Source organism: Sulfurospirillum arsenophilum NBRC 109478, from assembly GCF_000813345.1.
Taxonomy (GTDB): domain Bacteria; phylum Campylobacterota; class Campylobacteria; order Campylobacterales; family Sulfurospirillaceae; genus Sulfurospirillum; species Sulfurospirillum arsenophilum.
On the sequence record NZ_BBQF01000002.1, the window covers coordinates 229341 to 286724 of the forward strand.

The window sequence follows — 57384 nt, forward strand, 5'->3', positions numbered from 1 at the left end:
CATCATGACACAAGTAAAATACATGTCTAATACGATTGATGATTTCAGACAATTTATTAAACCTTCTTCGATGCAAACAGCATTTGATGTACGTGAAGCGATCGATACACTTTTAACGGTCGTTAACCATAATGTCAAATACAACTATATTACTATCAATATTGTCCAAAAACAGCAAGAACAACTCTTAGCTTTTGGTTACCCTAATGAATTTAAACAGTGCGTTTTAAACATCATTAATAATGCAAAAGATAGTATTGTGAAAAGAAGAGAGACAAAAACAACCGATGGCATCATTGATGTTGAACTTGACAGTGATGAAAACAACATCTACCTCGCCATCAGTGATGATGGTTGTGGCATTGAAAAGAGTAAACTAGAGTCTATTTTTGACCCATTTATGAGTACTAAAGCCAATGGTGATGGTTTTGGGCTTTATATGGCTCGCTTAATCATTGAAGATAAAATGGGTGGCAAAATTATTGCTAAACAGAAAAAAAGTGGTGCACAAATTTGCATTACCATTAAGAAAGCTAAAGGAGCTGTATGAAAATATTGATACTAGAAGATAATGAACGCTTAGCCAATCTTATTGTCGAAGCTTTAGAGCAGAAAAAATACCATGTAGATCTTTTTAACGATGGCAAACGTGCTCTTGAAGCCATTGATAATGGCTATGACTGTTTTATCTTAGACATCAATGTTCCTGGAATTGGTGGGCTGAGCCTTCTTAAAGAGATTCGCAGTATGGATAACGCAACGCCTGCTATTATCATTAGTGCCAATGTTGAACTGGACACCATTCAAGAAGCATACAGCAAAGGATGCGATGAGTACCTCAAAAAACCTTTTTACATGTACGAATTAGAAACAAAGATTGAAAAACTTTGTAAACCAAAAATCTGCCTTGTGACCTTACAAGGTGGCTTTACCTACTCCATTGAACATGAACAGCTCCTTGATGCAACAGGCGAAGAGGTTAAACTTGCCAAAAAAGAGATTCTCTTACTCAATCTTTTTACGAAAAATCTCAATAAAAACATTTCGTTTGAACGTATTGAACAGTATGTATGGGGTGGAGAACTCACAACAACCGAAAATATCAGAGCTTTAGTCAAACGTCTTCGTAAAAAACTTCCCGATGATACCATCGAAAATCAAGGTGGCATAGGGTATCGCCTCAATTATGAACATTAAAACTTTATTTGCCACGCGTGAACAGCTTCTGTATCTTTTAGCTGCTGCTGTTCCTATCGCTTTTACGGCATGGAATGCACTTTTAAATAATTTTGTCGTGGAAGTGGCTGGGTTTAATGGTGAAAAAATTGGTTTACTGCAAAGTATTCGAGAAGTTCCAGGGCTTTTAGCATTTAGCATTGTTTTTGTTTTGATCATTTTTCGCCAACAAACGGCTGCTTATGTTTCATTATTTCTTTTAGGTTTTGGAACACTCTTAACAGGCTTTTTTCCGTCAACCCTAGGGCTTTACATCACAACGCTTATTATGTCTGTGGGATTTCACTATCTTGAAACGTTGCACAGTTCACTCTCTTTGCAATGGATTAGTAAAGAGCAAGCACCATCCTTTTTAGGAAAACTCTCAGCGCTTCGCTCATTTATGGCACTGTTTATTTTAGCCACGCTCTACATTATGATGAAAATCTTTGATGTAGGTTATATCGCTGTTTATGTTCTTAGCGGCGGGATAACCATGCTTTTAGCACTCGTGGCGTGGGTAGGGTTTGAACATTTTAAAGACGATGTTGTGCAAGAAACCAAACTTTTTTTACGAAAAAAATATTGGCTTTTTTACCTTTTAACCTTTCTTGCAGGTGCACGTCGTCAGATTGTTGTTGTTTTCGCTGGCTTTTTACTGGTTGAAAAGTTCCATTTCAGCGTAGAAAACATGCTTTTACTCTTAATCGTCAATACAATTATAAACATGGTCTGTGCTCCCTATGCTGGAAAACTCATTGAGCGTTTTGGTGAAAATCTTTCACTGAAACTAGAATATATCTGTATAGTTCTCATTTTTATCCTCTATGGTTTGGTACAATCACAAATGATGGCAGTTGTTCTGTATATCTTAGATAACCTCTTTTATACCATAGCCATTGCACTCAAAACGTATTTTCAAAAAATAGCTGATCCAAAAGATATAGCAGTAACCTCAGGTGTTGCTTCAACCATCAACCATATCGCGGCTGTTTTTCTACCTGTTACGTTGGGTATTGTGTGGATTTATTCGGCAAGTGCTGTCTTTTTCATAGGAGCAGCGATTGCATTTATTGCATTTTTATTGACATTTTTTATATCTAAAAAGGAGCCTGCATGAGTTTACATGTAAAGGAAGATTTTTTACAATTTGATGATTATCAGCCAGATGCAGTGGTTTATAATGAATCAACCTATTTTGATCTTGAGGGAAGCGAAAAATTTGATAAAACGTCTGCAAAACAGATGCTTATAATGATGAACCGTGTTTCAGCCGATCTTCGCTTGGATGCTTATTCGATGAAAAAGCTTGAAGTAGTCCTTCGAGAAGAGCTTCCTTTCTTTGCCGTAAACCGAAGACTTGTGTTAAATTGGGTCAATGATAATTTTTTATTTTAATCTCATCCTTTGTCGTCTATAATAGAGTATATGAAAAAGAGGACACATGAAAAAAATTTATTTTATTAGACATGCAAAATCAAGCTGGAAAGATGAGACATTAGACGATTTTGAACGACCTCTGAATGGCAGAGGAAAACGTGACGTTGCTTTTATGGGAAAACGCTTGAAGATGTTCGGTGTTATGCCAGATATTATCTACACCAGTCCTGCAAAAAGGGCTGAAAAAACAACCAAAGAGATTGCTAAAGAAATTGATTACGATAAGAAGAAAATTAAAAGCATTGATACCCTTTATGAAGGCTCGTATGAGAGTTATCTTGAACTCATTCATTCAACCGATGACAAACACGCAGCTATCTTTATCATCGCACACAACCCTACTATTACCGAAGTTGGAGAACGTCTTAGTGGAGCCATTTTAAGCAACATTCCTACGTGTGCCATTGTCTGTATCAGTTTTGATGTGGAGAGCTTCAAAGAGATCACCGAAGAGAGCGGACATATCCTCTTTTTTGACTACCCCAAAAAACATCTTAAAGACTAAACTTTTTTACCGAAATATAAAATCACCCCAGCCATCAATGTCGCACAACTTCCCAATAAAAACGCAACAATGGTTGAGCCATACGGAATGCCATCAAAAGGCAATCCTTGTGTGTTCATACCAAAATAACCAACAATAAGATTTAATGGAAGAAAAATTCCCGAAAAAATTGTCAAAAGGTAGATAGTTTTGTTCATACGCTCATTATTTCGGCTTGTGTAAAAGTTGTAAAGGTTGGTGAGTTTATCGATTGCCAGTAATGATGAACGATTGGTACGGCTTAAATGCTCATGAACATCTTTAAAATGAATGGCTAAAAAATCCTCTTCTTTTAAGTAGGTCTGAATAAAATTCTCCAAAACTTCAACACCAAGCGTTAAAAGACGATTGATGCGGCTCAGATCTTTTTTAGTGTTAAGCCAATAGCGCATAAACGAACCCATATGCGCATTTTCATACAACTGCTCTTCCATCCAATCAATACTTTCATGCAAGGAAGCCAACATCTTCATCGTAATGTTGGTCTTTTCATTGAGCAATTCATAAACTTTTTCCATGCTTCCAAAATCTACAAATTCTTGTGCATTTTTATCGTACCAATAACACGATGTGTCATCAAAAACAAACGCATACGAGTCTATTTTAAGCCCTTCATCTCGTGAAGTGGGCAGGGCTAAGATCAAAATATCATAGGTTGCTTCTTCAACAAACATTGAAGGGTGTAGTGCATTTTTAATATCCAAAAGGTGAAAACGATCGAGTTGTTCATATAAGTGTTTCATTGTACATCATCCATAGTATCTGCTGCAATTTTAAGACGCTCTTTATCAAAATGAGTATAAATGCGAGAGGTGTTAAGGTCTGAGTGACCAAGGGCTTCTTGCACCAAAATGAGGTCTCTGTTTTTTTGATAAAGCAGTGTTGCAAAAGTATGGCGCAACATGTGCGCACCGTTTTTCTCTTTTCTTATTCCTGCGTGCATGAGTATTTTATCCATGATGTAACTCACATACGCTTGCGTCAGAGGCTTTCCTGTACGACTTTGAAACAAAAGGGCATTCTCAGAACTTCGGTATTCCATCCATTCGCTCAAATCATGTTCGATCTGTTCCGTTTTAATCATCGCCGTTCTAGGTTTATTGCCTTTTCCACGGATTTGAAAGATGTAATAATCACCGTCTTTCACCATATCCTTAAGCCTTAAGCCCAAAGCCTCACTGACACGCATTCCAGTGAAGAGAATCATCTTGATAAGAAGCCTGTTTTTAGCCTGAACGTAGGGTTTAAACTCCGTCTCTTCGATGGCTTTAAAAAAGCGAGAAAGTTCTTCTTTGTACATGTGCGCAGGGAGTTTTTCACCCTTTCTACCACCAAGTCCGCCCCAATTTTTAAGCTCAATGCGAAACTGATGGGAATTACCTTTGAGATCTTCGTTTTGTTTGTCGATGAATTTAAAGAGTGAAACGACTGCCATACGGTAGTTTTTCTTCGTGGCATCGGAGAGCGAGCCCGTTTGAGAGGCTAAAAATTCACTGATGAGCTCCTCATCAATCTCTTTAAGGCTGACAAGTCCCATCGGAGCGATGTAATAGTAAAATTTCTCCAACGGGTTGATAAAAAGGTTAATGCCAATCAGCCCAATATTCCGTGCCTCTTTGGCAAGATTTTTAAGATCATCCATACTTTGAGTGCCCTGATTAAGGGCTCCAATAATGGCGGAGAGTTTGGCATTTTCTTCAACATGGCGGTTGGAAAGGGAAGTAAGCTTGGACTTAATAAATTTATCAAGCCAGAAGAGGAGACTCTGCTCAAACTTCTCCTTTGCATCCACCGAGTAACGCATCTTATTTGGCTCTTTTCGCGTAAAATTCCGCTTTAAAAGAGGCAAAACGTCCCTCAAGAATTGCTTGACGCATCTGCTTCATTAAGTTTAAGTAGTAATGGAGATTGTGAATCGATGCAAGTCTAAAGTACGTAAGCTCTTTGGCACGGAAAAGATGGTGCAAATACCCACGCGAATAATGTTTACATGTAAAGCATTCACACTCTGGATCAAGTGGGGCTTCATCTCTTTGAAACTTCGCATTTTTGATGCTCACTTTGCCAAATGAGGTGAAAAGTGAACCATTGCGAGCGTTACGGGTTGGCATAACACAGTCGAACATATCTACGCCACGTTCCACGTTTTCAACCAAATCCTCAGGTGTTCCAACACCCATCAAATAACGTGGCTTATCTTTTGGCATTAAAGGGGTCACAAATTCGACTGTTTCGTACATATCAGCATTGGCTTCACCAACACTCAACCCGCCAATGGCAAAACCATCAAAGGGTAGGGCGCAAAGCTCATTGGCGCTGATGCGACGGAACTCTTTATCGGTTCCACCTTGAATGATCGCAAAAATATTTTGATGCAGTCCAATCCCCTCAGACTGTTTTTGCTTATGATACGTAATGGCGCGCTGTGCCCAATCAGTCGTGCGTTTAATGGAAAGTGCGATGCGCTCTTTGGTGGCGGGGAGAGCTACAAGATCATCCAAAATCATCATAATGTCTGAATTAAAGTTATACTGAATATCAAGAACCTTTTCAGGGGTAAAGTAATGAGAAGAACCATCAATATGACTTTTAAACATGATGCCATTCACATCGGCTTTAGAGATGTCACTTAAGCTAAATGCTTGAAATCCACCGCTATCGGTTAAAAAGCTGTTTGGAAATTTGGTAAAGCCATGAAGCCCTCCAAAATGTTTAATGACTTCATCATTCGGGCGTAAGTAAAGATGGTACGTATTGCCTAAGATAATCTTCGCTCCAAGCATTTCACTCATATCGACAGCATCTAAGCTTTTAACACTGCCTACAGTTCCTACAGGCATAAATACAGGTGTTTGGATGGTACTGTGTGCCGTTTTTATCGTACAAGCACGAGCATTTCCATCGGTTTTATCTATCTGAAATTCCATTTTAGTTACAATATCCTCTTATAATTTTAGGGAGTCGCGTATAATGAAAAAAATTTTAATCATCGCTGATGGCATTCTAGCAAAACAATTTTTAGAAAAGGTTATGGAAACCGAAGCAGGGGAAAATAGCTACACCATCGTCACCTACAAAGAAGAGACTTTACCTAAAAAACGCCCTGAAAATTTTAAATTTTTTGAATTTGATCCAACAAGCTACGAAAAACTTGCCATTATTCTCAACGAACAGTTTTTCCAAGTGATGATTATGATGTCCAATGAACTTGATGTCAAAGCGACCTACACCAACATCCGAAAGGTAGATGGCAAAGTGCGCATCGTCATTATGGACAGATGGGGATTAGAGATCGAAGATAAACGTCTTTTGATGCTTAACTCTCGCGAAATCCTCGCTTCTCGTTTTACCGACCATCTTCCAAACACACCCATTGTCGCACAAAACATAGGTCTTGGCATCGGTGAGATCATGGAAGTCTCCGTACCTGTGGGAAGTTCTTACGCGTACCGACATCTTGCTTCCATTGAGCAGAGTAGATGGAAAATTGCAGCCGTGTATCGCTCAAATACGCTCATTTTACCCAGACCTGCTCTGATGCTTTTACCCAATGATCTTTTACTGCTTGTGGGTGATCCTAAAGTATTGCAAAGCGTCTTTAAAAGCATCAAACGAGAACTAGGGCAGTTTCCTTCTCCTTTTGGAAGCAGTATCTACTGTCTTATCGACATGTTACGCATGAGTGACAACGAGATCGATGTGCTCATCAATGACGCACTTTTACTGCACTCAAAACTCAACAGCAACAAATTACATGTAAAGATTATAAACCCGACGTATTCAAAGTCGTTAGAGAAAGTTAAGAGTTACAGCAACCACCATATTAACGTCATGATCGACTATTTTGAAAACAATCCACGTAAAGTATTGCGCGAGGATACTGAAAAAATGGATATTGGTCTGATTGTTGTGATGAATACATTTTTTCAAAAAAACAAACGCACCCTTTATAAAACCAAATTACCGATCTTTAAAATGGGAAAACGTGGCTTTGGAAGCCTCAATCAAGGTGTTGTATTAAGCAACGACGCACATGAGATTGAACAAGAGTCTTCGGTTATTTTTGACGTTGCCACGCAGCTCTCACTCGACCTTAAACTCTACTCTTACAATCCTGACCATGAAAATGAAAAAAACAGTCTCATTGAACACTTTGACAATCTCTCCAAAATCTTTGGACGTGAAGTCGATGTCGTACAAAGCGATAAAAATCCACTGGTAAAACTTCGTCATAAAGATAATATTTTGCAATTTTTACCGTTTAGTCCTAAAATATTGGAAGCAAATTTTCTCTCTATTTTTTCGACGGACATGGAAAAATTACACTTTAAACTTGCCGACAATTACCAACTATTCATCCCAATCAATGCATAATTAAGTGCTTTTTGAGTATTATAGAAACAAAAAAATTTGGATAGCGCATGCAAGTCAATGTTGTCTTAAACAAAAACACTTCAAAAGATTACAGTGTCCATATTGACACTTTAGAAAAACTCGTATTTGACACAAAAGTTTTGATCGTCACCAACACCACAGTGGCAGCTCTTCACCTCGAAATGCTAAAAACACGCATAAGTGCAAAAGAACTTCATACGATCATTTTGCCAGATGGTGAAATGTATAAAAACTTCGAGAGTCTTAACCTCATTTTAAATGCATGTTTTGAGCACCGACTGGATCGACAATCACTCCTTATTGCCTTTGGTGGCGGTGTTATCGGCGATATGACAGGCTTTGCCGCTTCTATTTATCAAAGAGGGATTAATTTTATTCAGATTCCAACCACACTTTTGGCGCAAGTGGATGCCAGTGTCGGTGGTAAAACGGGGATTAATAACAGCTATGGAAAAAACCTCATTGGCTCGTTTTGGCAACCTCGCGCTGTGTATTGCGAGAGTGCATTTCTAAAAACCTTACCAAAGCGTGAATTTGCCGCAGGTGTCGCAGAAATCATCAAAATGGCAGTCACTTTTGACAAAAACTTTTTCGAGTGGTTAGAAACACATGATTTAAGCGATGAAGCAAACCTCAAAAGCGCAATTTATAAAAGCATTGCCATCAAAGCTGATGTCGTCTCGCAAGACGAAACAGAAAAGGGCATACGTGCGGTTCTAAACTACGGACACACGTTTGCACATGTCATTGAAAACCAGACTCAGTATAGTACCTATTTACACGGTGAAGCCGTTGCCATCGGTATCGTCATGGCAAACACACTCGCTCAAAAACTTGGGCTTTTAAGTGCAGAAGATGCTGAACGCATTCAAACACTTTTAAAACGTTATGAACTCCCAACACACTACAAAATTGACTCACTTGAGCGCTTTTACGATGCTTTTTTCTTGGATAAAAAAAGTGCCAATGACAAAATAACTTTTATTTTAGCCGAGGGCATTGGAGGCAACGATATGCGTAGTGGCATTCCCAAAGAAGTCGTTTTAGAAGCATTAGGTGATGCCAATGTTTAAAAAAATTCTTTGGCTCATTTTCGTTACATGTAATCTCTTTGCAGCAGATGCTAGCAGCAGTGTTAAACTTGAAGACAGCATCAAAATTGAGGCGCTTCGTCAAAGAACGACGGCTATTGATGAAGCCATACAAGATAACTTATGGTTTAAACGCTATGGCAACTATTTAAGCTATCAAAAACTCATTGAAGAACTTTCAACCGTTGATGCTGAAGTCAAAAAAATTAAAAATGCAAAAGATAAAGTCACGATTGAAAAGCGCGAAAGACTCGTAAGTAAGCAAGAATCTCTCGAAAAACAGATCGAACTTTTACAAGAGTTTAAAAACTCTCCTTTTAGCAGAATGGTCGAATCGGTTGAGCTTGAAAGTTACCCTCGTATTACAAACCCTTTTGCGATTATCTCAGCGCTTTCATACATCAAAAAAATCAAACAAGATAGTATGGATTACCGTGCACGTATTGACCGTTTAGACTTTTTAGTCGGTAAACTCAAAGAAAAGCTCTCGCTTATTGAAGAAATTTATCAGATTGAGCCTATTATCACCAACGAAGATATGGTATATGAAGCACAAAAAGAGCTTAACGCTTTTATAGCTGCCCAAGAGATCGCTAGTACAAGTTACTCTTTACATGTAAAGAAAGTGGAAGAGGCGACCATTCGCGTAACACAAGACATTACGTTGCAGATGAAACGTGCTTTTAATATCGGTATTTTTATCGTTGTTGTTATTGTCTTTACCCTTTTGCTCAAATTTGTTGCGAAGCGCTACATCAAGGACAATGATCGTTTTTACACTGCCAACAAAATCATCAACTTTGTCAACGTTACTTTAATTATTCTCATCTTGCTTTTCTCCTACATCGAGAATGTTTCGTACCTTGTCACTGTACTTGGATTTGCATCTGCGGGTATTGCCATTGCGATGAAAGACTGGTTTATGAGCATTTTGGGATGGATGGTCATCATCTTTGGTGGTAGTTTCCACGTGGGTGATCGTATCAAAGTGCAAAAAGATGGACTGCTTTATGTTGGTGACATTATCGATATTTCACTCCTACGCATGACCCTTTTTGAAGATGTCACTATCAGTACCTACCGCGATAACCGAAGAGCGGGTAGGGTCATATTTGTTCCTAACAATTACGTCTTTACAAGTCTCATCTCCAACTATACGCATGGTACGATTCGCACCGTATGGGATGGTATCGACATTTTTATTACGTTCGATTCCAACCATAAAAAAGCGGTCTATTTAGCACGCGAAATTACCAAAAAATACGCCAAAGGCTACACTGATATTGCACGTAAACAACTCAATTTACTTCGCAACCAGTACAGCCTGAAAAACACCAACGTCGAGCCACGCGTCTTTTCATTTGTCGAACCACAAGGTTTTTGTATCAGCAGTTGGTATATGACCAATTCTTACGCTACGCTCACCCTTAGAAGTACGATCAGTAGTGAAATTATCGATGCGTTTAATCAAGAAGATGACATTACCATCGCTTACCATACCCAAAATATCAATCTTGGCTCTCAAAAGAAGAGAATGCCAAATTTAGAAACACCAAAGAGTTTTGATGAAAAAAGTCTTTTTTAAAACATTCGGCTGTCGCACCAACATCTACGATACCCAAGTGATGATGGAAAACCTCACCGATTTTGAAGTGACCGAAGATGAAAAAGAAGCGCAGATCATCGTTGTTAACTCCTGCACCGTCACCAATGGAGCCGATACGGGTGTGCGAAGCTACATCAACCACGCAACCAAAGAGGGCAAAAAAGTCATCGTCGCGGGTTGTGGAGCGATCAGCAAAGGTGAAAGCCTTTTTAATCAAAAAAAGGTTTTTGGCGTTATGGGACACTCCGAAAAAGGGCAGATCAACACGCTGTTAAAGCAAGAGACACCTTTCTATCAAATCGGCGATCTGACTTCTTTAGATGAAACCATCGTACACGAGTACACAGGCAAAACCAAAGCGTTTATCAAAATCCAAGAAGGGTGTAATTTTAGGTGTTCTTACTGCATCATCCCTTACGTCAGAGGCAATGCGCGAAGTCAAGATGAAGCTAAAATCATAGAGCAAGTTCAAAAATTGGCACTCAATGGCTACGGCGAATTTGTGCTTACGGGTACGAACATCGGAAGTTACGGCAAAGATAAAGGAAGCTCACTTGGAAAACTCGTTCAACGCTTAGGCTCTATTAGAGGCGTGCGTCGTATTCGTCTAGGAAGCATCGAACCTGTACAGATCGATGATAGTTTCAGAGAAATTCTAGCTGAGCCGTGGCTTGAGCGACATTTACATGTAGCCTTGCAACACACCTCGGAGCGCATGTTAGAGCTGATGCGAAGACGCAATAACGTTAAGCGCGATTTAGAGCTTTTTCAAGAACTCAGTGAAAAAGGCTTTGCGTTAGGAACCGATTATATTACCGGTCATCCAGGCGAAAGTGAAGCGATTTGGCAAGAAGCATACACAACGCTAGAGCAGTTTCCACTGACCCATTTACACGCTTTTACCTACTCAAAACGCGATGGTACACCCTCAAGTACGATGAAACCTGAGGTCAAAGGCGATGTTGCCAAAGAACGCCTCAAAAGCATAGAATCGCTTGTAGAGTCGAAAAACATTACTTTCAGACAAAAAAATAATGCAATACCTTTAAATGTCTTGGTCGAAGAGCACAAAGAGGATCACTACATCGGATACGACCAGTTTTTCAATAAAGTCATCATCCAAAGCGAACGTGACCTGCTCAAAGAGTGGGTTACCATCGAAAAATACGAAGTCAAACAGGAGGCAAACTATGCGCATTTTTAAATCCCAAAAACTGATGCTTGCTACCATGGCGCTTAGCATCTTTGCGGTATTACTTGCTTTTGGGTACTTACGCATATCTCCAAAGATCATTGATCTGCCGACCTATCACGCGCTTTTAGACAGTGGTAGCATCAAAAAAGCTAAGGTCGAAGAAAATGAAGTGTTTCTTTATGGGATTAACGACCAGTTTGTCATCATTAAAGATGGCATAGACATCGGAGCACTTCTTAAAAAAGTACCCATTGAAGTACAACGCTCCAATCCTTTTTTTGAAGATTTAATTCTTTTAGGAATGTTGGGAAGTTTACTGTTTGCACTGCTTTTTTATGCACGTAAAAAACGCGCGGAAGATGCTAAAAAAGAGCAAGAAACCAATCAAAAAGCTTACGCTTCGTACGATCCTTTTATGAGCAGTATCATCAGGCCCGTTAAGGCGCAAGTGAGTTTTCGTGATGTTGCGGGCATCAAAGATGTCAAGGAAGAGCTTGAAGAGATCGTTGATTTTCTTAAAAATCCTGCGCGATACAAACGCTACGGCATAACCCTTCCTAAAGGTGTGCTTTTAGTAGGCCCTCCAGGGGTTGGTAAAACGATGATCGCCAAGGCCGTAGCAGGTGAGGCGAGTGTGCCTTTCTTCTACCAAAGTGGCGCTACATTTGTGCAAATCTATGTAGGCATGGGCGCAAAGAGGGTTAAAGAGCTTTTTTCACAAGCCAAAGCACATGCACCGTCCATCATCTTCATCGACGAGATCGATGCAGTAGGGCGCGCACGTGGTGGCATGCGCAACGATGAGCGTGAATCGACGCTCAACCAACTCCTGACTGAGATGGACGGATTTGAGGACAGCAGTGGCGTTATCGTCATCGCCGCGACCAATAAAATCGACATCATCGATGAAGCGTTGCTTCGTTCTGGCAGATTTGATAGACGTATCTTCATTCCACTTCCCGATAAAAACGATCGTTTGGAAATTATTAAAACCTATATGCGCAACAAACCAACCGAAGTCGATCTCAATGAGCTTGCAAACATGAGCGTTGGCTTTAGTGGCGCAGCACTCGCAACCTTTGTCAATGAAGCTGCCATCAATGCCTTGCGTCGTGGCTCTACCATACTGGAACTCAGTGATTTTATAGCTGTGCGCCAAAAAGTGCTCATGGGTAAGAAAAAAGTCCTTAGTTTCTCCGATGAAGAGAAAAAAATCCAGTCCCTCTACCAAGCCGCAAAAGCGCTGTGTGCGTACTGGTTTGAGATAGACTTTGACAAAATCACCATTGTCAATGATCGTCTGAAAGACATCGACCGTGAGATCGAGTCTAAAACGCAGATGCTCTCAAAGATCAAGGTTTATCTTGCAGGTATGGTCGCAACCAAACTCGCTTACAATGAAAAATTTACCAACGCTACCGAAGATTTAGAGCGCGCTACCACCATAGCAAAAGAGATGGTCGAAGTCTATGGCATGGGTGAAAAGCTCATACCGTATGAAAATGATGTTTTAATCATCCTAGAAAACGCCCAAAAAGAGCTTGAACACTTCCTAGAGGGGATGAATACCGTTTTAGAGAAAATATCGCAAGAACTCTACAGTGTTGAGAGCATCTCCAAAGTGCGTCTTAAAGCCATCATCGATGAAGTTCTTTAGTGGTTTTTGCCTTGCAAACGAGCAAGAACTCTTCACGCCATATCTAAACCAAAGCGATTTTACTGTCGCTGGGTTTAGCTACGGAGCCATTAAAGCTTTTGAATACGCCCTTACATGTAACGAGCGCATCGACACCCTGCAACTCTTCTCACCCGCCTTTTTTGGGGACAAAGATGCTAAATTCAAAAAACTTCAAACGCTCTCCTTTTCCAAAAACAGTGAAGCTTATACACAAAATTTTATGCAAAATATTACATATCCATCCACTTTTGACATGCAGCCTTATTTTCAACAAGGAAGCATTGAAGAGCTAAATGAGCTGTTAAACTACACGTGGAATGAAGCAAACTTGCAAGCTCTTAAAAAGCGCGGCATTAACATTGAGGTCTATGTAGGAGAGAATGACACCATCATTAATTCTTTACATGTAAAGGATTTGTTCGTGCCATTTGCAAGCGTTTACTACTTTAAAAGAGTAGGGCATATTTTAAAATGATGCAATCTTTAGATGAAGCCGCTGTTTTTAAACGCCTACATGAGCCATCTCCTCGTGCCTTTTCCTTTCTGTTCTACACCACCCACTGCGCTCAATGCAAAATCGCCCACGCAAGAGTAGAACGAGTGATGCAAAAAAGTAAGTTTGAAGTGGACTTTTTTACATGTAATCTCGATGAAGCACCCTCAGTAGCCGAACATTTTGGCATTCGCTCTGTACCAGTATGTATGACATACAACCAAAAAGGCGAGCAACAAAGGGTTGAATACGGCCTAAAATCCGAAACAGTTTACGAGAGTATGATTCTAAGTGTAAATACTCAAAAAGGCGACCCGAAGTCACGGTTGTTGGGGTTCTGATACTTTTACATGTAAAGAAAATTAAAAATCCAACCTTAATTCTTTTATATAATCATGATTTATTCAAGATATATAGAATATAATCCATACTTGTTTAATTCAATTCTAGAAAGCAAAAATGGAAAAAGCTTCATGGATCGCTGCTATTGTCAGTGCATTTGTCGCTATTATCACTCTATATTTTACAGTATTTCAACCAACTCAAACCCAAAATAATACAGCATTAACAAATATATCATCTCCTACACAAATAGCCATCCCTACTGAAACTAATGCACGCCAAGAACAAGATAAATTGATTCAAGATTCTTCAGATAAACCTACTTCAATCGCTGTTTCACTATCTGCGGCAAAAAAAATTTCCAATATAAATGACCGAGACATTGAACTTGATAGACTTGCACATATTGCGATAAAACGACATGAATTTCAAGCTGCATTAGATACAGCTAAAAGTATCTTGAACATAATGAGAAAAGATCAATTACTTGAACTTATAAATTGCTATGCAGCATATTATGGAAACTTTGAAATTGCAAATGAAGCAGCAAATAATGCCTCTTCTACTAAATCAAAAACGAATATGCTTTTAAAGATTTCTAGGACTTCATCACTAAGATCAGGTGAAGGCGATAATTCATCTGATTGTAAAGATTTTTAAAAGAATAGGGGTCAGGGCTAAACTTTTAACTTTTTATTTTATAAATATATTAATCAAACCAAACCCTAGAAATCAACTCATAAGATTTTATTCTATCCTCTGGGTTATGTATCATAGAGTTTATCATCACTTCATTGGCTCTTATTCGCTCAATAAGGCTTTCAAGTTTTTCTTTAACAAATGCGGGTGTTCCCCATATGGACTCTCGTGTTTTATGTCGTATACTGGTTTCTTCCCACTTTTCCCATAAACGACTCATATCATTTGTTGGTTTGCATAATGGACTATTATCACCACGTTGGAGATGAAGAAACTTTTGAAGTTCTGTTGTTGCTAGGTATTGGGCTTGCTCAGTTGTCTCGGAACAGATGACATTGATACAGATGATAATATACGGCTCTTGTAATTTAGAAGAGGGTTTAAAGTTTGCACGATAGAGTCTTATGGCATCTTCCATAGCATCTGGTGCAAAGTGTGAGGCAAACGCAAAAGCCAATCCCTTTTCTGCTGCTAATTGCGCGCTAAACGTGCTCGAACCAAGCAACCAGATGGGAATGTCGAGTCCATAGCCTGGGACGGCTTTGATCCCTTTTGTGCCCGCTTTATCTGATAAAAAGTATTGTAACTGTTCAAGCATCAGAGGAAAGTCTGAGCCGTCATTGTTTATGTCACGTCTAAGGGCAAGCATGGTTTGTCTGTCCGTTCCCGGAGCTCTTCCTAAACCCAAATCTATTCTATTTGGATATAAAGACTCTAACGTTCCAAATTGTTCAGCGATAACCAATGGCGCATGGTTTGGTAGCATAATTCCACCTGAGCCTATCCGAATCGTTTGAGTTTTTGCGCCAATGTAACTCAATACTACCGATGTTGCGGCACTGGCAATTCCACTGAAATTGTGATGTTCTGCTACCCAATAACGTCTATATCCAAACGCTTCAACCTCTTGGGCTAGTTTGGTACTATTTTCTATGGCTTGCGCTATGGTGAAGCCTTCTCCTACGGGGATTAAATCTAAGACCGATAAGGGTATTTTTGTATTATTCATGGTTTTCTCCAGTTAAAAGCATCGTGTATAAACATTTCTCCCACTATAGTAGAATAAAATTATAATAACATTACCTAAAAATCTAACGTTAGAAATTTCAGCTATTCAATCTTAAAGAGGTAGAAAAGATGGTGATTTCAGGCTATTGCTTATATACTGTTTATTAAAGATTATTGAATACCCCCAAGGGATCTACCGAATGAATAAACCACCAAACGATTCCAAAGAACTGTTTGCCCTCAATAAACCTAAAGGTTATCTAGTCACGCGCTCTGATGATCTTGGGCGAAAAACCGTTTATGATCTTTTGCCTGAATGGACTTTTACTGAGGGATGGATGCCCATCGGACGGCTTGATTTGGACTCTAAAGGACTTTTACTCTTTACGACCAACAGCCAGATAAACCACGCTTTGACCACGCCTCAAAATTGCATCAAGGTCTATGAGATTTGGGTGAGAGGGCATGTGAGCGAGGAGCATATCGCAGAGGCGTTAAAAGGTGTGGAAAGCCCGCAGGGTTTACTGAGAGCGCTTGAAGTCGCAAAGATCAGCACTGGTGGCGCGAAAACAAAACTTAGGGTCAAAATTGATGAGGGAAAGAATCGGCATATCCGCCGATTGTTTGGAGCACTCAAAGATCCTAAATTTGGCACACCTTTGAAAGTCTTAGAGTTGAGCCGAGTTAGCATAGGCAGTTTTAACCTCGACATTGAAAGTGGAAAGTGGCGTTATCTTTCACAAGAAGAAGCGAAAATGCTCATTAAAAATCTTGATTAATTTGAATTTTGTTACCATACATAATCATAGAAAAGTTAAAAATGAACTTTGAATACTGTTTATTAGATAATTAGGAACTACCATCCATGAATGAATTCGTTTTAGGCTTGATCACTTTTATTACTTCAGTCATTACGGGTGCGGTAGGATTGGGTGGTGGATTATTATTGATCGCTATTCTTCCATCCTTTTTACCGCTTAACGCGCTTATGCCCGTTCATGGATTGACTCAAATTTCAAGCAATGTATCAAGAGCCTATTTTGGGGCAAAAGATATTCAATACAGTGTTGTACCCAAATTTTTCGTTGGTTCACTCGTTGGCGTTGGTATATTTGCTCTTTTATTAAATCTTATTAGCATCAAATACATACCTTTGTTCATTGGAACGTACATCTTGCTGTCTTTATGGTCTGAAACCTTTAATGACAAAATAAAAAAATATGAAAGCTACTATGTCATTGGATTTTTTCAAACGGGACTCTCTGTGCTTGTAGGCACGACGGGGCCACTTGCCTTGACTAAATTACTCAAAGAGTTTGAAAATAACGATAAAGTCGTCGCTACAGCAGCCGTGTTTATGAGCATTACTCATATTTTAAAAGCGCTCGTCTTTCTCAATTTTGGATTTATTTTTGCGGATTATCTTCCGATCATCATCGTTATGATTCTATGCTCAATTTTGGGCTCATACGTGGGTACAAAGTTGAGAAATAAGATAGACGGTAAAAAGTTATTTTTAGCATTGAAAATACTACTTTCTATCATGGCCATACATTCAATTATATCGATTTTTGAATAGTGAAAATTCCCTAAACTTTTGACTTTCAAGCACTCAATTTCTTTACATGTAAAATAAAAACCCTTATATTTTCAGAGTGCTTTATATATAATGAACACCATACTATTTCTGTGAGGAGGGCGCTATGGGACGGTTAGAGAACGTAAGCAATGACAGACTAAAGCCACAACGCTTGGAAATTTCACAACTGGGTTCGCCCATCATTCGTACTGTCGCTAAGAAAGTCGTAGGCATTTGTTCATCTGAAATTCAAACACTGATCGATGATATGATCTTTACATGTAACGAATCCAAAGGTGTTGGCATTGCTGCGCCACAAATTGGGCACTCTTTATCCATTATGATTATGGCATCCTACCCAAACACGCGTTACCCTTACGCCCCTCAAATGGAACCAACAGCACTGATTAACCCAAGAGTCATTGATTATTCTGAAGAGCAAGTCAAAGACTGGGAAGGGTGTTTAAGTCTGCCTGGTATCAGGGCACTTGTGCCTCGGCACACGCATATTGAGGTGATCTATTTGGATAGAGAAGGTAAGGAGCAAACGGTTATCTTTAGGGATTTTCTTGCGCGACTTTTCCAGCATGAGTACGACCATCTGATCGGTAAAGTGTTTATCGACAGAGTGGAGTCAACACAAGACATCATTATGGAAAAAGAGTATCAGCGTTTGATGAATGCAAAACTTTCAGAGAACGAGTCCTCTTTTTAAGATTGAGCCAACCATGCCTTTGGGCTCATGCCATACCACTTCTTAAAAGCCCGCAAAAATGGGCTTGGCTCGGCGTAGCCTAAGTAAGAAGCAATCGTAGGCGTCCCCAGTCCTTTTTGCAGATAATGTACGGCTAATTTCTGGCGCACTTCGCCTAAAAGTTCTACAAAACTTGCACCTTCATCTTTAAGCTTTTTTTGAAGCGTTCGAGGATGCATTCCTACTTTATGTGCGACTCTCTCCAGCGAGACATCCAGTTCACCTGTAGCAATGAGTATGTAACCTAAAACTTGCTCTTTGAGGCTTCCATGCACGCTCATTCCCAAGCTCTGCTCTGCCTCTTTTTCAAACACACTCAGCAGATAGGGGTTGTCATAACTTGTTTTCATCACCAGTTGTGTTTTGTCGAAGAAGAGGGCATTTTCAACCTCATCAAAGAGAATATTTTCGCCAAATATTTTTTGATACGCGTTTACATGTAAAGGTTTTGTATGCCTAAATGTTGTGCATTTTGGGAAAATAGGGTGGGGGATGATTTTGTTGATAAGATTGAGAAGCGCACTGAGGTGAATCTCAGCACTGTACTTTTCAAGATGAGCCACTTCGCCATTTTTATGAATGAGTAGGGTGAGTTTATACCCCTCATTTTCAGCTACAAAGATGGGTTTGAGTGTTTTGCCGATGAGAGGATAGTAACAGCACAGCTTGATTATCGCCTCTTCAACATTCGATGAATGCAGCATCAAGTAGCCTAAAACGCCTAGATTGTTTGGGGTGACTGAATCAGCAAATTTAAAAAGAAGACCATGATCTTTTGAGAGATTGATGGCTTCTTCGATGAGTTCATTGACATAAGAAGCACGAATCATCGCATCTTTGAGCTGCAATACAGGCATTTGCATCCCACGTTCGTGCATAAAAGAGGTTGCATCAAACGCATAGTTTTTGGTTAAAAAAGAGAGAATAAATAAAAATGCTTCCGCAGGAGCTTGCTTTGAATCATCGAGTCGCAAAATGTCATACCTTGAGTCGTAAAATGTCACTAGAAATTTCTAAGCAGATTATATACTAACGACTATTAACCCTGCTTAATAAGGAATAAAATGAACACCTACAGTCTTGTACTTGCATTTCATGTTATCTCTATCGCTACATGGATGATTATGCTTGTGTATCTGCCCAAACTCTTTGTTTATCACATCAATGCGCCACAACATGCACATGCTACTATTGCTCTGCAAGAAACCAGCCTTTACAAAGTTGGCACGGTCGCTATGATCTTTTCGATCAAGTTTGGTCTTATCTTGCTTTACCTCAATCCTTACTTACTCAAAAGCGGAGGGTGGTTACATGTAAAGTTATTGCTTGTTGTACTTATGGTGGTTTATCACTTTACATGTAAACGATTTATAACGCAATTAGACAAAGATGTAACGATACAAAACCTTCTCTTTTTTAGAATCTTTAGGATGATTCCAGAGATCACCACTTCTATCATTATTTTACTGACTATTATCAAGCCATTTTAATATTTGGCTTGAAATTCTATTGACAATTAGTTTAAATAAATGTACTATTTTGAAAAATAAATGACTGACGGTCATTCATTAAAGAGGTAGTAATGGCAAGAATTATTGACAAAGAAGAAAAACGGCTCGACATTGCACGTGCATCAATTGAACTGTTTACGTATAAAGGTATCGCGCAAACAAGCATCGATGAAATCGCAAAAAGTGCAGGAGTTGCGAAAGGTACCATTTATCTTTACTTTAAAAATAAAGAAGAGATTATCTTTGCAATTTGGGATATGTTAGCACAGCGACATCAAGATGTATTTCAAAAGCGCATTACAGACAAGATGAGTGCAAAAGAAAAAATCATAGAGCTTTTTAATTTTACGGAATGCGAAGAAGACCATGATAAAGAGCAAATTCTTACATTGTATCAACATTTTCTAAGTACCATGCTCGTTGACAAAACAGGTCTTTATACAGCTTATTTTGAGAGTTTTTTTCAAAGAGATTATAAAACTATTTCTACCTGCCTTCAAGAGGGTATTGAAAAAGGTGAATTAGCGCCTCATGACGTAGATAAACTCACCAAAACCATCATTGTTTTTATGGATGGAACCCTGATTAAAGCCAAAATGAGTAATTTTCATTTTGAACAGGCACAAGCCTTTCTTATTCAACACATCACTTTTCTACTCGATCAATGCACAAGGAAAGAACCATGAAAAAATTAAGCCTTTTATGCCTCTTTCCACTGTTTGCGTTTGCAGGAAACTTACCCCAACTTTTAAATCTTGCAGAACAGAACAAACAAGTGGAAGCTTCGCGCTATAGCCTAGAAGCTGCAAAAGAGAAAGAATATGCAACGAAAAGTGGCTATATGCCGAGCCTAAGCGTGGGAGGAAACCAAACCTTCAATAAAGAAGAGACTATGTTTGCTCCTGAAAAAAGCCGTACAGGCTCTGCGACACTTTCATTTACCATTTATGATGGTGGAAAGAGAGAGGCACTGTTTGACCAACAACAAGCCCTTGTCAAAGCAGCCACATTCTCACTAGCATCTGCCCAAAACAATGTTTCACTCAATGTCATCTACTACTACTATAATTACATCAGTACACTGGCAAGCAAAGAGTCTACAGTGCAAAAAATGGAGCAGTTAGAGGCGGAGCGTTACCGACTTGAAAAATACCTCTCCGTAGGAAGTGCAACGGCAGATGAGTTGCAAAAGATCATCTCGACCATTGAGCAAACCAAAGTCGATCTTTTAACCCTAGACAACACGCTAAACAACATCTCCAATACCTTAGAGTACCTTACAGGAAAAGAGGTGAGTGTGGAAGCAGGCTCATCCGTAACACTGCAAGAAGCTAAAATGGATGAAACCACACGTTTTGACATCTTAGCACTGGAAGAGAGTGTTCAAAGCTCACGTGCAGAAGCAGAAGCAGCCAAAGCTCCACATTTACCGACGATTAAACTTGAAGACAGCTACTCACGGTTCAAAAATGACTACGCCAATCAAGCATGGAAATCAGACAATGACCATCAAAATACAGTACAACTGACGCTGCAATGGAAAATCTTTGATTTTGGTTCCACTTCGGCAGCTGTACAAGCCGCTCAAAAAAGCTACCTTTCTAAAAGCAGTGATCTAGCCTATGAAAAGCAAAAAGCAAAAGCGAGTTTCAAAAGCGCTCAAAATAGTTATAAAACAGCTCTTGGAAAAATTGAAGCCGCAAAAGCCAGACTAACAGCATCAGAGATGACGTATGAACTGGTTAAAAAGAAATTTCAACAAGGCATCGTCAACAACGTGACGTATCTTGACGCACTTACCGATAAGTTCAATGCAAGGTCCCAGCTTCAAACTGCACTCAATGAAGTTGAATACCAAAAAGCCGTTCTACTCTACGAAATGGGTAAAGAAATAAAAGGAGCTATCCAATGAGAAAAATTTTAATAAGCACACTATTGATGTTTCAAGCCCTTATCGCTGGGGAAGTTTATGCAACCTTTGATGTTGTCAGTGAAAAAAGCTCTGAGCTTGGTCTTTCCATTTCAGGCGTTGTAGGATCTTTACAAGTAGATGTTGGAGATAAGGTCAAAAAAGGTGATTTACTGCTCGCTTTAAGTAATGCACAAGAAAAAAATGAGTACGAAATCGCTCGCAAAAATGCTGAGCATTCGGTAAAAACGTATGATAGATACGCCAAAATCTCTGATGTCATTGATAAAGAGAAGATGGAAAACTACCTCTACGACAAAGACATTCAACTTTTAAATGCACAAAATAAAGAGATTGTCTTTAAAAAAACAGAACTTCGCGCACCTTATGATTTGGTCGTAACTAAGAAAAATACGGAACTAGGCAATATCGTACTAGGCTCTCAAACAAAACTTTTAACCGTTGCCAGCACACGCGATGTGAAGCTCGTGCTCAAACTGGATGAAAAGTACTGGAACAGTGTTAAAGTAGGGCAAAAATTTACCTATAAAGTCGATGGTAGCGATAAAAAGTATGAGGGCGTGATTAGTAAAATCTATCCAACCATTCTTCCAAGTACTCGCGAAATGCAAGCCGAAGTTAAAGCAGTCGACCTTATGCCAGGTCTTTTTGGCAATGGCATGATAAGTGCGGAATAACCTATGTATAAATTAGCCATAAATCGTCCCATAACCACCCTTATGGGTGTTTTAACTTTTATTGTTTTTGGTTTGATGTCTTACAACACCATGCCTATCAATCTTTTCCCCAATGTCGACTTTCCTATTGTTACCGTACAAACAACCTACAATGGCGCAGATCCAGCCACAGTGGAAACAAAAGTAACCGACAAAATCGAAGAGGCAGTCTCTGGCGTTGATGGTATCGATAAACTGATGTCAACCAGCTACGAAGGCTTTAGTGTTGTGACCATTCAGTTTAAACTGACTAAAAACATCGACATTGCAACCAATGACGTACGTGATAAAATTGGTGCGCTTAACCTTCCTACTGAAGTTGAAAAACCTGTAGTCAAAAAACTGGGTGCAACGGGAGGTGTCATCAACCTTTTTGTTGCCAGTGATGGTAAAAATGACATCGCATTGATGCGCCTTGCCGATGAAAAACTCAAACCAAAACTCCAACGTGTTAAAGGTGTTGGTGAGGTGAATATCATTGGTTTTCAAGAGCGTGAAATTCGCATCTTTATAGACCCTTTTTTACTGAACAAATACAACCTAAGCGCCTCAGATCTTAGTGGCATCATCTCAAAGCAGAACATCAAGCAGGGTGCGGGTAAGATGATCAACCAAAACCAAGAGATCATCATTAAAGCTGAGGGCGATGCTGCCAATATTCAAGAGATTGAAGAACTTTTGGTAAAACCAGGTGTACGTCTTAAAGATGTTGCAACGGTTGTTGATGGACTCAGTGATGCTAAGAGTTTTTCTTCTTACAATGGTCAAAGAGGTGTCACGCTTGAAGTTAAAAAGATTGCAGGTGAGAATGTTCTGAACATCATTAAAGGTGTTAAAAAGATCATGCCTGATCTTCAGCTTCTAGCGGGTAAAAACAACGAGATCAAAATCTTGCAAGACCAATCTGAAAAAATTATGGTTAACATCAACAATGTTCGTTTTGACCTTATTTTTGGTGCATTTTTAGCTATTATCATTGTTTTTGCCTTCTTACGTAACTTTACAGCTACCATTGTTTCAGCCCTTGCTATTCCAACGTCTGTTATTGGTACCTTTGCCATTATGAATGCACTAGGCTACGACCTTAACCGTTTAACACTTATTGGTCTTACGCTTGCTATTGGTATTTTTATTGATGATGCGATTGTTGTTATTGAAAATATTATGAAAAAAATGGAAGAGGGTATGAAACCTTTTCAAGCCTCTTTTGAAGGTATCAAAGAAGTTGCCTTTTCTATTCTGGCAATCTCTTCGGTTCTTTTAGCGGTCTTTATTCCTGTTGCTTTTATGGACGGAATCGTAGGTATGTTCTTTAACTCTTTTGCGATGACCGTAGCTTCGGGTATTGTTATCTCTTACCTTGTTGCTGTTATGTTTGTCCCTTCCATTGGTGCGCGTCTTTTAAGTGCGAAAGAGAGTAAATTCTACTATGCTACTGAGCCCATTTTAAAAGCGATTGATAAAGGTTATGTATCGCTTCTAAAACCACTTCTTCGTTTTAAAACAATTACAGTACTTGCAACCTTTGGACTTTTGTTTGCTTCCATGACACTTAAAGTGGGTATGGACTTTCTTCCAATGCAAGACAATAGCGAGTTTCAAGTTACCATTAAAGCTCCAGTGGGGATCAACTTGGAGACAATGAAGCAAAAGGTTATCCCTGTTGATGAGATGCTAAAGGGAGATCCATCCATCGCATATTCTATCATCTCAGTGGGATATGATGCGGCTAAAAGTCTTCATAAAGCACGTATTTATGTCAAATTAAAACCTGTTAAAGAGCGAACCGTTTCTCAACTCACACTCATTCAACAATACCGAGAGAAAATGAAAGGTATTGAAGGGCTTGTTATTGCTGTTGAAAAAGTGGATGACTTTGATACGGGTGGCACGACAGCACCGCTTCAAATTGTTCTTACCGGCGATAAATTTGAAACTTTAGATGAAACCTCGACCAAGCTTATGGATTATTTGAAATCAACGCAGGGTATCGTTGATGTTGATAGAGACTATGAGAGCGGTAAACCAGAGATGAAGCTGAGTATTCTTCGTGAAAACGCCCAAAGAGTAGGGGTAAGCGTTAAAGAGATTGCTGCTGTTCTTGGATCTGCTTATTCAAGCGATAGTGCCATCTCTTATTATGAAGACAATGGTAAGCAGTTTGACATTACCATTCGCTTTAGAGATGATTATCGAATGTCACTTGAGGATATGAAAAAACTCCAAGTCAAAAATGCCAATGGCGAATTTGTGGCACTTGAGGGGCTCATTGCCTTTGAAGACTCACTAGGAACTGCGTCCATCAACCGTTTTGATCGTGAGCGTAAAATCCTTGTAACCGCTAATATAGTGGGGACATCTCTTGATAAAGTGGTTATTCTTGTTGAAGATAAGATGAAAGAGATTCTTCCTGAGGGGTATCATTACCGTTTTACAGGTGATGTTGAAAATATGAACGATACAGGTAAAGCGTTTGGTGCAGCCGTAATCTTAGCGGTTATCTTAATTTACTTGATTCTAGCAGCACTTTATGAGTCACTCATTCAGCCGTTCATCATTATGATCTCTATGCCACTCTCCTTAACAGGTATTATGGTTGCATTATATCTGAGTGGAAACACATTCAGTCTTTTCGTTATGATTGGCATTATCTTGCTTCTGGGAATGGTTGGTAAAAATGCTATTCTTGTTGTTGACTTTGCTAACCGTGCGGTTAAAGAGGGTAAAAGTATCGACGATGCACTTCTTGAAGCGGGTGAAAAACGTCTACGCCCGATTTTAATGACCACCTTTGCGATGATAGGCGCTATGATGCCTTTAGCCTTTGGTAGCGGAGCAGGGCATGAAGCTAACGCGCCTATGGCACTTGCTATCATTGGTGGACTTCTAAGCTCTACTGTTTTAACCCTGCTCGTTGTTCCTGCCATCTATAAGTTTATGTACCCAATGGATAGCTGGTTACGTTCATGGTACGAAAAAGGTACTGTTCGTTAAGCTTTACATGTAAAGAGGCTGTTTTTCATTTACAGCCTCTTTTTACCTCTCTTTTCTTTCACTTACATTGACAATAGGCACACTTTTTGCTTTCTATATACTTGGATTTTCAGTTTTATTGTGCTGGATTTTCTATGTTCAATTAAAAGGTTCTCTGATTATAGAGTTTATAAAAGAGCAATGCTCTTTAACGACGTGAAAATCATCTCGTATGTTTTCTCACGAAAATTCCGTTTTTTCGGATATGTAAATGCTTTAAGGACAAGTAATGAAAAAGATGGTATGTCTCATTTCAGTAGCAGCAGTGCTTGGAATGAATGCTTACGCAAAAGATTATGTTGAAGATGTACATGGTAGCATCTCCCGTGCAACGATTGATGGAGAACACAAGGCTGCGTATAACATTGGTTATGGTATTACAAAAACATTGGATAACAAAGTACTCTTTGGTGTCGCTTTTAACGGTGAATATTCTAATCTATCTGATGGTTCAATGTATGGCGCTGGTACAGACTTTAAGCTTGGTTACAATGTATGGGAAAAAATGAATGCTTATGGCATTGTTGGAGCAAAGCTTCAATCCGTTGATGGTAATTCAGGTTATGGTTTGGGTTATGGATTAGGTGTTGATTATCCTATTACGCGAGCTATTTCAGCAGCTGTTGAGTATAAAAATTACAATATGAATGCAAGTAATATGCCTGATTATGACTACAAAACTTTGGGACTTAACCTCAAATACGCGTTTTAAAACACTTGCAGGGATAGTAAAATCCCTGCAAACTCTTTTTATTTATTGCGTTTTCTATCTTTCTTCGCTTGTTTTGCTTTAGCTTTGGCTTGTGCTTTGCGAGCATCGCTCATTTTTGCTTTGTCAGAGTTCACAGCACCAACATTGGTTTGTTTACCAAGATAAGGCACTGTATGCTTTTGTTGTGTTGCAAGACTTGCTAATTTGTAGCCATTTTCCATTTTAACGCTATTGTTTAATAATCCGCCCATAATGTATCCTTCGTGTATTTTAAAATGTGATTGGAGAAAAATCGTTGGGAGTTTTGTAACGATATATCGTTTATTATACTTTATCCTTGCTTTAAACCATGTAAAATGGTTTACATGTAAAGAATTTGGCTCTTATTTCAGACTAGTTGATTAAAATAGCACCTAATGTTTTTTACATGTAAAGGAAAAGTATGCCAGAGCAAAACCTCATAACGATGCAACAGTACGCCATAAAAAATAAAATGAGCACCTTTGCTGTTGTAAAATTGGTCAATGCTAAAAAACTTAAAACCATTAAAAAAAATATTGATGGAGAAGAGCGGGAGTATATTATTGATGATACACTTCCACATAAACCTGCTGGACACAGTGAAATACCCCTCGAACCAGAGCAGGGCATTAAAATTGACTATGAAGTCGAATTTCATAAACTTTTAGCAAAATACGTCGAGGTTCAGGAAAAATATACCAAACTCATTGAAGAAAAATACAATACGAAGTAAATAGAAGAGGGCATTGTGAAAATGCCCTAAATACACAGTTTGCTTAGTGATTTAAGATATCAAGTGTTTTTTCATAGATGCTCAGTTTACCAAGCTCTGTGTTAAGTTCATTTGTCAGTTTTGATTGAGATCTGAGTTCGCTCGAAATGACATGGCTTTTTCCAGCTAAATTTTCCATATCGGAAGAGAGCGTGTTACTTTTCGATGAAACTTCTAAAAGTCCACTGCTCACGCCACTCATAGTTTTACTGATACTCTCAACCGCTTGGATGATGGTACTAACAGAAACATTGGTTTCTGAAAGACTTTTTTGCGTACGCTCTGCAAGTTTTCGCACTTCATCAGCAACAACGGCAAAACCACGACCATGTTCACCCGCACGTGCCGCTTCAATTGCAGCGTTGAGTGCTAAAAGATTGGTCTGATCCGCAATATCAGAGATCACACTTAAAACAACACGAATATCACGAACATTGTTGGTCAAGTTCTCAACCTCAATTGAAAGATTGGCATTGTCAGCGCTGCCTTTTTCCATACTTGAAGAAAAAATAACAAACTCTTTTTCAACGTCACACAACTGTGTTTCGATCGCATCAATGGCGCTTACAGCATGTTGAAGTGTTATTCCCATACTTTCAATCACAGGCATACTTTCTTTCATTTGAGCAAGCATCGCTTTGTTAATATTATCAACCATATTTTGACGATTGATCTTTCTCAATAGAAAATAACTCTTAAATCCAGCGTATTTTTGTACAAAATTATCGATATAATCATCTTCAAAACTTTCACCATCAACGTGATAAAAAAAGATCGCAGTCAAGGTTTGATTGATATTCACACCTAAAAGCTCACCAAAGGTTGAAAACCCTACAACAGGAATCTCTTTGAAAGTAAAGAGTTGATTGATCTCTTTCGCATTACAAAGGCGTCTTAAGACACAGTCATTAAAGATAGCACCAATCGCTTTGGGTTTATTGCGACTAAAGTCGGCAAAGTCATGGTTTGTTGTCTGCACAAAGTCTGTTTTTTCCAGCAAGAGAAGCTCTTCACCTGCCTCAATATCGCAGTAAAAATGAATGGTATCGTTTACAACATCTACGGATGCAACGGAACGAATGTATATCTCACCATCAATTTCAATACCAAAAGTATAATTAGCCAATTGTGCGCTCAATTCGCTTGCTGAACATCTAAAATGAGTTGTTAAAGCCGCTACTATACCCACACCAATATTGGTCTTACGATCTAAAAAAGCACTCACCGTGCGCGCAATGGGATTCGCTGCTAAAACAGTAAAAGATGCGGATGTTTTTCTAAAATTTTGACTTTTAAAAACACCAAAACGGTACTGTGGTGCTAATTTAATAAACGTAACCACCGCATGATGGCGCAAAGTACGTGTTCCATCAAATATATAAGTATTTTGAAAATCTAATTTACCACCAGCACTTCCACCGATGAGTAAACAGGGAAATTTAGCCACATGATAGATGGCATCCATAAAAAAGCTCTCACTTGCACTAAGACCATCAATGAGCGTGTAACCTAGCGTGTCATCGGAGCGCATTTTAAAGGGAACATGCACTTTTTTAACCTCTTCTGCGATCATTGCAGAACGTTCCGCTGCTGTTTTTTTACTGGTAGCCATATCTTCGCTTTTTAGCGGAATAGATGCCACATAGACATCGCTGACCATTTCGGGAGCAAAAAGCATCAAAACAATGTTATCGCCTTCACCAGCATTTGCAGAGGAATAAAGTGAGGGAAGGGGGTTTGAGCGATCAAAACTGCATAATTCGCCGGCAGTGGTAGAAAGTATCAATGTTGTATCATTTGGAAGCGCTTGTTTGAGTTTTGAAGCAACAGAAGGAAAATCAAGGGAGGGCGAGACAAAACCTAAGACAACTTTAGGCTTAAAAGATATATTTTCAAGCGATGTTGTAATCGTTTTCTCTTGCAAGGTTAAGGTTACAATGGTTTGATTGGCAAGGCTGCTAGATGTCCCTATAGATTGTTTTTGTGAAGTTGATCGAAAGAAGTTCATCATGGCATGTTTTCCTTGAATAAAATTTGATATATTTAACCCAATTTGCTAGTTTAAAACCAACAAATAGCTTATTTAACCAGCTAAACTGGAACCTTGATTTTTCTCATCTAAAAAATCTTACATCAAATTCGTAGCATGAAAATAGCGTACAATAGAGCTATAGACAAATAAATATTTATACCTTATTGATGCTAACTCACAAAAAATAAATATGTACTTAAATCACCTATTTTAAAAGCTTTGATCCAAATGAGCCACAAAATGAGTTACTTCTCTACATTTTTATATTCTAGAAAGATTCTGAGAGCTTCGATATACTACAGTTAAATACAGTAAGAGAATTTTAGTAACGCATTTAACTAATTGTTGAAAACTTAAATTTTCATAGTTAATAAAGAAAGTGGTAGTATACAGAAGCCTACCTTGCATGTGGTAGAACTTCTGTATATGAATAGAATTAATTAGAGACCTAAATCTTGTCTTTTAAAGTACTCTTTACCCACTTTGCACAATGGGCAAGCGTTTGGTGCCTTTTTACCTCTATGAATGTGTCCACACACTTCACAAACCCAAATCTCTTCTTCTGCATCAGCAAAGAAACCATCTTCTTTCATTGCATCTTGAAGTGCTTTGTATTCGCGTTCATGTTCAACTTCAACTTTACCAATTGCATTGAAAAGACGTGCAAGCTCTTTATGTCCTTCTTCTTCGGCAATTTTTGCAAAACCTGGATACATAGTTTCATGCTCGTAATGTTCACCAGCCATCGCACTATCAAGGTTTTTGAGTGTAAGCTCAGTCTCAGAGCCATCTACAAGTTTGTGGTATGCTTTAAATTCAGCACGTGCGTGCCATTTTTCATTTTCAGCTGCTTCTCTAAAGTGACGAGAAACTGCATGCCAGCCCTCTTCTAGTGCAATGTCCGCAAAAAGGTCATATTTGTTACGCGCTTGAGACTCGCCAGCAAATGCTTTCATCAAATTGACTGCTGTTAAATCAGTTGTAATACATGCCATTTCTTGACCACAACAGGTAAGCTTACCGCCACCTACATTTTGAACTTCAACTTCGTTACCACATTTACTGCATTTGTATGTCTCATACTGTCTCATTATTACTCCTTAAAATTTGTACTGAAATTGTAATCTAAGTTCACTTAAACAATAATTAATTCTAATTAATAATTTTTATTATCTAAAGGATTCCCTTTTGACTGAAAAACTCTTCAATGGTTTTAGTGGAGAATGCTTTATCGTACATATAAAGCTCTTGCCATGTTTTGCCCTCCAAAAAGCTCTTAGTCTCTATCTGGTACTTCTGTTTAATACGTTGCACAAACTCTAAAGCAGCACTAAATAAAAGCGCGTATTGAGCAGAAGTAAATTTTTTGAGAAGATCAAACAAGCGGTAATAATTAACCATCTTTTTACTTGACTCTTCACCCATACGAAGCGACCAAATGCGTCCTGCAAACTCATGTTGGTACTCAACACCCGTGCGAATTTCTAAAGCAAATTCACGAAGTCCTTGTAAAAATGTCTCTTTGGGTAAAAAATTGTTTGTATTGTGGAAAAACAGATAGATACTGAAAAGAAAAAGATCTTCTATACAAGGAGCATAGTCCTTGATCTCTTGATATGTCTCTTTTTCGACGCCCAGTTGCATTCTAAGATAGGCTAAGTGCTTTACCCGCCAGTTATCTTTTTGCTCTGCCCTCTTCTGCCACTCTATTAATGTAGGTCTAGGTATATCGTAACGCTCAACTAAAGGCTTGTAAGATGTCTGCATAGCTTACTCCCAAGTCAGAATTCTCTATTCTATTACTTTTTGTAAAATATTTCAATACATAAAGTTGATTTTAGATTTATAGAGAGAAAATGTATACCATTTGTTAATTTTTAAAATAAATGGTATACATAAAAGGGAGATTAGATATGAAAATGCTTTAAAAATTCAGGATTGTTTTCGACTAAACCAAGGTCTATAAGGTGCTGAATCGTTTGTTGATCGCAATCAGTATCTTTCGGCCACTCTCTGGTGTAACCATCCAACGAATTTTTAGTTGTCGCATCAATGCCGATAAACTCATCTTCAATAAAAATATCTCGAAGTGCATCGATGTTATTGACCACACGCCAGATGAGCATATAGGCATTCGCCACATCATTCCCTTCACAATCCACAACAATGAGAAGTTTTATATGTTCTTTCAAAGGCTTAAGTGCTTCATACACCTCTTTGCCTGCCTTTTCCTTATCGATACTCACAACTGTAATCGGTGTTTTTGTATTCGTTTTATACTGTTTTAGTGCTTTTATTTCTGGCACCAATGTCGTTACTTTAAAAAAAAGATCTCTATCGCTCAAAATAGTTTTAGAAGGAGCATCAACGATGCTTCCAGTACAGTCAACGCCCAATTTTCCACCAAAAAGAGCATTGGGAGAAGCGTGATCAAGTGCGTCGCATACACCTTCGCTAATGAGCAAGCGTTTAGCACTGACTCGATTTAAGATATAGTCACTCAAAGGCTCATAATCGTCCAATTCTGGTGCATTTTCGTCCACAAAAATTGCATGCTTCACAAAACTCATCTGCCCAACACCCCAAAAAGCATGCATAAACTGCTTGGCGTGTCCTGGGTAAAGTACATTCATTTTTGCCAAAATAAAGTTATGGAAAACGCCATTTTCAGGCATATTGTAATCAATTAAATCTGGTGCTGTTGTTTTGAGTAGTGGTAAAAAGATGCGTTCGGTCGCCCATCCCATGTATTTATCTTCTAAAGGAGGTTTGCCCACGACAGTCGCTTGGTAGACAGGTTTTTCTTTACATGTAATGCAGGTCACATCCATAACAGGATACGGCTCTTTAAGCGTGTAGTAGCCTGTATGGTCGCCAAAAGGTCCTTCGATTTCCATCAAAGTTGGATCAACCCAGCCCTCGATGACGATGTCCACATCTTCAGGTACATAAATAGGATTGGTGAGAGATTTGACCAAACGAGCACTTTTATCTTTGATGAAACCATAGAGTAAAAGCTCAAACATACCAATCGGCATTGGCGCTTGTCCACACCAAATATAAAGCGGATCGCCACCAATTCCAATACTTACAGGCATCTTTTTACCTGCTTTTTGGTACTCATGGAAGAAATGAGCGCTGTCTTTGTGGATCTGCCAGTGCATACCTAAACGATTTTTATCGTACACTTGCAGACGGTACATGCCTAGATTTTGTTTGGTTCCATCCAAACTTTGTGTATACACTTGCCCCATGGTGATGAAAGGACCACCATCTTCACTCCATGTGGTTAGAATTGGGAAATCATAAAGATTTGGCTCGGTATAAACCTTTGTTTGACAAACACCCTTTCCTTTCAGTCGTTTTGGAAGGGCATTTTTAAGGTTAAAAAGAGTTCCTAGCATACCCATTTTGTCCATAAACGACGTTGGCGGTTTCATGTGCATTAAAGATTCTATCTGCTTGGCTACAACATTGGGATTTTTACCAAATATAAGCTCCGTGGCTTTAGAAGAACCAAATACATTCATAAGTACGGGCATATCAAATGATTTACCCAGTCTTTTACTGACGGGCTTCGTAAAAAGAAGTGCTTTAGAATCCTCTTTTTTAACTTCAATGTAAGCAAGATGCGGAATTTCAAGGTTTATGTCTAATGCTTCATCGATGACACGTAAAAGATCGTTTTGGCGTAAAAGCTCAATTATTCTCTGCATCCCTAGCCTTTAAAAAATTTCATTGAGAGCTATATGTTCAGCACGCTCTAGTAGAGCTTTTGCACCCTTGTCAATCACTCTTTGCGCTAATTCTTTGCCTACCGTTTCATACGCTGAACGGGTGGTTTTTATCTCTTCTGTGAGCATTTCTGAGCCATCAGGAAGACCAAGAATTGCTTTTACATGTAAAGAATCTCCATTGATCTGCGCATTCACACCAATAGGCACTTGACAACCACCTTGAAGCACGGTGATAAAATCGCGCTCTACGCGTGTTTCGATGATCGCATCTTCATCGTTAAGTATCGAAACCAAACGTTCAACCTCGGCATCGCACACGATCTCTATACCAAGAGCAGCTTGTCCCGAAGCGGGAATCATCACCTCTTTAGAAATAGGTGTAAAATAGGTCACTTCTGAAGCAAGCCCTAAGCGGTTAATGCCAGCACTGGCTAAGATGATGGCATCAAACTCGCCCTCTTTGAGCTTACGGATACGGGTATTGACATTGCCACGTAGGTTTTTAATCACAAAATCCGGACGAAGTTTCAATAGTTGCATTCTGCGTCTTAAACTCGTAGTTCCAACCACAGCACCCTGAGGAAGTGCTTCTAATGAAGCGTATTTTTCAGAAAGCATGGCATCACGTACATCTTCACGCTTTGTAATCACGCCCAGTTTTAAACCTTCTGGAAATTCCATAGGAACGTCTTTAAGACTATGCACCGCAATGTGCGCTTCACCTCTTAGCATCGCCTCTTCAAGCTCTTTCGTGAAAAGCCCTTTACCACCGATTTTTGCTAGAGCGACATCTAAAATTTTATCGCCTTTGGTCATCATGATTGAAAGCTCAACCTCAAGCCCAGGATGTGCTTTTTCAAGTTCCGCTTTAACGTATTCTGATTGCCAAAGGGCTAGTTTACTACCACGTGTTGCAATAATTAGTTTTTTCATTTAGACTCTTTTATAAATTTTCTATAAGTTCGTTTTGTATCGTCTTTTTTACCGTCAAGATAAATAGTAGGAGTGCCATTTACCATTAAATTATTGGCAAGTTCTTGATCATTATTCATTTGTTGAAGAATAGTTGCTTGATTGATTTGCTCAACGGTGAAGTTTTTATTTAAAGCTTTGTTGAAAATATCCAAAACAACCTTTTCATCACTCTCTTTAATGTCAAAAAACTCTTTATACACTTTTTTAACAATCTCTTTATCGCCCTGCTTTTCTGCAAACTGCATTGCTTTAACCAATGTTGGAGCGGCGGGATGGATATTGAGTGGGAAATGGTAATAAAAAAGTGCAAAAGTTTCAGGATTTTTCTCTACATCCATAATTACTTCAGGAACAAAATCCATACAGAATGGGCATAAAGGATCGCTAAAAACAACAATTTTATGAGGTGCATTGAAATTACCTGCTAAAAGATGCTCTTTAGTGTAAGCTGAACTATCGATATCCAGTGAGAAATTTCCTTTGATGCTTTTTCCACTATTTATATCGGAAAAATCTTTGCTCAAAATTTTGCCATTGGTAAAGACAATGTCATTGACGGAAATCTTTTTACCTTCTTGTTTGGTAAGCTTCAAATCAATACGTACAAAATAGACCATCCACCCTGCGATGTCTTTCATCTCCTCTTTTTTGAGAATAACGACTTTTTCAAAGGCATAGCTTTCATTTGGCGCTATCGCTTTTTGTAAAAATGTGGTAACTTTGGTATCAAGATCGACAGAACTATCAGCAGCAAAAAGTGAAACACTACTTAATGCGATGATCGTCGTCAATAACTTCAATATCAATGATTTCATCTTCGTTTCCTTGTTTAAAATGACGTGGAGGATATTGATTGTCCTCTTTTACATGTAAAAATTTTGCAACCAACAAAGTGACAATGGAGCTAAACTGTAAGAGAAGGCCTACGATATCTCCAAGAAAGCCTGGTAATATCAGTAAAATAGCCCCCACAATCGTCCAAAGATTGAGTCTTTGAAAGGATTGCAAGCTTATCTCTCCTTGCATAAGGGCACTTAGATTTTGCATCAGCGTTACACGCATATTAGCAAGTAAAATGAACCCTATAAGAGCAGATAAGACAAGCTCAACAAATGTTGCAACAGCACCTATCGCAGAAGCAGCATTCACACTTACCATTACCTCCAAGAAGAGATAGATCAAAAAATATTTCACGCGAGTAGTTCCTTAAGTTTTGCAAGAGCTTCCTCTTTTTTAACAACGGTTTTTTCTAATGTTTTACGCTCTACAATCTCAACAAAGCCCTCTTCGAGCTCTTTTCCAACAATAAGCGCGTATGGAAGACCAATGAGTTCATAATCTTTCATTTTGAAACCAAAACGTTCATTTCTATCATCTAAAAGAACACTCAAGCACTCTTTTTTCAAAGCGTTGTAAATATCTTCCGCATACGTACTTTGCGCTTCATCTTTTGCATTGGAAACAATAATGTCCAAAAGGTATGGAGCAGTCTGTTTATTCCAAATACATCCTTTATCATCATGGCTTGCTTCGATCATAACAGCAACCAAGCGACTTACGCCGACACCATAGCAGCCCATAAAGAAAGGTTGTGCTTTACCATTTTTATCTAAAAAGGTTGCACCCATCGCTTTAGCGTATTTTTGTCCAAGTTGGAAGATATGCCCTACTTCAATGCCTTTAGTCACACCAAGTTCTCCGCCACAACATGCACAACGATCACCTGCTTTAACACTTGCAAGGTCTTTATAACGATCTTCATTGAAGTTAAACATTGAAACACCCACCATATGGAAGTCTGTTTCATTCGCACCACAGATAAGATTTTTGGCTTCTTTGAGTTCAAAATCTATGTAAAATTTTACACATTCTAATCCAACTGGTCCAATGAAGCCCGCTTTGAGCCCTGCACGTTCGACTTCTTCCAAGCTAGCATCGACCAAATCAAGCGCACCACACGCATTTTGCGCTTTGGTCTCTTGAAGCTCATCGTTTCCTCTTACAAAGAAGACCACGACCTCTTCTTTATCGACATAAACTGCTTTTTTAACAACCGCTTTAATACTGTAAAAGGAATCAACTTTGAAAAAAGCACAGACATCTTCAATCGTTTTCATATCGGGTGTTTTAAATTTTGAGAGGTTTGCTTCAGGAGCTTCTGCGGTGGTTGTTTTAGGAGCACGTTTCGCTGCTTCAATGTTGGCGGCATAAGAGCATTTTTCACAGACGACAATGTCATCTTCACCGTTTTGTGCCAAAACCATAAACTCTTTACTGCCACTGCCACCAATAGCGCCACTATCAGCTTCCACCGCTCTAAAATCAAGCCCTAAACGTGTAAAGATTTTGGTGTAGGTTTTTTCCATCACTTCAAACTCTTTTTTCATACACGCTTCATCTTCATGGAAACTGTAGCCATCTTTCATGGTAAATTCACGCCCACGAAGAAGCCCAAAGCGAGGACGTGCTTCATCACGAAATTTTGTGGTAATTTGGTACAAATGCAAAGGTAATTGCTTATAGCTATTGATGCGATTGCGTACAACATCGACAACAACCTCTTCATGGGTTGGTCCTAAAACAAATTCGTTATCTTTTCGATCTTTAAAGCGACACAACTCTTTGCCAAAAACATCATACCTTCCACTTTGTTTCCAAAGCTCAGCAGGTGTGACCACATCCATTTGGATTTCTTGGGCACCTGTTTCATCCATCTCTTCTTTGACAACATTTTTGATTTTGTCAAAAACGATTTTTCCCATCGGCAAAAAGTTATACAGTCCACTTCCTACTTGAGAGATAAAACCGCCACGCACCAAGAATTGATGGCTTGGAAGCGTTGCATCTTTAGGCGCTTCTTTGGTTGTTGGTGCATACAGTTTTGAAAATCTCATTTTATTCCCCCCATTTGGTATTCACATTTGTATTGATTCATTCGTTTGGTTTGATCTTCGTTAATATTAAAAATATATTGAACCGCTTGCACAATGGTATCGGCTTCTGGTTTTTCAGCAACTTCTTTTAAGTTCTTGGTTGCAGAGTGTAAAAAGGAGTTAAAGGCATGGTGAAGTACTTTGGAAACCTGATCTTGCAACTCTTCAGGAATATACCCTTTTTTGACTGCTTTCTCTAACTCTTGTAAAGAACACTCTTTTGCATGATCGCGAATCTCTTTAATGATCGGATCAACACACATAGTTTGTAACCATTTAAAGAAGTCCATTGTAGAACGCCCTACAATAGAATAAGCGATTTTAGCTTGTTCTTCACGAAGAGACATGTTTTTGTTGACAATCTCTTCAAGGTCATCGACCGAATAAACATGTAAGTCTTTATGCGTTTTAACATCAATATCACGAGGTACAGCAATGTCAAACCAATAGCGTGAAAACTCTCGCTCTTCGACCATATCATCGGTAATAACGCTATGCGGTGCTCCTGTTGCCGTAAATACAAGACGGTAACGGTTGATAAATTCTGTAAGTTTCGAATAAGGAGCTGTGGTTGCGAGCTCTCCCAATTCGGTTGCTAGTGCTTGTGCATGCTCAAGATTACGGTTAATGATAATAACATTGACCCCATTGGAGATAAGATGCTTTGCTGCCAACTGGCTCATCTCACCCGCACCTACAACCAGCGCACTCAAGCCTCCAATGCTTCCTAGAAGATCTTTCGCTTTATTAACAGCTACACTTGAAACAGAAACGGGGCTTTTAGAAATGTCGGTACGGCTACGTACTTCTGCGGCACAGCGAAATGCATGGTGCATCGCACGCCCTAATTTTTGTCCACAGTAGTTGTTTTCAAAGGCAAATTTAAATGCTTCTTTAAGTTGTCCTGCAATTTGTGTCTCGCCAATAACCAAGCTATCTAGAGAAGAGCAAACCGTGAAAAGATGATGAATAGCACCATTGTCTTCATAAATATCTGCCCTGCCTTCTAGCTCCTCACGTGGGATGCTGGAAACATTGCTTAAAAGATCAAATGTATCACTTAGCGCAGATGGACACTCAGCCACACTTACGATCACTTCTACGCGATTACATGTAGAGAGTAAGATGACCTCATTCACCGCAGCACAGGAAATTAATGAACCCATAAAATGGCGGCTTTTTTCTTCTGAATTAAACGCTAATTTTTCGCGAATGCTAATATCGGTGTTTTTGTGTGTAAAACTAATGGTGAGGTAATGCATATTAAAAATTCCTCTCAATCATATCTTTAATAATGGAGCTAAGGCCCACATCTTCTTCTTTCTCAATAACCGATAAAGCTTCCAATCCTAGCTTTCTAGCATACAAAATGGAATCTTCCAACGCGTTCGTCTCATGCATTTTGGTTTTAATCCACTCTTTTTGGGCATCATCAAGCTCTTGTTGGAACAAAGAAAGGAGCTTCGTTTGATCTTCTTTACAGAGTTTGCGGTACATGTAAAGATACGGCAATGTAGTTTTACCCTCTTTAAAATCGTTCAAGGAAGGCTTTCCAAGGGTTTCACTGCTTTGAGTGATGTCTAAAATATCATCGATAATTTGAAAGGCAAGTCCTAGATTTTTACCATAAAGCGCATAAATAGCACTTTCTTTTCCTGCAAGTATCGCTGCCGCTTTTGCTGAAGCTTCGATGAGTGAGGCAGTTTTTTTATAAATCATATCAAAGTAACGCTCTTCGCTGTCATTAAAAGTATGAGAGAGTTCAACATCCAAAAGCTCACCCACAGAGAGAAGTGCTACCGCATGAGAAATACTATAGGCAACATCTTGAGGCATGTGTGTAAGTTCGCTAAAGCCTTTGGAATAAAGGATATCGCCTAACATAATGGCTGTTTTGTTACCAAAAAGCGCGTTAATGGAGTCTTCACCACGTCTTGTGAATGCATCATCAATCACATCATCATGAAGCAAACTTGCGGCATGAATCAACTCAACAATGGCGGCAAGCTTTAAAGAAGATTCACTGAGCCCTGCAATTTTTAAAATCAATTTTGCGCGTAAACGTTTTCCCTTAGGAACTCTGTGAAAGAGTTCAACACTGCGTGCATCGCCTAAAGAAGCGACCATCTCTACCATCAAATTTTCAACTTTTCCTAACACCTGCAATCCTACGGTTTCTTTTTTGGTTTAAACTCAACTTCTATACGTTGTTGATTATCTTCTATAAATATATCTAAAATTGCCTCTTTATTTCTTTGATCGAAGTCAGTAAAAACAATTTTTGCATAGGTTTGAGAAATCATTTTATTTTGACCATCGGGTAAAAGAGGAATTACCACACTTTCTAATGGGTATTTCTTTTCTAAAACATACTGCGTTGGGTAACCTCTATAGTTCACTAAAAGAGTCAACATGTTGTTGGTAAAGAGTGTCCAACGAAGCTTTAGTAAATACTCATTATTAGGATTTTCAGCTGTCGGCTTTTTGGTAACTTCTTTACGATTGATCAAAACGAAACCTAGCTCATCCTTTTTTAGAATAAACTTATGCTCATATTCATATTCTATTTCTGCAAAAAGTGTCTGAAAACTAAACAGCAGACAACATAAAAAGCACCCTAGTTTATTCATTCTGAGTTAAAATCGTACCAACACTGCTAATGAACAGGTCATTATTGTGTTCGACAATAGCATCCATTTCATCCATAAAAACGGTATGAATCATTGCATCAAGTGCTTCAGCTCCAACTTGTTTTTCAAGCAAAATTTCCATAGCACTGTAACGATCAACAATCTCTAGAAGCTTGGTTTTTACCAGCTCTTTGTTAGCATTAAAGAGAATATCGAAAAATTTACTCTTCGGACTTCCCATAAAAAAGTCATCTTCATCTTCGTATAACATCACTTCTCCTATGCTTTATATAGAAAAGATTATAGCACACTAAAGCTTGTCACATCTGAAAAAAGTATACTGGATTTAAGATTTTAAAATACATTTTATCACTAACAATGTGTTAGCGAGTCACTTTATATCACTCAAAAAAAACCATTTCAAAGTGCTTAAAAATAGTACTTTACATAAAATTATATGTATAATAATCTCTATAATTTTAGCTGTTAGCATCAACCCTATTTAATGTAATAATTGTATTATTTCGAAAAAATACGTTACATGTAAAAAGTCTTTTGATTCCATTGTCCCTCCCCTACTTAGTTAAAAAAACAATCCTTACTTTTTTAATCATTAGTTTTTTGATAAAGTTACTTGACATTGAAAAAAAAATAGTCTATACTTTCAGCAACAAAAACACAAAAAGGATTTGAAATGCATCAAGAGACACTTGCTCTACATTATGGTTATGACAAACAGCAGTTTGGAACAATGTCAGTTCCTGTTTATCAAACAACAGCATATGATTTTGGAAATGCTGAAACTGCAGCAAACCGTTTTGCACTCAAAGAGCTTGGACCCATCTATACACGCCTTAACAATCCAACAACCGATGTTCTTGAAGCTAGAATTGCTGCTGTTGAAAATGGTGAAGCTGCCATTGCAACCGCAAGTGGTCAAGCTGCGATCTTTTTTGCCATTGCAAACCTTGCAGAAGCAGGCGATAACATCATCGTTGCTAAGAAAATTTACGGTGGTGCAACAACACTTTTAACCCATACCATTAAACGTTTTGGCATTAAAGCAAAAGTATTTGAGAGTGATCATGCTGATGATTTAGAAGCATTGATTGATGATAAAACCAAAGCTATTTTCTTTGAAACGCTTTCAAATCCACAAATTGCCATTCCAAATATCGAAAAAATCGTCTCAATCGCTAAAAAATACAACATCCTTACCATTGCTGACAATACTGTCGCAACACCTATTTTATTTCAACCTCTTAACCATGGCATTGATGTGAGTGTCCACAGTGCAAGTAAATACATCTCAGGTCAAGGCAGTGCAATGGGTGGTTTAATTGTGGAAGCAAAAGGGCTCAATACAAAACTTATTGGCAACCCACGATACCCACAATTTAATGAGCCAGATGAAAGTTACCATGGTTTGGTCTATGCAACATTACCATTCCCAATCTTTTCACTAAGGATTCGCCTTTCACTCATTCGTGATATTGGAGCAACCATCGCGCCATTTAACTCTTGGTTACTGATTCAAGGACTTGAGACGCTTGCCCTTCGTGTGAAAGAGCATTCACGCAATGCCTATAAAGTTGCAACATTTCTAAAATCACATCCTAAAGTGAAAAAAGTATCATACCCTGGACTTGAGAGTGACCCTTTACATGGTAGAGCAAAACAGTACTTTACAGATGCTCAAACTTCAGGGCTTCTAAGCTTTGAAGTAGAAGGTGTTGAGTTTGCAAAACATATCCTCAATACAACTAAAATTTTCTCTGTTGTTGTTAACATTGGTGACTCTAAATCAATTATTACCCATCCAGCAAGTACAACACATCAACAACTCTCAGTTGAAGAACTAGAGCTTACTGGTGTTAAAGCTGGACTTATTCGTCTTAGTATTGGACTTGAAAACGCTGATGATCTGATCGAAGATCTTAAAATTGCGCTGGGTTAAGGGAGTATAAATGTCACTACTCTCAACCAAGGGAATGTATGGCTTAAGTGCCATGTACCAGCTTTTTTTATCAAAGAGCAATAAACCATTACAAATCAAAGAGATCTCAGCACGTGCTGAGATCCCACAAAATTATTTGGAACAGCTTTTGATTTTGCTTCGCCAAGCAGGGCTTGTTACCAGTGTAAGAGGCGCTTATGGCGGTTATCTATTAGCTAAAAATCCTGAGGATATTTTGATTAAAGATATTCTTATTGCTTTAGAAGGCAATCTTGTTGTTACTGATGCGGACGTGAAAGATCCTGTGCTTCGTATTTTCTATGAAGAGAGTAATGGTAAAATTCAAGAGATTTTCAATTTGCCATTATCTGAATTTGAAGTCTATTCACAACGTCTAAGTAACCAATTAAACTATAGCATCTAATCTAACTTAAGGAGATTCTTATGTATGCACAAAACGTAACAGAACTTATCGGCAACACTCCCCTTGTTAAAATAAACCGTATCGAAGGGGCATCAAACGCGTTAATCCTTGGTAAATGTGAATTCCTTAACCCTTCACATTCGGTCAAAGATCGTATTGGATTTAATATGATTAAAACAGCCCTAGATAAAGGCTTAATTGATAAAAATTCTATCATTATCGAACCAACCAGTGGTAACACAGGTATCGGCTTAGCTACTGTATGTGCAAGTCTTGGCATAAAACTTATTCTTACTATGCCTAGTTCCATGAGTTTGGAACGCCGTAAACTACTTGCTGCTTTGGGCGCAGAACTCGTACTTACGGAACCAGCACTCGGTATGAAAGGTGCAGTTGAAAAATCTCTTGAACTTTCAAAAGAGACACCCAACTCGTTTGTACCACAACAATTTGCCAATGAATCCAACCCAGCAATTCACTATGCAACCACAGCAGAAGAAATTTGGAAAGACACCAATGGTAAAGTTGACATCTTCGTTGCTGCCGTAGGAACAGGTGGTACGATTACGGGAACAGGGAAAAGACTTAAAGAACTTAACCCGAATATTCAAATTATTGCCGTTGAGCCAGAAACATCCCCAGTTCTTTCAGGCGGAAATCCAGGACCTCATAAAATTCAAGGTATTGGTGCAGGATTTATTCCACCCGTTCTTGATACAAAAATCTATAATGAAGTTGTCAAAGTAAGCTATGAAAATGCTGTCGAGACATCTCGTAATCTTGCAAAACAAGAAGGCTTACTGGTAGGTATCTCCGCAGGTGCTAACGTCTATGTTGCATCACAAATTGGACAAAAACCTGAGAATAAAGGTAAAACTATTGTTACTATTTTATGTGACACTGGCGAGCGTTATTTAAGTGCTGGTCTTTATGAGTATAAAGAGTCGTGAAAACGACTCTTTCTTTTTTTAATCACTTTTTCGTCTTTGCCTTTAACTGATTTTATGGTACTATTTTCCCTATCACAACAGGGGTATGTGTCATTATGAAAAGAATACCTAGTATTATGCTTAAAAAGCCCATTTTATTGGGTTCTATCACATTTGTTGTCAATCTTTTTATTAGCACAATACCTGTTTTAATCCTTCACGAGAAACATCTTGAGCAATATATGAACACGTTTGGTCTCTCAGAATTTTTTGATACCAAATTACTTGCCGAACAGCAGGGAATTGTCCATAGTGCTCTCTTCTACTCTTTTGTGTTTTCCTTTATTCTTGCCATCATCGTAACTCTTCTTGCCTCTTTTTTGAAAAAATCTTACCTTGAAGTCGAAAATCTTTCCCATGTTGATGGACTGACAGGACTTTATAACCGACTTATGTTTATGAGTGTCTTTCAAAAAGAGATTCCCAAAGTCAAACGCAACCAGCATCATCTCTTTTTAGTTATTTTAGATATCGATGACTTTAAACCTATTAATGATACATATGGACATCTTGTGGGCGATGACGCTATTAAAATAACGGCTCATACGTTGCAAAGTTTACTTCGAACATCAGATACCATTGCCCGTTTTGGTGGTGATGAATTTATTATTTGTATTGTTGATCATGATAAAGATACCGTTTCCACCATCGTAAACCGTATTTTAAATGAATTTAACTCTAAAATGATTCCAGTAATAAGGAACCATGAAAAACAAGAGATACCTATTAACCTAAGTATTGGCTACACGGCTTACAAAAACGATGATGACTTTAAAACCATGCTACAACGTGCCGACCAAGCGCTTTACATCTCCAAAGAAGCAGGTAAAAATACCGCTACGTACCTAGCTTAAACCAAGTCTTACCCCTCTTTTTGTATAATCCCCTAAAAAATTTATAAGGTATATAAACCTATGAGCGAAAAAAGCACCGTTTACAACCCAAAAGAGATCGAAGAGAGTTATTATAAGATTTGGGAAGATAGAGGCTATTTTGAGATTGATGGAAATATTGCCATTCAAGAGAGCGGCAAAAACTTCTGTATTATGATGCCTCCTCCAAATGTCACAGGAAGTCTGCACATCGGTCATGCCCTCACTTTTACCCTTCAAGATATTATCACTCGTTTTAAACGAATGGACGGTTTTAAAACACTTTGGCAACCAGGAACCGATCATGCGGGGATTGCTACGCAAAATGTGGTTGAAAAACAACTTTTAGCGCAAGGCATTAAAAAAGAAGAGCTAGGACGTGAGAAGTTCTTAGAGAAAGTCTGGGAATGGAAAGCGTACAGTGGTGGACAGATCGTTCATCAGATGCGTAAACTTGGCGTCAGCCCTGCATGGAGCAGAGAACGCTTTACAATGGATGATGGACTTAAAAACTCCGTCAAAAAAGCGTTTGTCAAATACTACAATGAAGGCTTAATCGTTCGTGGTAACTACATGGTTAACTGGTGTACCCATGATGGCGCGCTCAGTGACATCGAAGTTGAATTTGAAGCCAATAAAGGCAAGCTCTACCATCTCAAATATTTTCTGAAAGACTCTAGTGAGTTTCTCATCGTAGCAACCACACGTCCAGAGACCTACTTTGGCGATACTGCGGTTATGGTTCACCCTGACGATGAACGTTATAAACACCTTCTAGGCAAAAAAGTCGTTCTTCCACTCATTGGTCGTGAGATTGAGATTATCGCCGATGAGCACGTCGATATGAGCTTTGGAACAGGTTGTGTTAAAGTCACTCCTGCGCATGACATCAACGACTACGAAGTTGGCAAACGTCACAATTTAGAATTTATCACTATCTTTGACCCAAGCGGTATGCTCAATGAGCAGTGTGGCGAATTTCAAGGTCGTGAACGTCTTGAAGTCAGAAATGACGTTGTTTCAAAACTTGAATCACTTGGCTTTGTTGACAAAATAGAAGATTATGAAAACCAAGTAGGTCACTGCTATCGTTGTAAAAATGTCGTTGAACCTTACATCTCAAAACAATGGTTTGTTAAAAAAGAGATCGCAGATGGTGCCATCGCAAAAGTCAATGAACACTTAGCAGAATTTTACCCAAGCCACTGGCTCAATTCGTACAATGCATGGATGAAAGAGCTTCGTGATTGGTGTATTTCTCGCCAACTTTGGTGGGGACATCAAATCCCAGTCTTTTACTGCGATGCGTGTGGACATGAGTGGGCAAGTGAAGCGGAAAGCGAGCATGAATGTCCTACATGTAAAGCTACCACTATTCATCAAGACCCAGACGTTCTTGATACGTGGTTTAGCTCAGGCTTATGGCCTTTTTCAACGCTGGGTTGGGAAAATGGCGATGTGTTTAAAGGTGAAAAATGGAATGAGAGTGACTTAAAAGACTTCTATCCAAATACTCTCCTCATTACAGGCTTTGACATCCTATTCTTCTGGGTTGCGCGTATGATGTTCTCAGGCGAGCACACTCTTGGTGAGCTTCCTTTTAAAGACATCTACTTGCATGCTCTCGTTAAAGATGAACACGGTCAAAAGATGAGTAAAAGTAAAGGTAACGTTATCGATCCACTCGATACCATCAGCGAATACAGTGCCGATACTTTACGCTTTACACTCGCCATTTTAGCCGTTCAAGGTCGTGACATTAAGCTAAGTGGTGAAAAACTAGAACAAATTCGTAACTTTACCAATAAACTTTACAATGCTTCACGCTTTTTGCTGATGAATGCTAACTCATTTGAAGATTTAGAAAATATCGAAATTAAAACCCCATTGGGTGCTTATATGAAAAGCCGTTTGGCCGTTGCGATGGAAGAGGTCCGTGGGCACTTTAGCGATTACCGCTTTAATGATGCAGCAACCACACTTTACCGCTTCTTGTGGGGCGAGTTTTGTGACTGGGGTATAGAGCTTAGTAAAGCCGACAAAAGTAGCATGGCAGAGCTTGGAGCTATCTTTAAAGAGGCAATGAAACTGATCCATCCGTTTATGCCGTTTATCTCAGAATTTTTGTATCAAGAACTCTCCGACACAACATTAGAATCATGTGAGTCTATCATGGTCAAGCGTTATCCTCATGCCTTAGTGCGTGATGAAAAAATTGAAAAAACGTTTGAATTGGTCATCGAAGCAATTGTTGGCATTCGTCGTGCAAAAGCCAACATTGACCTTGGAAATAAAAAAATCGAACATGCTTACATCAAAGTACCTGATGCTGCAAATCTTAAAGATGCTATTAAATACATTTGTTTATTGGCAAAAGTTGAGAATATCGACTTTACAGAGACTAAAATTCCAAATTCAGCTACTGACGTAGGTGATAATATTGAAGTATTCATTTCACTTGAGGGTGTTGATTTAAGCCCTATTATTGAGCGTTTGAACAATCAAAAGATCAAACTTGATAAAGAGATTATGAAGCTTTCAGGGATGCTTTCCAATGAACGCTTTGTGGCAAATGCACCAAAAGAAGTCATAGCAGAAAATCAAAAAGGTTTAGATGACGCTAAATCAAAAATGGCAAAAATTGACGCAGAGCTTAGCTCATTTGGCGTTTAATCTTTACATGTAAATGTGTTGGAACTTGAAAACTCCAACACATTTTCTTCTTTTCTTACGCTTTGGGACGAAAAGGTTTAATGACCTCTTCATTACATGTAAGAAAAGGTCCTTCTAAAAGATCAATACAATACGGCACCGCAGGAAACACTGCGTCCAAACACTCACGAATAGACTTTGGTTTTCCCGGAAGGTTGATAATAAGACTCTTACCTCTAATGCCTGCCGTCTGACGCGATAAAATCGCTGTTGGCACGTACTTTAGGCTTACTTGACGCATTAACTCTCCAAAACCGGGCATCATCTTCTCACACACGGCTTCTGTTGCCTCAGGTGTTACGTCGCGAAGAGCTGGTCCTGTTCCTCCTGTGGTAACAATAAGAGAGCATCCATCATGATCTGCCATGTGTTCAAGGGCTGCTTCGATCAATGGTTGCTCATCAGGAATCACTTTATAGACACTCTCCCATTTACAGCTGAGATACTCGTTTAATGTTTCAATAATCGCTTTCCCTGAGAGATCTTCATAAATTCCCGCACTTGCACGATCGGATATAGTTAAAATACCAATTTTAATCTGACTCATTGTCATTGCTCCATGTTAAATTCTAGTAATGCTTTAATCGTTTTTGTATAGGGTGCATCAACCCCTATTTGATGAAGGGCTCTTATCACAACACCGCAAATCTCTTCTATTTCTAAGGCTCTTCCCTGCTCTAAATCAACCAACATTGAGGGTTTAATCGAGTCAAACTGTTTGATTAATTCAAACATGGCATCCACATCTTCTTGTGAAATCTTTACATGTAAACTTCGTGCGGCATGCGCTGTCTCTTGCATAAGACCTTGCACCACTTCACTAAGAGAACTTTTGTCAAATAAAGCACCTGTTTTGACGCGAAGTAATGCACAAAGAGCATTCACACCGTTATTGATAACAAGTTTTTTCCAAAGCTCTTGTTTAATGTCATGTGTCGTTTGAGTAGGAATGCCCGCATGTTTAAATGCAAGGGCTAGCTCTTCTAAAAAACGCTCATTGTCCATAGAAACATGCATCATGCCAAGAATGGTCTCAGCCGTACCTATAGCTTCTATATGCGCTGGTTTTACCACATGAGCGCCAATTTTACGCGTCAATCCACCTATAATATACTCTTCGGCAAAATAGTCACCTAAAATAGCTTCGTTTTCTACACCGTTTTGCAATGAGAGAATATAGGGAGGATTCATCTGATTTCGAAGCCATAGAGCAAGTTGAATGGCAATTTCGCGTGTTGCAGTTGATTTAGTGGTAAGAATGATAAGATCAAACGAGGCAGCATCCATGTCTGCTAAGCTTTGAAGATCAAAAGCTTTTATTTTTTCTGCAAACTCGAAGCTTGGATGCTTTACATGTAAACCCTCAGTTTGAAGTGCTTCAAGATGAGCACCTCTTGCTACAAAAGCTACCGTGTGACCCGATTGGAGTAAACGTGCTCCAAAGTAGCCACCAACACCACCTGCTCCAAGAATAAGAATATTCATGCTAATTATTTTGAAAGACGAACGCGAACACTCGCTTCATGTGCGCCAAGCCCCTCTGTGTGCGCGAGTAATGCACACGCTTCGCCAATTTCATCAATACCTTGCTTACTCATACTGATAATCGAAGAGCGCTTCAAGAAGTTCTCAACACCCAGAGGTGAGTAAAACTTAGCCGTACCACCCGTTGGTAGCGTATGGTTTGGTCCCGCGATATAATCCCCAATAGGCTCAGGCGTGTAAGAACCCATAAAAATAGCCCCTGCATGGCGAATTTTTGGGAGTAAATCAAACGGATGAGAGGTGACAACTTCTAAGTGCTCTGGTGCAATTTGATTCATCAAATCCACCGCTTCATCCATCGAAGAAGTTACAATAATCGCCCCACGCTCTTTGATGGAAACTTCTGCAATCGCTTTACGATCCAGTTTCTCAAGCCACGCATACACCTCGTCACGCGTTTTTTCCGCTATTTCCAAAGACGGCGTAATCAAAATAGAACTTGCCATCTCATCATGCTCTGCTTGCGAGAGCAGATCAATGGCTAAAAGATGCGGATCAGCGCTGGTATCGGCTAAAATACCGATCTCGCTTGGTCCTGCGATCATATCGATATTGACTTCTCCAAAAACGAGCTTTTTAGCGGTGGCTACAAAAATATTACCGGGTCCTGTGATAACATCAACTTTTGGGATGCTCGCAGTACCATGCGCCATCGCCGCAATCGCACTAGCACCTCCAACTTTATACGCCTTTTTAATGCCACAAAGGTGCATAGCGGCTAAAAGAAGCGGGTTTAGTTCATTATTAGGTGCAGGTGTGCAGACAACGATCTCTTTAACGCCTGCAACAAGAGCAGGAATAGCATTCATTAAAAGACTGCTAGGATACGCCGCTTTTCCACCAGGAATGTAAAGCCCCGCACGATCGACTGGCGTCACTTTTTGACCTAAAACCGTGCCATTGTCTTCAAAATCAAGCCATGATTTTGGCATGAGTTTTTCATGGTACGTATAAATGCGCTTATAAGCAAGCTCTAACGCCTCTTTGAGTTTGGAATCGAGTGCATCGTACGCTTTTTTCATATCAGTGGTTTTCACTTCAAGTGCTTCATCATTTTCAACGTGCCATTTATCAAATTTTTCAATATGATTTTTTAAAGCACCATTACCTTCAGCTTTAATCTCCGCAATAATAGTTGAAACAATTTTCGAGACATTTTCCATGTCCATGTGCCCGCGACGCAGTAGTTCATCAAATTGGGCTTTAAAATTTTGCTCATTGGTTTTTAAAAGTAACATTCTCGATCCTCTGTAAAAGTTCTTTATTAGACTTCTTTCATAACCCTTGAAAAGATAAAGAGTTTGCTAAGAGTGCATTAATTTTTAAAACTCAAAATTGAGTCATAGCCAAAGCTATAATGATCTTTTTAGTTTTAAAAAGTGATGTGCTATAAGCGATACTCTTTTTTCAATGGGTTATGAAAGAAGTCTATTATAGCATATTTGCCTTACGCGCATACCGAGCCAACATGGAAACATTGCCCAGAAGTCCTCCTTGATGAAGGTAAATCGGTGTCCCTTCTAAACTATCACGATGCTCAAGAAAAGCTTTCCATCCCACAGGATCGTACACAAGGTCAAATTCAACTCCCATTTCATCTTTGAGGCGCTTCCATAATACATATAATTCTACATATAATTTTCCATAATGATACTTTTGCTTGGTCTCTAAAATGGCGGGATAAAAATTCAAATTGGGTTCAACCATCTCCCACTGCTTTTGCAAATAAGCACTATCACCAACGGTATTACATGTAAAGACAGGAAAAGGCAAATGCTTTTGCAAAAAAAGTGCGGTAGTACCTGTTCCAGAGGGCAGGAAGAGATAAGGATTACTAAGACCATGTCTCTTCACATCAAGCACAAGCTCCTCAGCTAAACGTTTTATGCCCTCTTCGGCTTCGATCTGCCTACCACCCTCTTCTACATGTAAACTTGTTTCAGTAAGCCATTTTTGTGCTTCTTCCTCTCGTGTCAAAGACTCCACTATTTGCATACCATTTTCAAGTGCCACTTTATAATTCCCTATGGGATTTTCTTTGAGAAAGCTTGGAATATGATCGCAAATATAAACAAATTCCCAGCCTTTTAGACGTGCTAAAACTGAAAGTGAATACATGGCATTGGATTGATTAGATCCAGAACTTACCACACGCTTAATATGAGGAAAATCATGGGTTAGAAAATAGTGAAATTTACGCGCTTTATTGCCTGAAAAATCTTTATCTAAAAGATCATCACGTTTAAGATAAAAAGTGTTGTTATTGAAAGTTCGTTTTTCAAAAGGAGAAGGAGAAAACATTTACATGTAAAGAAAAAGAAGCCTCAAAATGAGGCTTCTTTGGATTAGCAACGATTTAAACAATTAAGATCTTCAAAGGCTTTTAAAAGACGGCTTTTAATAGCCTCTTCGCCAGGGCGAAGCCATTTGCGTGGATCATAGTATTTTTTATTGGGCTTATCAGCACCCTCTGGGTTACCAATTTGTCCTTGAAGGTAAGGTGCATATTTTTCAACATACCCTTTAACCCCTTCCCAAAATGCCCATTGCGTATCCGTATCAATGTTCATTTTAATGACACCGTACCCTACGGCTTCACGAATGTCAGAGAGTTCACTTCCGCTTCCACCGTGAAATACAAAGTTCACAGGCTTAGCATCGGTTTTAAATTTTTCTTGGATGTATTTTTGAGAATTATCTAAGATTTTTGGTGTTAAGTTAACATTACCTGGTTTATAAACACCATGAACATTACCAAATGATGCTGCAATCGTAAAATTAGGGCTAATTTTCAAAAGCTCTTCGTAAGCATACGCTACATCTTGTGGTTGTGTGTAAAGGGCTGCATTGTCCATGTGGGTGTTATCCACACCATCTTCTTCGCCACCCGTACAACCAAGCTCAATCTCTAACGTCATACCCATTTTACTCATACGTTTAAGGTAAGAAACACACGTTTGCACGTTTTGCTCTAATGGCTCTTCGGAAAGATCCAACATGTGTGAGCTAAAAAGTGGTTTGTTTGTTTTTGCAAAATGCATTTCACTTGCACTGAGTAATTCATCAATCCAAGGAAGTAGCTTACGCGCTGCGTGATCTGTATGTAAAATCACTGCAATACCATAGGCTTCAGCCAATGTATGCACATGTAATGCGCCACTGATAGCGCCAAGTACACCCGCTTTAAGTCCATTGACACCTTTACCTGCATAAAATTCAGCTCCGCCATTGGAGAATTGTACAATGACAGGAGAATTAGCAGCTTTTGCTGCCTCTAAAACAGCATTAATAGAATTTGTTCCCACGACATTGACAGCGGGGATTGCAAAATGGTTTGCTTTTGCAACCGCAAAAACCTTCTGCAGATCATCGCCAGTAACAACACCCGGTTTTACAAAATCAAAAATTTTCGCATTCAACATGAAAACGCCTTTTATTTCAATTTTTACACGCCTTAAGGCTTCGCTATGCATAAAAAAAGCCTTTACCTCTTTCGAGATAGAGGCTTTTTTAGGGGTTATTTAATTGTTACTTTTGCATTTTTTCTAAGAGTTTTTGCTTTATCGGCTACTAAAATACGGAATTTCTCCATTTTCAAGCCATTTTCGATTTGTGGTTTAACAACATCAAAGGTTGCTTTTTCAGCAGCTTTTGTATCTTCAACTAAGATAACATGGAAACCAAATTGTGTTTGGACTGGAGTTTTAGTGATTTCACCTTTTTTAAGTGCAAATGCTGCATCTGAGAAAGGTTTAACCATTTGATTTGCGGCAAACCATCCAAGCTCTCCGCCACCTTGACCACTTGGTCCTGTTGATTTTGTCGTTGCGAGCTCAACAAATTTATCGTTAAGTTTTTGACCACTGAGTCCATCAAGTTCTTTGATAACATCTTTAGCTTCTTGCTCAGTTTTTACAAGTACGTGTCTTGCTTTAACTGTTGCAGGTTGCATAAATTTGTCAGCGTTTTTGTCATAATAATCTTTAACATCTTTTGCATCTACTTTAACACCATCATAGATTTTTTTCATCCATACTTCAAGTGCAAGATCTGCTTTGATGCGTTTAAGTGCTTCAGCATAATCTTTCTCTTTTTCAACACCACTTTTTGTTGCTTCTGTTGTCAAAAGTTTACGCTCAACTGCTTGCTCAACAATTTTTTGCTTTGCATCAGAAGGTAGTTCTTCAAACTTTGCACCTTGCATTGCGCGCATAAGCACAGCAATATCTTGGTCATTGACATCTTCACCGTTTACAGTTGCATAAACTGTTGCATTTAAACTTACACCTAGTACTGCCGCAGCAATACTACTTAGAATAACTTTTTTCACTAAGATCCTTTATTGAAGTAATTCGCGTATTGTACCCCAAATCATATTACTATTTCTTAAACGAAATGTTAATTTTAAGGATTGTCGGTATAATTTTTCAAAAACAGATGAGAATGAAATGAAAAAAGCCACCCAAAAAGAGATTACAGCCATAAAAGCTCTTTTTTTAGAACACTATCCGACAGCTGTTACTGAACTGAAATACGCCTCTTTGTACGAACTTTTAGTCTGCGTTATGCTCTCAGCCCAATGTACAGATAAACGTGTGAACCTCATCACACCTGCTCTATTCGAGCGTTACCCTACGGTTGAAGCGCTCTCCAAGGCAAATCTTGATGAGGTCAAATCATTTATCAACTCCTGTTCTTTTTTCAATAACAAAGCAGTCAATCTTCTTAAAATGGCTCAAAAAGTGGTTGAGCTTTATGATGGAGAGATTCCTTTAGACGAACAAAAATTGATGGGACTTGCGGGGGTGGGACAAAAAACAGCGCATGTTGTCATGATCGAATATGCCAATGCCAATTTAATGGCAGTCGATACCCATGTCTTTCGGGTCTCACACCGATTGGGACTCTCAAGTGCTAAAACAGCTACAAAAACAGAAGAAGAGTTAACGAAGATTTTTAAAAGTGAACTACACACCCTTCATCAAGCGATGGTACTTTTTGGTAGATACACCTGCAAAGCTGTCCATCCCTTGTGTGAAGCGTGTTTTTTAAAAGAGTATTGTAAGACAACACAGAGTTTCAAGCCCTAATTAACCTGTAACCGTATTGATCCATTTAATAGAACAACCTTGTGAAGGGAATTGTTCTTTTGGCGCTTCTTGTTTACTAAAGAGCAACATCACTGCTTCTCTAAGATCTTCTTCTTTGACACTGCGTGCATCTTGCCAGTTATCATCCAACCTTCCATGATAATAGAGCTTTTCTTCGCCATCAAAAAGGAAAATATCAGGCGTACAGACGGCACCCAAACTCCTTGCAACGCTCTGATTTTCATCAATCAGATAAGGAAACTCGATGTTCATCTCTTTGATTTTATCAAGCATATGAGAAGGTGAATCTTCGGGGTAGTTGGGGTGAATATTGGGATTGATCGCTACCGTCGTAATATCGAGTTTTTTAGCAAATTCAGCAACCGTATTAAGCCTTTTCCAAATAGCATTTGAGTAAGGACAATGATTGCACATCACGGCGATCATAAAACCACCCTTACCAAAGAGTTCTTTACTTTTAAAACGTTTTCCAGTGGGATCTTCCAGTTCAAAATGCTCTAGTACGTGACCAAGTTCGATTGAAGCTGAGTGTATCAGTGCCATGGTTTAATCCTTATAGGTGTTAATAATTTTTTGAACAATAACGGCTGTATTTTTAACAGAGTTTATGTCGCACTCTTCTCTTAGTGAATGCGGATAGCGAATGGTTGGTCCAATAGAGACAGCCTCTATCTTTTTAGGCTGACGTGAAATCAACTCACCACACTCTAGTCCTGCATGAATCGCTTTAAAAGCTGTGTGAGGATAAAACTCTTTCATCACCGCTTGCACACTTAGTGCAAATGAAGTTGTCTCTGGGTTCCATGCACCATGCCAACCTTCCTGTTTTACATCAAAGCCAAGTGCCTTAAAAAAAGCTATTGTTTCATGTGTTAGTATAGCCAAATTTTTATCGTCCATCGCACGTGCTGCACAGTCAAGTCTTAACACATTATCAAACATGGAGACGATGCCAAGATTGATGCTCATAGAAGGAATATTAAGGGCTCTGTCCCACTCACGTATCCCTTGAGCAAAAGCGCCAAGTGCCTTAATAATAGCGCTTGATTGATCGATAAAATGGGTATAAGCTCCCTTTTCTAAACTCTTTACATGTAAACGTGAATCTTCTACATGTAAAGCTGTTTTTGAAGACACAATGGCTGTTGCACTTTTAGGGATAGCATTGCGCCTTTCTCCACCGTGTAAAGCAATAAGTGAAACGTCGTGTTTTAAAAGCTCATACCCCAGTGCTTTAATGGCGGAAGGTATCTTTTTATCAATGTCCACGCCTGAATGACCCCCTAAAAAATCAAATGCGCTGATTTCATAGAGTTTGGCATCTTCATCCAAAGGAGTGTACTGCAAAACTAAAGAAGCAATGATATCAGAACCACCTGCACAACCGATGTAGATCTCGCCCTCTTCTTCAGCATCAAGATTGAGTAGATTTGATGCTTTAAGAGGCAAGCTAAACTGCATCGCCCCTATAAGTCCTACCTCTTCATCAGATGTAAAAAGACACTCTAAATCATCATTGTGCTCCATTGCCCAAAACATGATTGCCATCCCCATACCGTTATCTGCACCTAAAGTAGAGTTTTTGGCTTTTAAAAGAGTACCATCCATCACGATCTCTATCTTCTGGGTATCACCAATGCAGACCATATCGTAATGGGCTTGTAGACAGATTTTTGGTTTGCCTTTTTGGCATAGAATATTTCCCACATGATCTTCTTGTACCAAAAATCCAAGTGAGTCTGCAAATGTTTTAATACTCTCTTTCATCTGCGTCGTATGATAACTACAACGAGGAATTGCCGTGATTGCTTTAAAATGCTCTAATATTTGCTCCATCGAAGCCCTTGAAAATTTAATAAATGAAATGCTATTATAGCTACTATGAAAACAATATTAATCCTTCTCACAGGGCTTCTTTTACAAGGTTGCATCTATTTCAATGATAGAGGTGTCTCAAATCGTTATTACAGTGATTGTAAAGAGTACTACGATGGCATGGGTATCTACCATAAAGAATGCGATGAAAATCTTGTCGAGTATAAAACCGTTACCGATGGCGTCAAAAAAGGGGTTGATAAGAGTGTTGAAACTACCAAAAGCCTTTTTGAATAACCCTGTATGCCTTTAAATGAACTTCGCCAAGAGCGATTAAAATGGTTAGAGTGGAAAGATATTGCACCGATGAGAGAAGCACTTGCGTCTCTTCCTCTGATTGAAAACATCACCTCTACTTTTGGTAATAGTGTTACGATTGATGCTTTACATGTAAACGATTCCAACAAAGAAACGATCAAAGAGTGTGCCCTTGCACTTCGTCCTTGGCGCAAAGGACCCTTTGAGCTTTTTGGTACATTTATCGACACCGAATGGCAAAGTTTTATCAAGTACAATCTGTTAGAGCCCTACTTTAATCTAAAAGGTAAAGTTGTTGGTGATATTGGCTGTAACAATGGTTATTATCTGTTTCGTATGCTCTCTCAAAAGCCTAAAAAGCTGGTAGGATTTGACCCTTCGGCTTTGTATAAAACACAGTTTGATTTTATAAACCACTTTGCGAAAAGCGATATTGTCTATGAGATGTTAGGGGTCGAGCATCTTCCTCTGTATGAGCACAAATTTGACACCCTCTTTTGTTTAGGAGTCCTTTACCATCGAAGTGATCCTATTCAAACCCTTAAAGCGCTCTACCAAGGGCTTAATCCTGAGGGAGAGCTGATTTTAGATACATTTATGATCGATGGCGATACGCCTGTAGCGCTTTGTCCATCGAAAACTTACTCTAAAATACCTAATGTCTATTTTGTACCAACGATCCCAGCACTTATTAACTGGCTAGAACGTGCAAAATTTAGAGATATTGAAGTATTAGAGATCAAAAAAACCGATGCCAACGAACAGCGCAAAACTGAGTGGATTTACGGCGAAAGTTTAGAACAGTTTTTAGATCCAAACAACCCAGAACTTACCATTGAAGGGTTTCCTGCCCCTAAGAGAGTTTACATTAAAGCAAAACGTTAAATCCGTCGATTTGCCCACATTAGTAATAGATGTGTTGTGAAAAAATCAATTTGTGTAAAATTATAGCGCTCTAAGCGCGTGGGATCTCTACCCAAGAGAACCTAGTGTTAACGTAGTTTTTAAAGCTTTGCTTTAAAAGCGTGTCAAGAATTAAATATAGAAAACAGCAAGGATGCTACATGGCACAGAGTAAAGCGGGATTAATCAAAGAGATGATCGATAATACCACTAATTTTGAAGACGATTTAGAATTATCGGATGACATGTCACTCGATTCGACCAATTTTTTAAATGACGATCTCAAAACGCATCTTAAAATTAAAAGTTCTCTTATTGGAAACCTTACAGAACTTAAAAAAAACAGTTCTAAAGTCGTTTTGCAAACAACCAACGAAATGAGTGTTGATGAATTGGGCTTAATTCACAGTGGTTTTCTTTTCGGATCAGCAGAATATGCTGCTGTTGCCGCGGTAAATGAACCTAATGTTGTCATTATTGGATGTCGTTCTAAATTTTTTGCACCTGCAAAAGTAGGAGATTTAGTCAGTTTTGAAGCGAAAGGTCGTTTTGAAGATGCACGTAAACGCGAAATTAAAGTCGTTGGAATGATTAACGAGATTAAAGTGTTTGAAGGTATCTTTCAAGCGGTTATTCTTGAACGTCATATCCTTCAAACAAAAATTGATGAACTCCACGCTAGTTTCAACCCAAAAGAGTTTTCATAAAAAACTAAACCAATATGGTACGTTTTTTTGTTCAACTTTAAGCGTTGTACTTTCTCCATGCCCTGGAAAAATTTCCCAATCAGCATCAATGAGTAGGAATTTTTCCAAACTTTGGCGCATTTGATCACTACTACTGTAAGGAAAATCATACCGACCTATAGAGTTTTTAAAAATAAAATCTCCACTGAAAAGTGCATTTTCAATTAAAATAGCACTGCATCCAGGTGTGTGCCCTGGAAAATGCATAAACGCTACGTTGATACCTTCTATAACAAAACTTTGATCGCCAACCACAGCAACATCGGCATGACTTGAAGGCGTACCTTGAATAAAAGGGTCATCTTGCAACATAAAACAGTCGTCCGCTGGAGCATAAATTGGGATATGAAGCGCTTCCACAAGGGCAGCATTACTCCACACATGATCGAAATGGCCATGCGTATTTAAAATCGCAACAGGATGATGCACATTGTGCAATACCCACTCGGTAGCATCCATACCCGGATCAATAATAATTTCTTTTCCATCAATGCTTACGATATAACAATTGGTTCCATAGGCCCCACAGGCCTTACTTTTTAGTTGCATTTTTCACTTCTTTTGGTTATTTCTAAAATTTTAACACATCTCATCTTAGTTTGCTTTGGAAGCTTAAAAGATTGCATTAATTTTAAGTTTAGTATAATTGGATCGTTGCTCAAATTGCTTATGAGGTTACTGTCGTGAACAAATACCAAACCATCGAAAATTATTTAGTTAAATTCCTTCAAGATGAGGTGCGTAAAGCTGGTTTTTCAAAAGTAGTCTTAGGTATCAGTGGTGGTGTAGATTCTGCTGTTGTTGCCGTTCTTGCGCATAAAGCTTTTAAAGATAATTTATTAGGCATCATGCTTCCTGCGTCTACTTCAAGCCATGCAAGTTTAGAGCATGCAACAGAACTTTGCCAGAAATTTGGAATTAGAGTTGAAAAAATTCCTGTAGGTCCACTGG

60 protein-coding genes and 1 pseudogene (2 of these 61 running past the window's edge) are annotated in these 57384 nt (G+C 38.9%); 33 read left to right on the top strand and 28 right to left on the bottom strand.

Annotation, left to right across the window (positions count from 1 at the left end):
- The 5 genes in view from SAR02S_RS05510 to SAR02S_RS05530 are tightly spaced (at most 46 nt apart) and all read left to right on the top strand, a layout consistent with a single transcriptional unit that may run on beyond the window.
- Positions 1–550, top strand: partial view of a sensor histidine kinase gene (locus SAR02S_RS05510; protein WP_232293995.1) — the end only. The gene continues 1568 nt to the left of window position 1, outside the view; only the last 550 of its 2118 coding nucleotides appear in the window; the start codon falls outside the window, past its left edge; its stop codon occupies positions 548–550.
- Complete coding sequence (locus tag SAR02S_RS05515) at positions 547–1197, top strand: response regulator transcription factor (protein WP_041957687.1); 651 nt, start codon at positions 547–549, stop codon at positions 1195–1197. Before SAR02S_RS05510 ends, SAR02S_RS05515 begins: the two co-directional genes overlap by 4 nt.
- Positions 1187–2335 carry an MFS transporter gene (locus tag SAR02S_RS05520; protein ID WP_041957689.1) on the top strand — a complete coding sequence of 383 codons (1149 nt, stop codon included), beginning with the start codon at positions 1187–1189 and terminating at the stop codon, positions 2333–2335. The genes SAR02S_RS05515 and SAR02S_RS05520 overlap by 11 nt, the downstream gene beginning before the upstream one ends.
- Entirely contained in the window at positions 2332–2613 is a 282-nt protein-coding gene (locus tag SAR02S_RS05525) for a hypothetical protein (protein WP_041957691.1), read from the top strand. The genes SAR02S_RS05520 and SAR02S_RS05525 overlap by 4 nt, the downstream gene beginning before the upstream one ends.
- A gap of 46 nt (positions 2614–2659) precedes the next feature.
- Entirely contained in the window at positions 2660–3160 is a 501-nt protein-coding gene (locus SAR02S_RS05530; protein ID WP_041957692.1) for a SixA phosphatase family protein, read from the top strand.
- On the opposite strand, the gene SAR02S_RS05535 is transcribed toward SAR02S_RS05530, so the two are convergent.
- The 3 genes from SAR02S_RS05535 to tgt are packed head-to-tail and all read right to left on the bottom strand — an operon-like array spanning position 3157 to position 6126.
- Complete coding sequence (locus SAR02S_RS05535; protein ID WP_041957695.1) at positions 3157–3942, bottom strand: magnesium transporter CorA family protein; 786 nt, start codon at positions 3940–3942, stop codon at positions 3157–3159. The two genes, SAR02S_RS05530 and SAR02S_RS05535, sit on opposite strands and share 4 nt — an antisense overlap.
- Entirely contained in the window at positions 3939–5003 is a 1065-nt protein-coding gene (locus SAR02S_RS05540; protein ID WP_041957697.1) for a tyrosine-type recombinase/integrase, read from the bottom strand. Before SAR02S_RS05540 ends, SAR02S_RS05535 begins: the two co-directional genes overlap by 4 nt.
- A 1-nt stretch (position 5004) precedes the next feature.
- Positions 5005–6126 (bottom strand): tRNA guanosine(34) transglycosylase Tgt, encoded by a 1122-nt coding sequence (tgt, locus tag SAR02S_RS05545; RefSeq protein ID WP_041957699.1) that lies wholly within the window; start codon positions 6124–6126, stop codon positions 5005–5007.
- Between the two features lie 43 nt (positions 6127–6169).
- Between tgt and SAR02S_RS05550 the strand changes: the two genes are divergently transcribed.
- The 8 genes from SAR02S_RS05550 (at position 6170) to SAR02S_RS05585 (ending at position 14659) form a co-directional block, all read left to right on the top strand.
- A complete protein-coding gene (locus tag SAR02S_RS05550) occupies positions 6170–7573 on the top strand; it encodes a COG3400 family protein (protein ID WP_041957701.1) in 1404 nt (467 codons plus the stop codon).
- 47 nt (positions 7574–7620) lie between these two features.
- Positions 7621–8667: a 3-dehydroquinate synthase gene (gene aroB, locus SAR02S_RS05555; protein ID WP_041957703.1), complete on the top strand. Its 1047-nt coding sequence runs from the start codon at positions 7621–7623 to the stop codon at positions 8665–8667.
- The gene (locus tag SAR02S_RS05560) at positions 8660–10270 is read left to right on the top strand and encodes a mechanosensitive ion channel domain-containing protein (RefSeq protein WP_041957705.1); all 1611 of its coding nucleotides are present in this window, start codon (positions 8660–8662) and stop codon (positions 10268–10270) included. The genes aroB and SAR02S_RS05560 overlap by 8 nt, the downstream gene beginning before the upstream one ends.
- The gene (mtaB, locus tag SAR02S_RS05565) at positions 10251–11495 is read left to right on the top strand and encodes a tRNA (N(6)-L-threonylcarbamoyladenosine(37)-C(2))-methylthiotransferase MtaB (RefSeq protein WP_041957707.1); all 1245 of its coding nucleotides are present in this window, start codon (positions 10251–10253) and stop codon (positions 11493–11495) included. Before SAR02S_RS05560 ends, mtaB begins: the two co-directional genes overlap by 20 nt.
- Entirely contained in the window at positions 11482–13143 is a 1662-nt protein-coding gene (locus SAR02S_RS05570) for an AAA family ATPase (protein ID WP_041957709.1), read from the top strand. Before mtaB ends, SAR02S_RS05570 begins: the two co-directional genes overlap by 14 nt.
- Complete coding sequence (gene bioV, locus SAR02S_RS05575) at positions 13130–13639, top strand: pimelyl-ACP methyl ester esterase BioV (protein ID WP_041957711.1); 510 nt, start codon at positions 13130–13132, stop codon at positions 13637–13639. The genes SAR02S_RS05570 and bioV overlap by 14 nt, the downstream gene beginning before the upstream one ends.
- Positions 13639–13998, top strand: coding sequence for a thioredoxin family protein (locus SAR02S_RS05580; RefSeq protein WP_232294012.1), 360 nt, complete (start codon positions 13639–13641; stop codon positions 13996–13998). The genes bioV and SAR02S_RS05580 overlap by 1 nt, the downstream gene beginning before the upstream one ends.
- 118 nt (positions 13999–14116) lie before the next feature.
- A complete protein-coding gene (locus SAR02S_RS05585; RefSeq protein ID WP_041957715.1) occupies positions 14117–14659 on the top strand; it encodes a hypothetical protein in 543 nt (180 codons plus the stop codon).
- A 49-nt stretch (positions 14660–14708) separates the two neighbouring features.
- On the opposite strand, the gene SAR02S_RS05590 is transcribed toward SAR02S_RS05585, so the two are convergent.
- Positions 14709–15707 (bottom strand): LLM class flavin-dependent oxidoreductase, encoded by a 999-nt coding sequence (locus SAR02S_RS05590; protein WP_041957717.1) that lies wholly within the window; start codon positions 15705–15707, stop codon positions 14709–14711.
- A gap of 199 nt (positions 15708–15906) precedes the next feature.
- On the opposite strand from SAR02S_RS05590, the gene SAR02S_RS05595 reads away from it, so the two are divergent.
- The 3 genes from SAR02S_RS05595 to def all read left to right on the top strand — a co-directional run bounded on the left by SAR02S_RS05595 (position 15907) and on the right by def (position 18000).
- A complete protein-coding gene (locus tag SAR02S_RS05595; protein ID WP_041957719.1) occupies positions 15907–16485 on the top strand; it encodes a pseudouridine synthase in 579 nt (192 codons plus the stop codon).
- An 86-nt stretch (positions 16486–16571) separates the two neighbouring features.
- Entirely contained in the window at positions 16572–17285 is a 714-nt protein-coding gene (locus SAR02S_RS05600; protein WP_041957721.1) for a sulfite exporter TauE/SafE family protein, read from the top strand.
- A gap of 124 nt (positions 17286–17409) precedes the next feature.
- On the top strand, positions 17410–18000 hold the full coding sequence (def, locus tag SAR02S_RS05605) for a peptide deformylase (RefSeq protein ID WP_041957722.1): 591 nt from the start codon (positions 17410–17412) through the stop codon (positions 17998–18000).
- Here def and SAR02S_RS05610 read toward each other — a convergent pair.
- Complete coding sequence (locus tag SAR02S_RS05610; protein ID WP_041957724.1) at positions 17997–19013, bottom strand: AraC family transcriptional regulator; 1017 nt, start codon at positions 19011–19013, stop codon at positions 17997–17999. The two genes, def and SAR02S_RS05610, sit on opposite strands and share 4 nt — an antisense overlap.
- 90 nt (positions 19014–19103) lie before the next feature.
- Between SAR02S_RS05610 and SAR02S_RS05615 the strand changes: the two genes are divergently transcribed.
- The 6 genes from SAR02S_RS05615 (at position 19104) to SAR02S_RS05640 (ending at position 25941) form a co-directional block, all read left to right on the top strand.
- Positions 19104–19529: a HemJ family protein gene (locus SAR02S_RS05615; protein WP_041957726.1), complete on the top strand. Its 426-nt coding sequence runs from the start codon at positions 19104–19106 to the stop codon at positions 19527–19529.
- A 92-nt stretch (positions 19530–19621) separates the two neighbouring features.
- Entirely contained in the window at positions 19622–20236 is a 615-nt protein-coding gene (locus tag SAR02S_RS05620) for a TetR/AcrR family transcriptional regulator (protein WP_041957728.1), read from the top strand.
- On the top strand, positions 20233–21462 hold the full coding sequence (locus SAR02S_RS05625; protein WP_041957730.1) for a TolC family protein: 1230 nt from the start codon (positions 20233–20235) through the stop codon (positions 21460–21462). The genes SAR02S_RS05620 and SAR02S_RS05625 overlap by 4 nt, the downstream gene beginning before the upstream one ends.
- Entirely contained in the window at positions 21459–22157 is a 699-nt protein-coding gene (locus SAR02S_RS05630; protein WP_041957732.1) for an efflux RND transporter periplasmic adaptor subunit, read from the top strand. The genes SAR02S_RS05625 and SAR02S_RS05630 overlap by 4 nt, the downstream gene beginning before the upstream one ends.
- 3 nt (positions 22158–22160) lie before the next feature.
- On the top strand, positions 22161–25190 hold the full coding sequence (locus SAR02S_RS05635) for an efflux RND transporter permease subunit (protein WP_041957734.1): 3030 nt from the start codon (positions 22161–22163) through the stop codon (positions 25188–25190).
- Between the two features lie 268 nt (positions 25191–25458).
- Positions 25459–25941, top strand: a complete 483-nt coding sequence (locus tag SAR02S_RS05640) for an outer membrane beta-barrel protein (RefSeq protein ID WP_041957736.1) — start codon at positions 25459–25461, stop codon at positions 25939–25941.
- A gap of 38 nt (positions 25942–25979) precedes the next feature.
- Here SAR02S_RS05640 and SAR02S_RS05645 read toward each other — a convergent pair whose 3' ends face one another.
- Entirely contained in the window at positions 25980–26192 is a 213-nt protein-coding gene (locus SAR02S_RS05645; protein ID WP_041957738.1) for a hypothetical protein, read from the bottom strand.
- A gap of 191 nt (positions 26193–26383) precedes the next feature.
- On the opposite strand from SAR02S_RS05645, the gene SAR02S_RS05650 reads away from it, so the two are divergent.
- Positions 26384–26695 (top strand): hypothetical protein, encoded by a 312-nt coding sequence (locus SAR02S_RS05650; protein WP_041957739.1) that lies wholly within the window; start codon positions 26384–26386, stop codon positions 26693–26695.
- Positions 26696–26738: 43 nt separating this feature from the next.
- On the opposite strand, the gene SAR02S_RS13560 is transcribed toward SAR02S_RS05650, so the two are convergent.
- From SAR02S_RS13560 to SAR02S_RS05710, 13 genes and pseudogenes are all read right to left on the bottom strand, one after another.
- A complete protein-coding gene (locus SAR02S_RS13560; protein WP_369385014.1) occupies positions 26739–27392 on the bottom strand; it encodes a methyl-accepting chemotaxis protein in 654 nt (217 codons plus the stop codon).
- 162 nt (positions 27393–27554) lie between these two features.
- Positions 27555–28745 (bottom strand): annotated as a pseudogene (locus SAR02S_RS13565) (FIST signal transduction protein); the annotation flags it as partial.
- Between the two features lie 461 nt (positions 28746–29206).
- Positions 29207–29857 (bottom strand): ferritin family protein, encoded by a 651-nt coding sequence (locus SAR02S_RS05660; protein WP_041957740.1) that lies wholly within the window; start codon positions 29855–29857, stop codon positions 29207–29209.
- An 82-nt stretch (positions 29858–29939) separates the two neighbouring features.
- Positions 29940–30533, bottom strand: a complete 594-nt coding sequence (locus SAR02S_RS05665; RefSeq protein WP_041957742.1) for a hypothetical protein — start codon at positions 30531–30533, stop codon at positions 29940–29942.
- 140 nt (positions 30534–30673) lie between these two features.
- Positions 30674–32482 (bottom strand): menaquinone biosynthesis decarboxylase, encoded by a 1809-nt coding sequence (locus SAR02S_RS05670; protein ID WP_041957743.1) that lies wholly within the window; start codon positions 32480–32482, stop codon positions 30674–30676.
- A 9-nt stretch (positions 32483–32491) separates the two neighbouring features.
- Positions 32492–33436, bottom strand: coding sequence for a hydroxymethylbilane synthase (gene hemC / locus SAR02S_RS05675; protein ID WP_041957745.1), 945 nt, complete (start codon positions 33434–33436; stop codon positions 32492–32494).
- Positions 33433–34293 (bottom strand): DsbA family protein, encoded by an 861-nt coding sequence (locus SAR02S_RS13355; RefSeq protein ID WP_041957747.1) that lies wholly within the window; start codon positions 34291–34293, stop codon positions 33433–33435. The genes hemC and SAR02S_RS13355 overlap by 4 nt, the downstream gene beginning before the upstream one ends.
- Positions 34244–34672 (bottom strand): FxsA family protein, encoded by a 429-nt coding sequence (locus SAR02S_RS05685; protein ID WP_041957748.1) that lies wholly within the window; start codon positions 34670–34672, stop codon positions 34244–34246. Before SAR02S_RS05685 ends, SAR02S_RS13355 begins: the two co-directional genes overlap by 50 nt.
- Positions 34669–36372, bottom strand: a complete 1704-nt coding sequence (locus SAR02S_RS05690) for a proline--tRNA ligase (RefSeq protein WP_041957750.1) — start codon at positions 36370–36372, stop codon at positions 34669–34671. The genes SAR02S_RS05685 and SAR02S_RS05690 overlap by 4 nt, the downstream gene beginning before the upstream one ends.
- The gene (gene hemA / locus SAR02S_RS05695; RefSeq protein ID WP_041957752.1) at positions 36369–37673 is read right to left on the bottom strand and encodes a glutamyl-tRNA reductase; all 1305 of its coding nucleotides are present in this window, start codon (positions 37671–37673) and stop codon (positions 36369–36371) included. The genes SAR02S_RS05690 and hemA overlap by 4 nt, the downstream gene beginning before the upstream one ends.
- A gap of 1 nt (position 37674) precedes the next feature.
- Positions 37675–38571, bottom strand: a complete 897-nt coding sequence (locus tag SAR02S_RS05700; RefSeq protein ID WP_084218456.1) for a polyprenyl synthetase family protein — start codon at positions 38569–38571, stop codon at positions 37675–37677.
- A gap of 8 nt (positions 38572–38579) precedes the next feature.
- Positions 38580–38921, bottom strand: a complete 342-nt coding sequence (locus SAR02S_RS05705; RefSeq protein WP_232293996.1) for a hypothetical protein — start codon at positions 38919–38921, stop codon at positions 38580–38582.
- Positions 38922–39033: 112 nt separating this feature from the next.
- A complete protein-coding gene (locus tag SAR02S_RS05710; protein ID WP_041957759.1) occupies positions 39034–39312 on the bottom strand; it encodes a DUF2018 family protein in 279 nt (92 codons plus the stop codon).
- Between the two features lie 423 nt (positions 39313–39735).
- Here SAR02S_RS05710 and SAR02S_RS05715 point away from each other — a divergent pair, with 423 nt between their 5' ends.
- The 5 genes from SAR02S_RS05715 to SAR02S_RS05735 all read left to right on the top strand — a co-directional run bounded on the left by SAR02S_RS05715 (position 39736) and on the right by SAR02S_RS05735 (position 45956).
- On the top strand, positions 39736–40998 hold the full coding sequence (locus tag SAR02S_RS05715; protein WP_041957760.1) for an O-acetylhomoserine aminocarboxypropyltransferase/cysteine synthase family protein: 1263 nt from the start codon (positions 39736–39738) through the stop codon (positions 40996–40998).
- Between the two features lie 10 nt (positions 40999–41008).
- On the top strand, positions 41009–41422 hold the full coding sequence (locus SAR02S_RS05720) for an RrF2 family transcriptional regulator (RefSeq protein WP_041957762.1): 414 nt from the start codon (positions 41009–41011) through the stop codon (positions 41420–41422).
- A gap of 20 nt (positions 41423–41442) precedes the next feature.
- Entirely contained in the window at positions 41443–42372 is a 930-nt protein-coding gene (gene cysK, locus SAR02S_RS05725; protein WP_041957764.1) for a cysteine synthase A, read from the top strand.
- Between the two features lie 95 nt (positions 42373–42467).
- On the top strand, positions 42468–43265 hold the full coding sequence (locus tag SAR02S_RS05730) for a GGDEF domain-containing protein (RefSeq protein ID WP_041957766.1): 798 nt from the start codon (positions 42468–42470) through the stop codon (positions 43263–43265).
- A gap of 60 nt (positions 43266–43325) precedes the next feature.
- Positions 43326–45956 carry a valine--tRNA ligase gene (locus SAR02S_RS05735; RefSeq protein ID WP_041957768.1) on the top strand — a complete coding sequence of 877 codons (2631 nt, stop codon included), beginning with the start codon at positions 43326–43328 and terminating at the stop codon, positions 45954–45956.
- Positions 45957–46011: 55 nt separating this feature from the next.
- Here SAR02S_RS05735 and mog read toward each other — a convergent pair whose 3' ends face one another.
- The 6 genes from mog to SAR02S_RS05765 form a co-directional block, all read right to left on the bottom strand.
- Positions 46012–46542 carry a molybdopterin adenylyltransferase gene (gene mog / locus SAR02S_RS05740; RefSeq protein WP_041957769.1) on the bottom strand — a complete coding sequence of 177 codons (531 nt, stop codon included), beginning with the start codon at positions 46540–46542 and terminating at the stop codon, positions 46012–46014.
- Between the two features lie 2 nt (positions 46543–46544).
- Complete coding sequence (locus SAR02S_RS05745; protein WP_041957771.1) at positions 46545–47480, bottom strand: ketopantoate reductase family protein; 936 nt, start codon at positions 47478–47480, stop codon at positions 46545–46547.
- Between the two features lie 5 nt (positions 47481–47485).
- Positions 47486–48778 carry a histidinol dehydrogenase gene (gene hisD, locus SAR02S_RS05750; protein WP_041957773.1) on the bottom strand — a complete coding sequence of 431 codons (1293 nt, stop codon included), beginning with the start codon at positions 48776–48778 and terminating at the stop codon, positions 47486–47488.
- A gap of 193 nt (positions 48779–48971) precedes the next feature.
- Complete coding sequence (locus tag SAR02S_RS05755; protein ID WP_041957775.1) at positions 48972–49841, bottom strand: 1-aminocyclopropane-1-carboxylate deaminase; 870 nt, start codon at positions 49839–49841, stop codon at positions 48972–48974.
- A 44-nt stretch (positions 49842–49885) separates the two neighbouring features.
- On the bottom strand, positions 49886–50962 hold the full coding sequence (gene fbaA, locus SAR02S_RS05760; protein ID WP_156961449.1) for a class II fructose-bisphosphate aldolase: 1077 nt from the start codon (positions 50960–50962) through the stop codon (positions 49886–49888).
- A 95-nt stretch (positions 50963–51057) separates the two neighbouring features.
- Positions 51058–51870, bottom strand: a complete 813-nt coding sequence (locus SAR02S_RS05765; protein ID WP_041957777.1) for a peptidylprolyl isomerase — start codon at positions 51868–51870, stop codon at positions 51058–51060.
- A 118-nt stretch (positions 51871–51988) separates the two neighbouring features.
- Between SAR02S_RS05765 and nth the strand changes: the two genes are divergently transcribed.
- The gene (nth, locus tag SAR02S_RS05770) at positions 51989–52630 is read left to right on the top strand and encodes an endonuclease III (RefSeq protein ID WP_041957779.1); all 642 of its coding nucleotides are present in this window, start codon (positions 51989–51991) and stop codon (positions 52628–52630) included.
- Here the strand turns inward: nth and SAR02S_RS05775 are convergent, their stop codons facing one another.
- Entirely contained in the window at positions 52631–53194 is a 564-nt protein-coding gene (locus SAR02S_RS05775) for a thioredoxin family protein (RefSeq protein WP_041957781.1), read from the bottom strand.
- Between the two features lie 3 nt (positions 53195–53197).
- Complete coding sequence (locus tag SAR02S_RS05780; RefSeq protein ID WP_041957782.1) at positions 53198–54487, bottom strand: zinc-binding metallopeptidase family protein; 1290 nt, start codon at positions 54485–54487, stop codon at positions 53198–53200.
- 45 nt (positions 54488–54532) lie between these two features.
- Between SAR02S_RS05780 and SAR02S_RS05785 the strand changes: the two genes are divergently transcribed.
- From SAR02S_RS05785 to SAR02S_RS05795, 3 genes are all read left to right on the top strand, one after another.
- On the top strand, positions 54533–54763 hold the full coding sequence (locus SAR02S_RS05785; RefSeq protein ID WP_041957784.1) for a hypothetical protein: 231 nt from the start codon (positions 54533–54535) through the stop codon (positions 54761–54763).
- Positions 54764–54769: 6 nt separating this feature from the next.
- Positions 54770–55669 (top strand): tRNA 5-methoxyuridine(34)/uridine 5-oxyacetic acid(34) synthase CmoB, encoded by a 900-nt coding sequence (gene cmoB / locus SAR02S_RS05790; protein WP_041957785.1) that lies wholly within the window; start codon positions 54770–54772, stop codon positions 55667–55669.
- 179 nt (positions 55670–55848) lie between these two features.
- A complete protein-coding gene (locus tag SAR02S_RS05795; protein WP_052433545.1) occupies positions 55849–56394 on the top strand; it encodes a thioesterase in 546 nt (181 codons plus the stop codon).
- Here the strand turns inward: SAR02S_RS05795 and SAR02S_RS05800 are convergent.
- Positions 56389–56982 (bottom strand): MBL fold metallo-hydrolase, encoded by a 594-nt coding sequence (locus tag SAR02S_RS05800; protein ID WP_041957787.1) that lies wholly within the window; start codon positions 56980–56982, stop codon positions 56389–56391. The two genes, SAR02S_RS05795 and SAR02S_RS05800, sit on opposite strands and share 6 nt — an antisense overlap.
- Before the next feature lie 134 nt (positions 56983–57116).
- Here SAR02S_RS05800 and SAR02S_RS05805 point away from each other — a divergent pair, with 134 nt between their 5' ends.
- Positions 57117–57384, top strand: the beginning of a protein-coding gene (locus tag SAR02S_RS05805) for an NAD+ synthase (protein WP_041957790.1). The gene runs 500 nt beyond the window's last position; only the first 268 of its 768 coding nucleotides appear in the window; it begins with the start codon at positions 57117–57119; its stop codon lies off the right edge, out of view.

Excerpts from the sequence above, each read along its gene's own strand:
- SAR02S_RS05515 (WP_041957687.1), top strand. The coding sequence starts at position 547 with ATGAAAATATTGATACTAGAAGATAATGAACGCTTAGCCAATCTTATT.
- SAR02S_RS05520 (WP_041957689.1), top strand. The coding sequence starts at position 1,187 with ATGAACATTAAAACTTTATTTGCCACGCGTGAACAGCTTCTGTATCTT.
- SAR02S_RS05525 (WP_041957691.1), top strand. The coding sequence starts at position 2,332 with ATGAGTTTACATGTAAAGGAAGATTTTTTACAATTTGATGATTATCAG.
- SAR02S_RS05530 (WP_041957692.1), top strand. The coding sequence starts at position 2,660 with ATGAAAAAAATTTATTTTATTAGACATGCAAAATCAAGCTGGAAAGAT.
- SAR02S_RS05535 (WP_041957695.1), bottom strand. The coding sequence starts at position 3,942 with ATGAAACACTTATATGAACAACTCGATCGTTTTCACCTTTTGGATATT.
- SAR02S_RS05540 (WP_041957697.1), bottom strand. The coding sequence starts at position 5,003 with ATGCGTTACTCGGTGGATGCAAAGGAGAAGTTTGAGCAGAGTCTCCTC.
- tgt (WP_041957699.1), bottom strand. The coding sequence starts at position 6,126 with ATGGAATTTCAGATAGATAAAACCGATGGAAATGCTCGTGCTTGTACG.
- SAR02S_RS05550 (WP_041957701.1), top strand. The coding sequence starts at position 6,170 with ATGAAAAAAATTTTAATCATCGCTGATGGCATTCTAGCAAAACAATTT.
- aroB (WP_041957703.1), top strand. The coding sequence starts at position 7,621 with ATGCAAGTCAATGTTGTCTTAAACAAAAACACTTCAAAAGATTACAGT.
- SAR02S_RS05560 (WP_041957705.1), top strand. The coding sequence starts at position 8,660 with ATGTTTAAAAAAATTCTTTGGCTCATTTTCGTTACATGTAATCTCTTT.
- mtaB (WP_041957707.1), top strand. The coding sequence starts at position 10,251 with ATGAAAAAAGTCTTTTTTAAAACATTCGGCTGTCGCACCAACATCTAC.
- SAR02S_RS05570 (WP_041957709.1), top strand. The coding sequence starts at position 11,482 with ATGCGCATTTTTAAATCCCAAAAACTGATGCTTGCTACCATGGCGCTT.
- bioV (WP_041957711.1), top strand. The coding sequence starts at position 13,130 with ATGAAGTTCTTTAGTGGTTTTTGCCTTGCAAACGAGCAAGAACTCTTC.
- SAR02S_RS05580 (WP_232294012.1), top strand. The coding sequence starts at position 13,639 with ATGCAATCTTTAGATGAAGCCGCTGTTTTTAAACGCCTACATGAGCCA.
- SAR02S_RS05585 (WP_041957715.1), top strand. The coding sequence starts at position 14,117 with ATGGAAAAAGCTTCATGGATCGCTGCTATTGTCAGTGCATTTGTCGCT.
- SAR02S_RS05590 (WP_041957717.1), bottom strand. The coding sequence starts at position 15,707 with ATGAATAATACAAAAATACCCTTATCGGTCTTAGATTTAATCCCCGTA.
- SAR02S_RS05595 (WP_041957719.1), top strand. The coding sequence starts at position 15,907 with ATGAATAAACCACCAAACGATTCCAAAGAACTGTTTGCCCTCAATAAA.
- SAR02S_RS05600 (WP_041957721.1), top strand. The coding sequence starts at position 16,572 with ATGAATGAATTCGTTTTAGGCTTGATCACTTTTATTACTTCAGTCATT.
- def (WP_041957722.1), top strand. The coding sequence starts at position 17,410 with ATGGGACGGTTAGAGAACGTAAGCAATGACAGACTAAAGCCACAACGC.
- SAR02S_RS05615 (WP_041957726.1), top strand. The coding sequence starts at position 19,104 with ATGAACACCTACAGTCTTGTACTTGCATTTCATGTTATCTCTATCGCT.
- SAR02S_RS05620 (WP_041957728.1), top strand. The coding sequence starts at position 19,622 with ATGGCAAGAATTATTGACAAAGAAGAAAAACGGCTCGACATTGCACGT.
- SAR02S_RS05625 (WP_041957730.1), top strand. The coding sequence starts at position 20,233 with ATGAAAAAATTAAGCCTTTTATGCCTCTTTCCACTGTTTGCGTTTGCA.
- SAR02S_RS05630 (WP_041957732.1), top strand. The coding sequence starts at position 21,459 with ATGAGAAAAATTTTAATAAGCACACTATTGATGTTTCAAGCCCTTATC.
- SAR02S_RS05635 (WP_041957734.1), top strand. The coding sequence starts at position 22,161 with ATGTATAAATTAGCCATAAATCGTCCCATAACCACCCTTATGGGTGTT.
- SAR02S_RS05640 (WP_041957736.1), top strand. The coding sequence starts at position 25,459 with ATGAAAAAGATGGTATGTCTCATTTCAGTAGCAGCAGTGCTTGGAATG.
- SAR02S_RS05645 (WP_041957738.1), bottom strand. The coding sequence starts at position 26,192 with ATGGGCGGATTATTAAACAATAGCGTTAAAATGGAAAATGGCTACAAA.
- SAR02S_RS05650 (WP_041957739.1), top strand. The coding sequence starts at position 26,384 with ATGCCAGAGCAAAACCTCATAACGATGCAACAGTACGCCATAAAAAAT.
- SAR02S_RS13560 (WP_369385014.1), bottom strand. The coding sequence starts at position 27,392 with ATGGTTGATAATATTAACAAAGCGATGCTTGCTCAAATGAAAGAAAGT.
- SAR02S_RS05660 (WP_041957740.1), bottom strand. The coding sequence starts at position 29,857 with ATGAGACAGTATGAGACATACAAATGCAGTAAATGTGGTAACGAAGTT.
- SAR02S_RS05665 (WP_041957742.1), bottom strand. The coding sequence starts at position 30,533 with ATGCAGACATCTTACAAGCCTTTAGTTGAGCGTTACGATATACCTAGA.
- SAR02S_RS05670 (WP_041957743.1), bottom strand. The coding sequence starts at position 32,482 with ATGCAGAGAATAATTGAGCTTTTACGCCAAAACGATCTTTTACGTGTC.
- hemC (WP_041957745.1), bottom strand. The coding sequence starts at position 33,436 with ATGAAAAAACTAATTATTGCAACACGTGGTAGTAAACTAGCCCTTTGG.
- SAR02S_RS13355 (WP_041957747.1), bottom strand. The coding sequence starts at position 34,293 with ATGAAATCATTGATATTGAAGTTATTGACGACGATCATCGCATTAAGT.
- SAR02S_RS05690 (WP_041957750.1), bottom strand. The coding sequence starts at position 36,372 with ATGAGATTTTCAAAACTGTATGCACCAACAACCAAAGAAGCGCCTAAA.
- hemA (WP_041957752.1), bottom strand. The coding sequence starts at position 37,673 with ATGCATTACCTCACCATTAGTTTTACACACAAAAACACCGATATTAGC.
- SAR02S_RS05710 (WP_041957759.1), bottom strand. The coding sequence starts at position 39,312 with ATGTTATACGAAGATGAAGATGACTTTTTTATGGGAAGTCCGAAGAGT.
- SAR02S_RS05715 (WP_041957760.1), top strand. The coding sequence starts at position 39,736 with ATGCATCAAGAGACACTTGCTCTACATTATGGTTATGACAAACAGCAG.
- SAR02S_RS05720 (WP_041957762.1), top strand. The coding sequence starts at position 41,009 with ATGTCACTACTCTCAACCAAGGGAATGTATGGCTTAAGTGCCATGTAC.
- cysK (WP_041957764.1), top strand. The coding sequence starts at position 41,443 with ATGTATGCACAAAACGTAACAGAACTTATCGGCAACACTCCCCTTGTT.
- SAR02S_RS05730 (WP_041957766.1), top strand. The coding sequence starts at position 42,468 with ATGAAAAGAATACCTAGTATTATGCTTAAAAAGCCCATTTTATTGGGT.
- SAR02S_RS05735 (WP_041957768.1), top strand. The coding sequence starts at position 43,326 with ATGAGCGAAAAAAGCACCGTTTACAACCCAAAAGAGATCGAAGAGAGT.
- mog (WP_041957769.1), bottom strand. The coding sequence starts at position 46,542 with ATGAGTCAGATTAAAATTGGTATTTTAACTATATCCGATCGTGCAAGT.
- SAR02S_RS05745 (WP_041957771.1), bottom strand. The coding sequence starts at position 47,480 with ATGAATATTCTTATTCTTGGAGCAGGTGGTGTTGGTGGCTACTTTGGA.
- hisD (WP_041957773.1), bottom strand. The coding sequence starts at position 48,778 with ATGTTACTTTTAAAAACCAATGAGCAAAATTTTAAAGCCCAATTTGAT.
- SAR02S_RS05755 (WP_041957775.1), bottom strand. The coding sequence starts at position 49,841 with ATGTTTTCTCCTTCTCCTTTTGAAAAACGAACTTTCAATAACAACACT.
- fbaA (WP_156961449.1), bottom strand. The coding sequence starts at position 50,962 with ATGTTGAATGCGAAAATTTTTGATTTTGTAAAACCGGGTGTTGTTACT.
- nth (WP_041957779.1), top strand. The coding sequence starts at position 51,989 with ATGAAAAAAGCCACCCAAAAAGAGATTACAGCCATAAAAGCTCTTTTT.
- SAR02S_RS05775 (WP_041957781.1), bottom strand. The coding sequence starts at position 53,194 with ATGGCACTGATACACTCAGCTTCAATCGAACTTGGTCACGTACTAGAG.
- SAR02S_RS05780 (WP_041957782.1), bottom strand. The coding sequence starts at position 54,487 with ATGGAGCAAATATTAGAGCATTTTAAAGCAATCACGGCAATTCCTCGT.
- SAR02S_RS05785 (WP_041957784.1), top strand. The coding sequence starts at position 54,533 with ATGAAAACAATATTAATCCTTCTCACAGGGCTTCTTTTACAAGGTTGC.
- cmoB (WP_041957785.1), top strand. The coding sequence starts at position 54,770 with ATGCCTTTAAATGAACTTCGCCAAGAGCGATTAAAATGGTTAGAGTGG.
- SAR02S_RS05795 (WP_052433545.1), top strand. The coding sequence starts at position 55,849 with ATGGCACAGAGTAAAGCGGGATTAATCAAAGAGATGATCGATAATACC.
- SAR02S_RS05800 (WP_041957787.1), bottom strand. The coding sequence starts at position 56,982 with ATGCAACTAAAAAGTAAGGCCTGTGGGGCCTATGGAACCAATTGTTAT.